Origin of the sequence: Arthrobacter sp. efr-133-R2A-63, assembly GCF_030209795.1 — a bacterium.
GTDB classification, from domain to species: Bacteria; Actinomycetota; Actinomycetes; order Actinomycetales; family Micrococcaceae; genus Arthrobacter; species Arthrobacter bambusae_A.
The window spans coordinates 110787-166743 of sequence record NZ_JARVRG010000030.1; the positions used below are offsets into that span (position 1 = coordinate 110787).

Sequence of the window (55957 nt, forward strand, 5' to 3'; positions counted from 1 at the left end):
CCGGGCAAGTCTGAACTAGTCGTCTGGCTTAGGAGCATATGGTGGCCCTGAGCGAAGGGTCAATGGCGTCGTGTGGCCCGCCACGCTGACCTCGCACAGTGTGGACGGTACTCTTAGAGGTGTCCACATTGTGGAGGAAATCTTTGGAAAGGGGAGAGGTGCCGACCCAACAGCCGCACGCAAAGCCCGTGCAGGGCGCCCAGGTGGTGGGCAGGGTAGCCGCGCTCCTCCGGCTCGTGGGACGCAAGCCGGAGGGCATGTCCATTGCTGGCCTGGTCCGCGAGTCCGGACTGACGCGCCCGACGGTGCATCGCTTGCTCGCATCCCTCGCGGCTGAAGGCCTGCTGGATCATGACCAGCGGACCGGCAACTGGATCCTGGGGCCTGAGATCTTCCTGCTGGGGTCCGTTGCGGCGGCGCGGTTCCCGTTTGAGGACCTGGCCCGGCCCAGCCTGCGACGCCTGGCCGAGGAGAGCGGCGAAAGCGCCTTCTATTCCATCCGTCGTGGCCACGAAACCGTGTGCGTGCTCCGAGAGGAAGGTAGCTTCCCTGTGCGCTCCTTCGTGTTGCACGAGGGCGTCCGGTTCCCGCTTGGCGTGGCGTCGGCCGGCACGGCGATCATGGCCTTCCTGACGGACGAGGAACAGCAAGTGATCCTCTCCGAGTGGGAACAGTACGCGGGGGAGTTCGCTGCCGGCCACAGCGAGGGCGTGGTGCGCCGGAACCTTGAGCAAACCCGATTGACCGGGTACTCGGTGAATCCCGGGTTGGTCCTGGAGGGAAGTTGGGGGATGGCGGCTGCCGTCTTCGACCAACAGGGCAGGCCGGTCGGCGCCTTGTCCCTTACCGGCATCGAGCCGCGGTTCCGTCCTGAACGCCAGGAATTCCTCGGCAAGTTGTTGATGGAGGAAGCCCACCGGATGAGCTCCGCAAGAACCGACCACCTTTGAGCGGCAATGTCGGCACCCACGCCGCCATCCGGCGTCGGGATCTTCCAAAGTGGTCGGGTGTTGAGGCGCTTCCAAATTAATTTTTGAAACTCACCCATCCCTGCAGCCCACACCTCCGAATAGCTGGCATAAGGACTTAGCCCCGCAAAGGTGAAGTGCTTTCACGCCGGAATCAACCGGCACCGAATGTCAGTCCGTTTGAAGGAGAAATGTCATGCTTGCTACAAAGCGCACGTCTTTTGCGATTGCCGGCCTCGCCGCTTCCGCCCTGTTGGGCCTCACCGCTTGTGGCGGCTCCGCTTCCACGGCTTCACCGTCATCGGCGGCTCCGAGCTCGTCGTCCACCATGGCGGCGACCCCCTCCGCTTCGGCAAGCGCCGCGATGGACCCGACCAAAGACCTGGTCGGCCCGGGCTGTGCAGGCTACGCCTCCCAGGTTCCCAGCGGTGCAGGTTCCGTCGCCGGCATGGCTCTTGACCCCGTAGCCGTTGCCGCTTCCAACAACCCGTTGCTCAAGACCCTCACGGCCGCCGTGTCCGGCAAGCTGAACCCGAAGGTCAACCTGGTGGACACGCTTAACGGTAGCCAGTTCACCGTGTTCGCTCCTGTGGACAGCGCATTCGCCAAGATCCCGGCCGCCACCATCGACAGCCTCAAGACCGACGACGCCACCCTGAGCAAGATCCTCACCTACCACGTCATCCCCGGCCAGCTGACCCCGGACCAGATCGTGGGCACCCACAAGACCGTTGAGGGCGACTCGGTGACCGTCACCGGAAGCAAGGATGCACTCAAGGTTGACGGAGGTTCTGCCGTGATCTGCGGTGGCGTCCACACCGCCAACGCCACGGTGTACCTGGTTGACACCGTCCTGATGCCGAAATAGATCTCAACAACTTCAGTACAGATCATGCCCCTTAAGATTCGTCTTAGGGGGCATGGCCTTTGCCACAAATCCGAGGGGGATGAGTGAAGCCGTCAATCGTGTGGCTCCGGGACGATCTCCGGACCACGGACAACCCGGCGCTGCGGGCAGCGGTGGACGATGGAGCCGCCGTCGCGCTGTATGTCCTGGACGAGGAATCGCCGGGCATCAGGCCGCTCGGCGGTGCCTCCCGCTGGTGGCTGCATCATTCCCTGGTCACCCTTCGCGAAGACCTCGCAACCTTGGGCGTGCCTCTCGTACTGCGCCGCGGACCGGCGGCGGAGATGGTCCGGGAAACCGCGACGGCGATGAGTGCAGGGTCACTGTACTGGAACCGCCGTTATGGCGAACCGGAGCGAATGCTCGACGCCGGTATCAAGACCTGGGCGCGCGAGTCCGGGATGCATGCCGAGAGTTTCCAGGCATCCTTGCTCCATGAACCCTGGGCCGTGACCACGAAGCAGGGCGGACCCTTCAAGGTCTTCACGCCCTTTTGGCGGACTGTGTCCGGCTTGGATTTCCGCGAACCGCTGGAAGCTCCGGAACCGGGCCGCGGATTCTCCGGCCGGCTTCCCGGGTCCGAGGAATTGGACTCTTGGGGATTGTTGCCGCGGAGCCCCGATTGGTCTGCCGGATTGTCGGAAAGCTGGCAGCCGGGTTCGGCGCAGGCGCACGAACTTCTCGATGACTTCGTGGAGCGCGGGCTGGCGGACTATTCGGTGAACCGGGACCGTCCGGACTTGCCGGGCAGTAGCCGGTTGTCGCCGTTCCTGCGCTGGGGGCAACTCAGCCCGTTCGAGGTATGGCATGCCCAGCAGCGCCGGCGTCGGGAACTGGGCGACGGAGTGGCCGTTTTCGCCGCGGAACTCGGGTGGCGGGAATTCTGCTGGCACCAATACTTCCATCACCCGGATCTGGCGACGGCCAATTTGCGGCCCGGATTCGACCACTATCCGTGGGCCTGGCCCGGTGGCAAGGGCGATCAGTCCGAGAAAGCTGACGATCTCCTTCGAGCATGGCAGGAAGGCCGCACCGGCTTCCCCATGGTGGATGCCGGGCAGCGGCAATTGTGGCACACCGGATGGATGCACAACCGGGTCCGCATGGTTTCCGCCAGCCTCTTGGTGAAGAACCTCGGCATTCACTGGCAAGTGGGCGAGCAATGGTTCTGGGACACCCTGGTGGATGCCGATCCTGCGTCCAATCCCGCGAACTGGCAGTGGGTAGCCGGTTCCGGCGCGGACGCGTCGCCGTTCTTCAGGATCTTCAATCCGGAGACCCAGGCAGCGAAATTCGACCCCCGCGGCGGCTACGTTGGCCAGTGGATCCCGGAGCTGGCCGCGGCGGACTATCCGGAGCCGGTGGTGGATCTCAAGGCCTCGCGCCGGGAGGCTCTGGATGCCTACGGCAACCTGCCCCGTTGAACCGGGCCACCTGGGCACCAACTGAGGTCCTCTAGAAATTAGTAGGAAGTCCGAGTATATTCGGGATCAAAGACGTCCCGGAGCGCAGTTGGACATGTGCTTTCGAGGCCGATGGCGGGCATTTCCCCTATGCAAAGGAGCATTCCATGGTGCGCGAACTTTCCCACTACATTGACGGCCAGAGGATCGACGGGACCTCCGGGCGCTTCAGCGATGTCTACGATCCCTGCACCGGCGAGATTCAGGCCAAACTTCCCTTGGCCAGCGCTGATGAGGTCAGGAACGCCATCGCGAACGCGGAAAAGGGCCAGCTCGAATGGGCTGCGATGAACCCGCAGCGCCGTGGCCGGATCCTGCTCAAGTTCGTGGACCTGGTCAACGAACACATGGACGAACTCGCCACGCTGCTCTCCTCCGAGCACGGCAAGACCTTCCCCGATGCCAAGGGCGACATCCAGCGCGGCATCGAGGTGGTGGAGTTCGCCGCCGGCGCGCCGCACCTGCTCAAGGGTGAGTTCTCGGACAACGCCGGCACGGGCATCGACGTCCACTCATTGCGCCAGCCGCTCGGCGTTGTCGCCGGCATCACGCCCTTCAACTTTCCCGCCATGATCCCGCTCTGGAAGTCCGGCCCTGCGCTGGCTGCGGGCAATGCCTTCATCCTCAAACCGTCGGAGCGCGACCCCTCCGTGCCCCTTCGCCTGGCCGAGCTCTTCACCGAGGCCGGATTGCCGAACGGCGTCTTCAACGTCATCAATGGCGACAAGGAAGCGGTGGATGCCCTCCTTGAGGATCCGCGCGTGAAGGCCATCGGCTTTGTCGGTTCCACGCCGATTGCCCAGTACATTTACGCGACCGCGGCCGCCCACGGGAAGCGCGCCCAGTGCTTCGGCGGTGCCAAGAACCACATGGTGATCATGCCCGACGCCGATCTCGACATGGCCGCGGATGCGCTCATCGGCGCTGGCTTCGGCTCCGCCGGAGAGCGTTGCATGGCGATTTCCGTTGCGGTGCCGGTTGGCCAGGAGACGGCCGATGAGCTGGTTTCCAAGCTGCAGGACCGGATCAAGGGACTGAAGGTCGGCCCCAGCCTGGCCAAGGATTCGGACTTCGGCCCGGTGGTGGCAGCCTCGGCGAAGGAACGGATCGAGGGCTACATCCAGGCCGGCGTCGACCAGGGCGCCACGCTCGTCACCGACGGACGCGGCCTCACGGTGGACGGCTACGACGGCGGTTTCTGGGTTGGCCCGACCCTCTTCGACAACGTGACGAAGGACATGTCCATCTACAAAGAGGAGATCTTCGGCCCGGTCCTGAGCGTCCTCCGCGCAGCTGACTACGAAGAAGCGCTGCGGCTCTGCTCCGAGCACGAGTTCGGCAACGGCGTCGCGATCTTCACCCGCGACGGCGACGCTGCCCGCGACTTCGCGAGCCGCGTCGAAGTGGGCATGGTTGGCATCAACGTTCCCATTCCCGTCCCGATTGCCTACTACACCTTCGGCGGCTGGAAGGCCTCCGGCTTCGGCGACCTCAACCAGCACGGCGCGGACGCCTTCCGCTTCTACACCAAGACCAAGACGGTCACCACCCGTTGGCCCTCGGGCATCCGCCAGGGCGCCAGCTTCGTGATGCCGGCCGGCAGCTAATGGCCGAGGTCCTCTTCGAGAAGCGCGGCCACCTCGGCGTCATCACCCTGAACCGGCCCCAGGCCGTCAACGCCCTCACCAGCGGCATGGTGCAGGCCATGCTGGAGCAACTCACCGAGTGGGCGGACGACGACGGCGTCAAGACGGTTTTGGTGCACGGCGCCGGGGAGCGTGGACTGTGCGCGGGTGGAGACATCGTGGCGATCTACGATGACATGCTGCGCCACGGCGGCCAGACAGCTGACTTCTGGGCTGCGGAGTACCGCTTGAACTCGCTCATTGCCCGGTATCCGAAGCCTTACGTGGCCTTCATGGACGGACTGGTCCTCGGCGGCGGGGTCGGTATCTCGGCCCACGGCTCCGTCCGCGTGGTCACCGAGCGGACCCGCACCGGCATGCCGGAAACCACCATTGGGTTTGTGCCCGACGTCGGCGGGACCCTGCTGCTGTCCCGCTCGCCGGGGGAGTCCGGCACCTACGCCGCGCTTACGGGTGCCCACTTGAGCGGGGCCGATGCCCTGTTCCTGGGGCTCGCGGACCACTTCGTCCCGTCCGAACGCCTCCCCGCCCTCGCGGAAGCGCTGGAAAGCTCGACGGCGGAGGCCGCCGTCGGGCGCTTTGTGCAGGAACCGCCGGCCTCGGCGCTGTCCGGCCAGAGCGAGTGGATCGATGCCGCCTTTGCTTCGGATGACGCCGAGGAAATCGTCGCGAGGCTGCGCGCGGCCGGTGGTGACGCCGCCGCGGCCGCGGACACGCTCGAGGCGAAGTCGCCAACAGCAGTGAAAGTGGCCCTGGAATCGTTGCGGCGCGTCCGGGGGCTCTCGCTCGAAGAGGCGCTGGAACAGGAATACCGGGTTGGCGTGCGCTGCCTGGCCGGGCCGGATTTCCGCGAGGGGATCCGCGCCCAAGTGGTGGACAAGGACCGCAACCCACAATGGAAGCCGGCTTCCCTCGCGGAGGTGTCGCCGGCCGCCGTCGAAGGCTTCTTCGCCTCGCTCGGCGACCGTGAACTCAAACTTCATTCAAAGGAGTCCGACCATGTCTGACGCAGTTTCCGGCACCATCGCTTTTCTCGGCCTTGGCCACATGGGCGGTCCCATGGCCGTGAACCTTGTCAAAGCGGGGCACCACGTGGTCGCGTACGATCCCGTGCCGGCGGCACTTGAGGCAGCCCGTGAACACGGCATAGCCACGGTGGATTCCGCTCCGGAGGCCGTCGCCGGTGCTTCCGTTGTCCTGACCATGCTGCCCAGCGGCAAGCACGTCCTGGACGCCTACCGGGGAGTCGACGGTGCACCGGGCCTGCTCTCGGTGGCTGCGCCGGACACGCTGTTCCTGGACTGCTCCACCATCAACGTCGACGAGGCCCGCGAGGCCGCTGCCATTGCTTTGGAGGCCGGCCACCGCTCGGTCGACGCGCCCGTTTCCGGAGGCGTGGTTGGCGCCGAAGCCGGAACCCTGACCTTCATGGTGGGGGCGCTCCCAGAGGACTTCGAAACCGTGAAGCCGATCCTGGAACTCATGGGCCGGAGGATCGTCCACTGCGGCGACCACGGAGCCGGGCAGGCGGCCAAGGTCTGCAACAACATGATCCTGGGCGTTTCGATGATTGCCGTCAGCGAGGCGTTCGTCCTGGGCGAGAAGCTGGGCCTCACGCACCAAGCGCTGTTCGACGTCGCATCCAACGCCTCGGGGCAATGCTGGGCGCTCACCACCAACTGCCCGGTTCCCGGACCGGTCCCCACGAGCCCGGCCAACCGCGACTACCAGCCCGGATTCGCCGGAGCGCTCATGGCAAAGGACCTCCGGCTCGCGGTCAACGCGCTTGAGAGCACCGGAGTGGACGGGCAAATGGGACACCTGGCATCGCGGATTTACGATGCTTTCGCGGCCGAAGGCGGAGCCGGGCGTGACTTCTCCGGCATCATCACGGACATCCGGGACAAGTCCGCCAAGTAGCCTTGGCGGGAAGATCATTTCGGGGCAACCGACACAACTGAGCAACCGACACAACTGAGCAACCGACAAAAGGGGCACGGCTTGGCGCAGCAGTACGAAAACATCCTGGTGGAATTCCGTGGACGGGTGGGCTTGGTGACCCTGAACCGGCCCAAGGCGCTCAATGCCTTGAACCAGGCCACCATGAATGAGATCGTGGCCGCAGTGTCGGACATGGATGCGGATCCCGGGGTGGGTGCCGTGGTGATCGCCGGATCGGAGAAGGCCTTCGCGGCCGGCGCCGACATCAAGGAGATGGCCTCCAAGGGGTACATGGACATGTATGCCGCCGACTGGTTCCGCGCCTGGGAAAACCTCACTCGCCTGCGCATTCCCGTGATTGCGGCAGTGTCCGGTTTTGCCTTGGGCGGTGGCTGCGAACTTGCCATGATGTGCGATTTCATCATTGCCGGGGACAACGCCAAGTTCGGTCAACCGGAAATCAATCTCGGCGTCATTCCCGGCATGGGCGGCTCGCAACGGCTGACCCGGGCCGTGGGCAAGGCCAAAGCAATGGACATGATCCTCACTGGGCGGTTCATGGACGCCGAGGAAGCCGAGCGTGCAGGACTTGTTTCCCGCGTCGTGCCAGCCGATTCCGTGGTGGAGGAGGCGATGAAGGCCGCCGAGGTGATCGCGTCCAAGTCCAAGCCGGTTGCCATGGTGGCCAAGGAAGCCGTCAACGCAGCCTTCGAAACCGGCCTCTCCCAAGGTGTTTTGTTCGAGCGCCGGGTCTTCCACTCATTGTTCGCCACGGAGGATCAGAAGGAAGGCATGGCGGCGTTCACCGAGAAGCGCCAGCCGGAGTTCAAGCACCGCTGATCCACTGCTGAGTAACTGTCGTTCTGAAGGCTCAAAACGGCAGTTACTCAGCAATGGATGGAAAATTCGTTAGTCCGTGAAGTCGCCCGCGGCCTTGCGGAAGTCTCCCAGCACGCGGATCAGGTGCTCGACGTCGTCGTCCCCGAAGCCGGACTGGCCGAACACCTCGTTGTTGAGTGCCGTCGTCGCTCGCTTCGCGAGGGTGCGGCCCTCCGCGGTGAGCTCGATCAGCGTGGTGCGCCCGTCAGTGGGATGCGGGGAGCGGACCACGAGGGCGGCCTTCTCGAGGCGGTCGACGGCGTTGGTCACCGACGTCGGATGCACCTGGAGCAGCGCGCTGGCTTTGTTCATCGGCAACGCGCCGCTGCGGGCGAAACTCAGCAGGGCCAGGAGTTCGTAGCGCGCGAAGGTCAGGCCGTAGGGCTTCAAAACGCCTTCGATCCGCGCGAGCAGGATCTGCTGCGTGCGCATGATCGCGGTAATGGCCGCCATGGGCGCGGCGACTTCGCCCCAGCCGTGGCGCTCCCAGTTTCGCTGGGCGTCGGCGATGGGATCGCGGGGGAGTGGGCTGCCCACGGTGCCTCCTGACATTGCTTGGCTGCCTATTCTTTCAGACTCGGGAACTCATCCTCGGTGTACTCGACGCCCAGGCCGGCAGGCAGCGGACCATCGCTGTGGCGGGCCACCTCCGTGCCTCGAAGCTCGACGCGCCGGATCTTGCCCGAAATCGTCTTGGGCAACTCACCGAATTCGAGCCGGCGGACGCGCTTGAACGGCGCCAGGTGCTGCCGGCAGTATCTGAGGATGTCCTCGGCAACAGCGGGTCCGGGCTCGTACCCGGCGGCGAGCACCACGAAGGCCTTGGGCACCGAAAGCTTGACCGGATCCGGAGAGGGTACGACGGCGGCCTCCGCCACTGCGGGATGCTCGATCAGGACGCTTTCGAGTTCGAAAGGGGACAAGCGGTAGTCGGAGGATTTGAACACATCGTCTCCGCGGCCCACGTAGGTGATGACTCCGTGCCCGTCCCGGCTGGCCATGTCACCCGTGTGGTAGTAACCGTCGCGGAACGCCTCGGCCGTCTTTTCCGGGTCGCCGAAGTAGGACTTCATGAGCCCTACGGGGCGGGGGTCCAAGCGCAAGCACAGCTCGCCGTCGTCGGCCTCTTCGCCAGTGGCCGGGTCAACAAGGACGACGTCGTAGCCCGGCAGCGGCCGCCCCATCGAACCGGTCTTGACCGGTTGGCCGGGGGTGTTGGCGACCTGGACTGTCGACTCCGTCTGGCCGAAACCGTCGCGGATGGTCTGCCCCCAGGCCCGCTCGACTTGCCCGATCACCTCGGCGTTGAGGGGTTCGCCCGCCGAAACCACCTTGGTTGGCGGGGTTTTGAGCAGGGTCAGGTCCGCCTGGATGAGCATGCGCCACACGGTGGGCGGGGCGCAGAAACTCGTGACGCCTTCGCGGCCCATCTGCTCCATGAGGGCCTTGGCGTCGAAGCGATCGTAGTTATAGACGAAGACGCAGGCCTCGGCGATCCACGGCGTGAAAACGTTGGACCACGCGTGCTTTGCCCAGCCGGGGGACGCCACGTTGAGGTGGACATCCCCGGGCTCCAGGCCGATCCAATACATCGTGGAGAGGTGTCCCACCGGGTACGAGGTGTGGGTGTGCTCCACCAGTTTCGCCCGCGACGTAGTGCCCGAGGTGAAGTAGAGGAGCATGGTTTCGTCAGCGGCGGTGGGGGCGTCCGGGACGAACGTCGACTCGGCGGAATCCGCTTCGGCGTACTGGAGGGCGCCAGGGGTCTGGCCGTCACCCACTTCAATGAGGGTGTAATCGCCCGGCACTTCGGCGAACTTGGCGATGTTGGCGCTCCCGACGGCGGCCCAGCGGGCGCCGCCGCGCTCCACGCGATCCGTGATGTCGCGCGGGCCCATGAGCGTGGTGGTGGGGATCAGGACCACGCCGAGTTTGATCCCGGCGAGCATGAGTTCCCACAGTTCCACTTGGTTGCCGAGCATGATGATCATGCGGTCGCCCCGCTGGACGCCCTTGGATCGGAGCCAGTTGGCAAGCTGCGAGGAGCGCGCGGAGAGCTCGGCGAAGCTGCGGCGGGTGGAACTGCCGTCCTGCTCGACGATCACCAGCGCAGGGTTGTTGGCCGTGCCGGGGTTATCCGCGACCTGGTCGAACCAGTCGAGTGCGAAGTTGAACTCGCTGAAACGGGGCCACTGGAAGTCGCTGCGCGCCCCTGAATAATCGGTGCGCAGCGCAAGGAGCCGATCGCGGGCTGCACGGAAGTCGTCGGTGACTGTCATTGTCTGCCTTTCGCCCTGCGTGTATGGGGAGTGCGAACCGGGGACGAACTGGCCGTATGATCCGCCTCACCTGCAATATACTAGGACATCCAAGGGTTTGGAAGAGGCAGTGTTGCGGGGCTGCCCACTCTCACGCAGGGCACACTTTTGCGGGATGACGACGGCGGCGCCCCCGCCACGGCGCGGGAGACCGCCGTCGTGCGCTGCCAAAAGGCGCTCAGCGTGACGGAGGCCCCGGGTTCAGGCGACTGCTACTTCCACCATGTGTCGAAAATCGTGACCGGAACAGTGCGCTTGTGGCGGGTGCGCAGGTACTTCTGCTCGATGGTCTCTGCCACCTCGTCCGAGACTTGCCGGCCTTCGAGGTAGTCATCGATCTGGTCGTACTTGATGCCAAGCTCGTCCTCGTCGGTGCGGCCGGGCTTGCCGTCCAGGAGGTCGGCCGTGGGGACCTTGTCCCAAATGCGGGATGGGGCGCCCAGCTCGGCGAGGAGTGCGCGGTTCTGCCGCTTGTTGAGGCCGAAGAGCGGCAGGATGTCCGCACCGCCGTCGCCGTACTTGGTGAAGAATCCGGTGACGGATTCGGCTCCGTGGTCCGTGCCGATGACGAGGTAGTTGTGCTCGCCGGCGAGGGCGTACTGGGCGGTCATACGGGCCCGGGCCTTCGTGTTGCCCTTGTGGAAATCCGAGATGCGCGCGCCCGTGGTCTTCTCGAACTCATCTTCGAAACCGTCCACGGCGCGTGAGATATTGAACGTCCATTCCGTCTTGGCCTGGATGAAATCCAGCGCGGCCTGGGCGTCTTCCTCATCATGCTGGGCGCCATAGGGGAGCCGGACGGCCACGAAATTGGCCTCCACGCCCTCGGCCTCAAGCTCCTCGACCGCCAGCTGGGCAAGGCGCCCGGCGAGCGAGGAATCCAGTCCGCCGGAAATGCCCAGGACAAAGCCCTTGGTGTGCGTGGCCTTGAGATATTCCTTCAGGAACGTGACGCGTTTGCGGACCTCCCCGGCTGGGTCGATCCGGGGCTGGACGCCCATTTCCGCAATGATCGTGGCCTGGAGTGTGCGCATGTCCCCAACAGTAGTAACCAGCACTTGAAACACTCAACTGTGTCACCCCATGTGTTGCACTCCGGAACGCCTGTCCCCACCCAACTGACTCGCAGTTGTTGTCGTTCTGAGCGCCCAAAACGACAACAAATGCGAGCTAGTTGGGCGGCCCGGGCTGGTTCAGTCGGGCGCGCAGGGGGCACTCACCGCACCGGCGCGGCGCCCGTCGATGCCCGCACCGTGAGGTGCGTTGGCATGACAGCCAGGCGCCGGCTGGTCCCGCCGTACTGGGGATTCAACCGGGACAGGAGCATGGAGACTGCCACGCGCCCGGCTTGTTCGATGGGGGACGCCATGGTGGTGAGCGGCGGGTTGCAGAAATCGGCTCCGAAGATGTCGTCACAGCCCACGATGCTCATGTCGTCGGGCACGCGGATGCCCCGTTCACGCAGGCGCTGCAGCATTCCGATGGCCAGCAGGTCGTTGAAGACGATGCACGCCGAGGCTCCCGTGTGCACCGCGGCGTCCGCTGCGGCCGCTCCCGAGGTGGTCTTGGGTGCGAACGGCCCCACGCTGAAGGTGGTCAGCCCCCGTTCCGTGGTTTCTTCCTGGAACGCTTGCCACCGCTTGGCGTTTGACCAGGAGGTGGCCGGGCCTCCGACGAAGCAGATCCTCGTGTGCCCCAGGGAGACCAGGTGTTCCAGTGCCTGGATGATGGCCGACGGCGTATCGATCACCACGGTGGGTGCGATTGCCGGAGCCCGGTTGATGGTGACCAGGGGCTGTTGTGCCGCCGCCTCGGCGAGCTGTGCGTCCGTCAGGCGGGACGCCGCAAGGATGAATCCGTCTGCCGAGCGGCGCATCTTCTGCAGCGCATCTGCCTCCATCTCCGCTGATTCCTCGGTGTCAACGAGCAGTTGCGTGTAGCCGGCGGCCTTCAACTGGTGTTGCGCCCCACGGATGATGTCGAAATAGAACGGATTGGTGATGTCCGGAACCAGGACGGCAACGGTCTGGGTGCGTCCGGAGCTGAGCCCGCGCGCCTGCGAGCTCGGAATGTAATTCAATTGCGCGGCTGCTTCTTCGATGCGCTCGCGGGTCACGTGGTTCACGCGCCCGGGATTGCTCAGGGCCCTTGAAACTGTTGACGTCGCCACTCCCGCAAGTTCCGCGACGTCGCGGATCGTGGGCTGCCTGCCCGGTGACTGGAGCTGGAGTTCTGCCATGGTCTAGGTGTTCCTCATCTGCCGCAGCCGCTCAACAACGAGTGACTTGTCCCACAATTGCAGCACTGATGACAATTTTTGGCAATCGCTTGTCATCGCTGTTTGGCGTGCCTAGACTCGGAGAAATCACCCGATGTGACGCGCACCACGCCAATGAGGCCATCGGGCTCCAGGGAGGAAAACAATGAAGTTTGCATCGTCCGCCAAATTTGCCGCTGTTGTCGTAACAGCCGCCCTAGCTTTGACCGCCTGCGGAGGCGGCAACAGCAGCTCCGGGGGGAGCGCGGGACCCGTTGACGGAAAGGGCAAGAAGCTGAGCGTCCTGACCGGCGTCAACAACCAGTACTCTGCCCAGCAAAAGCAGTGGTTCACCGACATTGCGGCCAAGTTCAAGGCGCAGACCGGTGCCGATATCGAATTCGAAACCTTCGCGTCGGCCAACGATGAACTGACCCGCATCCAGACGTCCGTCGTCTCCGGACAGGGACCTGACGTTTACAGCCTCGGCACCACGTTCACGCCCACGGCGTATGCAACCAAGGCTTTCGTGACGCTGACCGACGACGACTGGAAGAAGATTGGCGGGAAGGACAAGTTCAACCCCGCCGCCCTCGGAATTTCCGGCCCCGATGCCCAGCACCAAGCCGGCATTCCCTTCGTCAGCCGGCCGTTCGTGATGGCTTACAACAAGGACATCCTGAAAGCCGCCGGGATCGACAAGCCCGCCACCAGCTGGGACGAGCTCGCCGCACAGGCCAAGAAGATGACCAACCCGGCCACTGGCACCTTCGGACTCGCCACCGGCTACAAGGACAACTTCGACCCCTGGAAGTTCATCTGGGCCATGTCCGTCCAGGCAGGAAACCCGCTCGTGGACGGCAAGACGCTCAAGCTTGACGACCCGGCCGTCAAGAAGGCCTACCAGACCTACTTCGGATGGCTGACCACGGACAAGATCGTCGATCCGGCTTCCATCGGGTGGAGCAACAGCAACGCCGTCGCAGCCTTCGCCTCGGGCAAGGCGGGATACCTCATGATGACGACGTCGAGTTCCCTCCCGACGCTCGACAAGTCGGCGGTCGCGGGCAAGTACGCCTACACAGCCATGCCGACCACGGCCCCCGGCCAGACCTCTCCGCAGGGCGACGCCGCGAATGCAGCCAGCATCCTGTCAGGTGACAACGTGGTTGTTGCCGACTACTCGAAGCAGAAGGACCTTGCCTTCGCTTACATCAACCTGATCACGTCCAAGGACGAGCAGTTGAACTTCCAGAAGATCTTCGGCGACCTGCCTGCCAACGCCGAAGCCCTGAAGGCGCTGAACAACCCCGCTCTCCAACCGGTTGCCGACACCGCTGCAAAGTCCAAGGCCACGCCGTTCACCGGAGCGTGGGGCGACATCCAGCTGGCTCTCCTCAACGTCGTGGTCCAGTCGATCCCCGATCTCTCCAAGGGATCCGTCGACGACTCGAGCCTCGAGGCCCGTCTCAAGGACGCCCAATCCAAGGGCCAGGCCTCGCTTGACCGGGCATCGAAGTAAGTAGGAAGTGACATGTCCACCGATTCATTGACTGCGGGCAAGTCCACGCGCCGCAAGTCGTCCCGCGCTTCAAAGCCGGACCCGCAGTCACCGGACGACACCTCCCGGCGCCGCAAAGGGCTGAGCGAACGCAACCGCCCCTTGTGGATGCTGATTCCAGGCGGCCTGCTGATGGTGATCATCATCGTGGTGCCGCTCCTGCTCGGCATCTTCATGTCGGGCCTGGATCTGGACCAGTATTCGCTGCGCCAGTGGGTCAGCGCTCCGTTCATCGGAGTCCAGAATTTCGTCGAAGCGCTGACCGCATCGCCTTTGCTGCACGCCATCTGGCTCAGCGTCAGCTACTCCTTGATCGCCATGGTGGTCACGATCCCGCTCGGCATCGCCGGCGCCGTCGCCACCCAGAACGCGTTCAAGGGCCGGGCCGTGATCCGTTCCATCTTCCTGATCCCCTACGTCCTTCCCTCCTTCGTGGTGGCGACGGTGTGGCGGACCATGTTCCAGCCGGGCAGCGTCATCGACTCGATGCTGCATTCGGTGGGCATAGACCCCGGCCTGTGGCTCAATGGTCCGCAGTCATATTGGACGCTGATCCTGGTCCAGATCTGGGCATCGTGGCCGTTTGTCTACCTGCTGGCATTGTCCGGGCTCCAGTCCGTGGACCATGAGGTCCACGAGGCCTCGGCCCTTGACGGTGCGCTGTGGTGGAACAAGCTCCGCTATGTGGTCTTCCCTTATCTCAAGGGTCCGCTCTCCTTGGCGTTCCTGATCGGCATGCTGCACCACATCAACAACTTCACCTTGCCGTTCGTCCTGTTCGGGGTTCCTGCTCCGTCCGATGTGGAGCTGCTCCCGATCCTCACCTACGTCACCAGCTTCCAGAGCTTCCGGTTCGGGCTCAGCGCGGCCATGGCGTTCATCTCGCTGATCCTGATCGCGATCCCCTTGTTCGTCTATCTGCGGGCCGTCAAACTCGACGACGCCGAGACTCCCGGAGGCAAAAAGTGAGCACCGCAACTACCGCCGTCGGACGCACATCGAGCGAAGACTTCCGCCCGGGCTCCAAACGCCAGCACGAAGTAACCCGGCTCATGCCTGGGCCCATGCTCGCCATCATCCTCACGGTGTTGTGCGCCTTGGTGCTCATTCCCGTGGCGTACATCTTCCTGGCGTCCGTGAACTCGGACATCGGCGTGGCCCGTGGCGAGTTCTTCCCGTCCAGTTTCTCCTTTGAGAACTACTCCACGATCTGGTCGAGTGTTGGACTGGCCACGGGCCTGGCCAACAGCGTGCTCGTGGCCGGGTCCACCGCCGTCGTCTCCGCCCTCATGTCGATCGCCACCGCCTACGTGCTGGTCCGCTACCAGTTCCGTGGCCGGTTGACGATCCTTCGCGGGCTCCTGGGACTCCAGTCGGTTCCCGGCACCCTCATGGTCCTTCCGGTCTTCGTGCTGTTCTCGTCTTCCGCGAGCTACCTGGGCATCCAGATCATCGGCACCCAATGGGGTTTGTTCATCACCTACCTGACGTTCGCGATGCCGTTCTCCACCTGGGTGATGGTCACCTACCTGCGCGGCCTGCCGCGTGAACTCGAAGAGGCGGCAAGGATCGACGGCGCCAGCAACCTGGGCGTGCTGGTGCGGATCATCCTCCCGCTGAGCTGGCCCGGCGTGGTCGTTTCCGGTATTTTCGCCTTCCTGCTCGGTTGGAACGACGTCCTGTTCGCCTCTGTCATGACGCGGCCCGAAAGCCAGACTGCCGCCGTCGCGCTCCAGATCTTCGGTGCCTCGCAAGAGGGCGGCGCGATTCCCTTCTACGGCCAGATGATGGCAGCTTCCCTTGTGTGTGCTGCCCCGGTGGTCATCCTGTACCTGATTTTCCAGCGTTACCTAGTGGGCGGCCTGACCGCCGGAGGAGTCAAGTAAGTTATGAGCACGCCAGCTGTTGAATGGGAGCTCTCGGGCTTCGGCGACGAGATCGACGACGACCCCAAGATCCAGATTGCCGTGATGCAGGCACTGGGAGCGAGCCACATTGAAGTCCGCAGCGCCTGGGGCACCAACATCGTGGATTTGGATGAGGCGCAGCTTCGCGAACTGAAGTCCTTGCTGGATGCGGCGGAAATGAAGGTTTCCGCGATCGCGTCGCCGATCGGGAAGGTGGACGTTTCCCTTCCCGTGGAGCACGAGGTGGAACGCCTTCGCCGTGCAGTCAACGCCGCCCAGGTCCTGGAATCGCGTTACATCCGGATCTTCTCCTTCTACTACGGCGAGGACGTGGCGGTGGAGAGCATCCGGGATGCTGTCATCGAACGCATGCGGGCCCTCGCGGACGTGGCGGAGGAGTCCGGCGTCGTACTGCTGCACGAAAACGAGAAGGACATCTACGGGGACATCCCCGAACGGGTCCTGGACATCATCGAAACCGTGGCGTCTCCCGCGCTCAAAGTGGCTTGGGACGCGGCCAACTTCGTCCAGGTAGGCGTCAAGCCTTTCGAGGACGGCTACGCAAAGCTAAGGCCACACCTTGAATACCTGCAGGTCAAGGATGCCCTGTTCTCGAACGCCACCGTGGTTCCGGCGGGCGAGGGCGACGGCGATGTCCTCCGCACGGTTGAGGCCTTGAAGGCGGACGGGTACACCGGATTCGCGAGCCTCGAGCCACACTTGGCCGGTGCCCACGGGCTGGGCGGTTTCTCCGGCCCGACGGCGTTCGGCATCGCGGCGAGGGCGTTCGCGAAAGTCCTCAATGAAGCAGGAGTGGAGACGAAGTGAGCGAAACCTCAAATGCTCCGGGCGCTCCCGCGGAGATCCGGGCCGCGATCGTAGGGTGCGGCGTCATCGGCCGCACCCACTCGGCCGCGGTCCGCGAATTCCCGGAGGTGGTGGTCACCGCGTTGGTGGATGTGATCCCCGAAGCCTCCGAGGCGCTGGCCGCCAAGATCGAAGCCCAGGGCGACCCGAAGCCGGCAGTCTTCCTGACGCTGGCCGAGGCGCTCGCCGCCGCACCAGTGGACCTGGTCATCATCGCGACGCCCAGCGGCCTGCACATCCAGCTGGCGCTGGAAGCGCTCGACGCCGGCAAGCACGTGGTGATCGAAAAGCCCCTTGACGTTGACTTGGGCAAGGCAGACGAGATCCTGGCTGCGGCCAAGGCTGCCGAGGCCAAGGGCTTGGTGGCAAGCGTGATCAGCCAGCACCGCTTCGATCCGGCCAGCCGGGTGGTGGACGAGGCCCGTCGGGACGGACGCTTCGGCACACTGACCTCGGCCGTCGCCTCGGTCAGCTGGTGGCGGAGCCAGGGCTACTACGATTCGGGCGCATGGCGCGGAACCTGGGCCATGGACGGCGGAGGCGCCGTCATGAACCAGGGCGTCCACACCGTGGACCTGCTTTTGTGGTTCCTCGGGCGGCCCCTTGAGATCAGCGCCAAAACCGCGCTCCTCGCCCACGAGGGTGTGGAGGTGGAGGACACCGCCGTGGCCACCGTGACCTTCGAATCCGGCGCCCTTGCCGTGTTGCACGCGACGACGGCGGCGTACCCGGGGTTGACGGTCCGCCTCCAGGTCATGGGCAGCAAGGGTTCCGCCGTGATCGACAACGACGACCTCGCATACTTCCACGCGTCCGACGCCGCTGATCCTTCGGAAAGCAGCGCGATGGGCATCCTCGGCGGCGGGAACCAGGCCGCCGTCGAGCTCGCCAAATACCCGGACGACACCGTCGAAGCGCTGGATCCCACGGTCTATCCGGCTGGACATGTCCGGCAGTACCGCGACATCATCGCTGCGATCCGGGAAGGGCGCCCCGCGGGCGTTACCGTCCGGGACGCCGTGACCGCCCTGGCTACCGTGCGTGCCCTGTATGTCTCGGCAACCTTGGGCCAGCCCGTGCTGGTCGACAATGTCATTGCCGGCAAGTACAACGACGTGGAGGTCCGCACAGGCGGGGCCGCCGGCCAGCAGGGAGCCAATCGCGAAGAGGTATCGGCATGAAGTTCTCCGTGTTCACCGCTTCCACTCCCGAGTGGTCGCCGCAGGAAGCCGCCACGAAGCTTGCAGCCCAGGGGTGGGACGGCATCGAATGGCGCGTCACGGACCAGGCGGACGCAGCGGAACCAGGCTTCTGGGCAGGGAACCGTGCCACCTGGCCCATGACGGGATTGGAAGACTCGATCCCGGAGATTGCCCGGCTCACCGCTGACGCAGGGTTGGAATTCTCCGGCCTCGGCGGTTACGCCCGCTGCGACAACCACGCCGACGTCGATCGCGTCCTCGCGGCGACCGCGGCCTTGGGTGCCAGGCAGGTCCGGGTCAACGTGCTGCCGCTGGGCAACTCGAACATGGGCGGGCCGGAACCCACGGGCCTGTCCTACCCGGAACTCTTTGCCGCCACCCGGGAGCACTACGAGTGGGTTGCTTCCCGCGCTGCACATCACGGTGTCAAAGCCCTCGTGGAACTGCACCATGGAACCGTGACGGCATCGGCCTCCTCGGCACGGCGATTGCTGGAAGGCCTGGACCCGCAGCATGTCGGGGTCATCCACGACCTTGGCAACTTGCTGATCGAGGGCTGGGAATCACCGTTGCCCGCACTCCAGCTCCTTGGCCCCTATTTGGCACATGTCCACGTGAAGAACGCCCGCTGGGTCCGCACCGACTCGAAGGACGAATCGGGAGCGGCCGTGTGGGTCAACGAATGGGCCCCTCTTGCCGAAGGCCAGGCAAGTGTCCTCGCCTACTTCCGTGCGCTCGCAGACGTCGGCTACGACTCGTGGGTCACGCTGGAGGACTTTTCCACCGAGCTTCCCTTGGAGGAACGGACTGCGTCGAACCTGGCGTACGTCCGCAAGGCAGCCGCCTTGGCGGGGTTCGCCGTCGTCGATCCCGCATCGGCACCCTGACGGCCCGGGCCGTCAGCGCCTAAACCCAGCAGCCGCTCAAACACAGCAGCCGCTTGCCTGTCGGAGGCAAGCGGCTGCTGTGTTGTGGTGTCTAGATGGTGCGTGGTGCCTTCGCCAGGTTGTCCTTGAGCTCGGCGGCGTTCTGCCGTACGACGTAGGCCGGGCGGTCGCGCTCTACGCGCCAGCTCTCGTCGAGCGGTCCGATGTTGACGGTGTCGAAGCCGAACTCGTCGTAGAGCTTCTCCACGAGTTCGGCGGCCTCGGGGTAGTCGCTTGCGGTGGCCAGCGCGCGGCGGTTTTCGGTGCCCGCCGGGGTGCCGTCGGTGCCGATCTGCTTCGCCATGATGTGGTTGAAGCCCTTGGCCACCTTGGACGTGGGCAAGTGCTTCTGCAGCAGACCGGACGTGGTGGCTTCGCCCTTGTCCAGCTCCGGGATGCGGCCGTCGCGCTCCCAGTAGTAGTTGTTCGTGTCGATCACAATCTTGCCCGCGAGCGGCTCCACGGGAATGTCCTGGTAGCTCCTGAGGGGCACGGTCACGACGGCGAAATCGCCCGCCGCTGCCGCCTCGGCCGGTGTGGCGGCACGGGCATGTGCGCCAAGCTCCGCCACCAGTTCCGCAAGGGTTTCCGGTCCCCGGGAGTTGCTGATCACTACGTCATAGCCGAGTTCGACCGCCTTGCGGGCGACTTGGCTGCCAATGTGTCCTGCACCGATGATTCCGATTGTTGTCATACGTGCGGCAACACCGTCTTCGGCGCAGATATTTCATAGGTTACGGCGAGCGACGTGGGGTTTCCGTGACGGTGTCCATTCCCTTGGGTCCAACGGCTTTACGTAGAATAGGCACCATGACTGTCGCCTCTGATGCTGCCACCGCCACTGCCGCTGCCCGTGCCCGCCTTCTTGAATTGATCAAGGAACTGGCGGTCGTCCGCGGCAAGGTGATCCTTTCCAGCGGTGCCGAGGCGGACTACTACATCGACCTGCGGCGCATCACCCTCCACCACGAGGCTTCGAAGCTGGTTGGCCAGGTCATGCTTGCCATGATCGACGACGCCGGAATCGCCGTTGAGTGCGCCGGTGGCCTGACCATGGGTGCGGACCCGGTCGGAACCGCCGTGATGCACGCCGCCGCCGACGCCGGGCGCGCCGTTGACGCCTTCGTGGTGCGCAAGGCGCAGAAGTCCTACGGCATGGGCCGCCAAGTGGAAGGTCCCTCGGTGGAGGGCCGCAACGTCGTGGTTCTCGAAGACACCTCAACCACCGGTGGCTCGGCGCTGACCGCCGTCGAGGGTGTCCGCAAGGCCGGTGGCAACGTGGTGGCCGTGGCCGTCATTGTGGACCGCAACACGGGCGCCAAGGAAAAGATCGAGGCCGAAACCGGTGTGCCGTACCTCTTCGCCTTCGGCAAGGACGAGCTGGGACTCGACTGATTTCTTACAAGCCTGGGCGGGTTTGGGGGACCGTGTGCCCGTCGGCTGAAGCGCCTAAGCTGGCTGCGTGAACTATCGGGCGGGAAAATTTCCCCGGAACCAGCAACGCTGGCAGGACCCGGGCTCCCTCGCCCGGGTTCTCCGGCAAGCTGCCGAGCTGAAGAGTTTTTCCCGCCGCAGCTTCCTCATCGGAGCGGGCGCTTCCACGGCGCTCGCAGCGGACATGCTGTTCACCCGCCAGGTCCAGGCAGAACGTCGCGTCACCAAGATCCTGCCGGTGGGAGACGATGTCGCGGAGTCCTACTACCCCAACTCGAGTTGGATTCTCTTTCCCGGTTACAAGACCAGCTGGGAAGAGGCCCAATGGATCCTCAACTCGCTCCGGGGGTCGCTCCGGCAGCGGGGCCAGATGGCCGCCGTCGGATACTCCAACCTGGGGTTGGAAGTCGCCGACGTGGTGGACGCGGTGCTCGCTTACATCAACGAGCGCAAGCTGAACACCCTGTATTTCTACGGCCACAGTTTCGGTGGAATGCTGGCCACCGAAGTGGCCGCGCTCCTGCGTGAGCGGAACGGCGTCAGCGTCAAGCTGATCCTGTTGGATTCATCGCCGTTCAGCAAGTACGACATCCTCGACCAAAGCTGGTTCGACGGCGTCGTGTTCCTGTATGAGAGCGGCTTCCAGGTTCCGTCGGTGCTCCGCGGCGGTTACGAGCTGGGCGAGCGCGTGGTCAACAAGCACGAACGCACCTGGGGGCAGATCTGGGACCAGACCTTGGAACAGCTTTCGCCGATCGCGCCGTCGAGCGTCCTGATCCAGAGCGAATCGGACTATATCTACCACTTCGACGGAACACGGTTTGTCGACCGGCTGGGGGATACCCGCATGGCCTTCATCGGGAACCCGAACGATGACACGGTGAACTACGCGACAGCCCGGGCTGCGTGGGCCAAGACTTTCCCCCTCAACATCGCGTCCACGGGCCGCAGGACCGACGGCGCCCGGCCCGCCCATGCGAGTCCGCAGTGGAATCCCTTTATCTACAATCCGATCATCGAGGACCTGGAGAACGAACTCTTTCCGCTGCCCAGGGCCGGCTCGCGGGTGGTTTTCTACTGAGCGGTGCCCGCCACGAACGCCGCTACCGGCGCCGCAGTCCATCCAGCTCGGAACCGCTGAGGCCGGCGTCGCGCAAGTAATCCGCCGCGCTGCCGAACTCGAGCCCGAAACGGTCCAGGAAGTATTCCATCGCGGCTTCGGGGGATTGCAGCAGCATGAGCGAGGGACTGAATGCTTCCTCGGGAACCTCGGGGACGGCCAACCGCCACGCTGCTGCCATCGTTTTGAGCATCGTGGGGAGGGCAGCGGTGCTTGCGGCGTAGTCAGCGATAACAGCCGCGTGGCCAGCGCCGCTCGCGAGGAGCGCCAAAGCGGATACGACGCCGGTGCGGTCCTTGCCGAGCGAGCAGTGGATGAGCGTGCGCTTGCCATGGGCCGCAGGGCGCAAGGATTCGGCCACCCAATCGGGGCGGGTGCGCACCCAGCCAAGGTAGAGCTCGCCGAGGTCTTCGGCCGTGCGGATTGATTGGAGCCCGTCGGAAGCCGTACGCGGATCGAGGGGATTCTCCACGAGCTCCACTGGAGCCTTGGACATCGAGCCGTTGGCCAGTTGCCATGGCACGATGGCGCGCTCGTACTCGCTCCGCAGATCCACCACCCTCTTAATGCCGTGACGTTCCAGGAAGTCAGCCGTCGCCGCGGTGTCCATGCCAAACGGCTGGCTGCCCCTCAGAATGCGGCCCCCCGCCAGGGAACGGAGGTTCAGCACAGCCATGGCACGAGCCCCTTCTTCTTAGATCTGGTTCTTGAGATCCGCTACCGAGTTCAGGACCTGGTTCGGCCGGAACGGGAAGGCCGCGATGTCCTCGCGCTGGGTGATGCCGCTGAGCACCAGGACGGTGTGGAGCCCGGCTTCCATGCCCGCGATGATGTCCGTATCCATGCGGTCTCCGATCATTGCCGTGGTCTCCGAGTGCGCGTCGATCTGGTTCATCGCGGAACGGAACATCATGGGATTCGGCTTGCCCACAATGTAGGGCTCGCGGCCGGTCGCCTTGGAGATGAGCGCAGCGATGGCGCCCGTGGCGGGCATCGGGCCGTCCTTCGACGGGCCGGTGGCATCCGGGTTGGTGGCGATGAAACGCGCCCCGGCGAGGATCAGCCGGATGGCCATGGTGATCGCCTCGAAAGAGTAGGTGCGCGTTTCGCCGAGCACCACGAAGTCCGGGTTCTGGTCGGTGAGGATGAAGCCGGCCTCGTGCAGCGCCGTCGTGAGCCCTGCCTCGCCGATCGTGTAGGCGCGGTTTCCTGACTCCGAGCCCTGCACCTGGTCCTTGAGGAACTGTGCCGTGGCCAGGGCCGAGGTCCAGATGTTCTCCTCCGGGATTTCCAAGCCTGAGGAACTCAGCCGGGCCGCCAGGTCCCGCGGCGTGAAGATGGAGTTGTTCGTGAGGACAAGGAATCGCTTGGAGGTGTCCACCCAGCGCTGGATCAGTTCAGCCGCTCCGGGAACCGCCTGGTTTTCGTGGACGAGGACACCGTCCATATCCGTGAGCCAGCATTCGATTTCGTGTCCGTTGCGGTAAAGGGCCGAGCTCTTCGGGGCCTCGCTTGCGTTCTCCATGCTTTTCCTCCGCGTAGTGGCTGGTTCTCGTCCCAAGTCTTTCATCTTTCGGCCTCCGAGACACCCGGGTGTCCTGCGTTGCGGCACCGGGTTTCGGCGCCGCGGGCGGTATGGCGCGAGCTAGGGTTGAGGAGTGACTGACCGGCCCCAGACCCCCGCCCCGACCGACTCCACTAATGTTCCGACCATCGTCTCGTCTACCGAGGGGGAGTCCGAAGCGAAACCGGAGGTCGGCGTCGGGCCCTGGGAAGGCGACTGGCCGGACGGCGAGCAGTGGGACCCGGACCTCCTGGCGGACGGCGACCGCCGCAACGTCGTGGACAAGTACCGGTACTGGAAGCACGAAGCGATCGTCGCGGACCTGGACGCCCACCGGCACGATTTCCACATTGCCATTGAGAACTGGCAGCACGACCTGAACATCGGCACCGTAGTGCGCACTGCCAATGCGTTCCTCGCCAAGGAGGTCCACATCATCGGACGACGCCGGTGGAACCGTCGCGGGGCCATGGTCACCGACCGTTACCAGCACGTCCGCCACCATCCCACCGTGGAGGATTTCGTGGAGTGGGCGCAGGGGGAGGGGCTGGCCATCATCGGCATCGACATCTTCCCCGATTCCGTGCCGCTGGAAACCTATGAACTTCCGCGCAACTGCGTGCTCGTGTTCGGGCAGGAAGGCCCTGGCCTGACTCCCGAGGTGCACGACGCCGCCGTGGCCACTCTGTCGATCGAGCAATACGGTTCCACGCGCTCCATGAACGCGGCGTCGGCCGCGGCCATCGCGATGCACGCCTGGATCCGCCGCCACAACTTCGGCCAGCGGGTTTCCTAGGGGATCCGGCCGGGAGGACCTTCCGGCAAAACGTCCGCAAGTGTTACCCGTCTCCGTGACCGGAAACACGGTGCCGGATTCGAAGTCGCTAGGATGGTGCCTAGCCGTATAGGTCTACTCCAGGGTCAACAAAACCCACAGACGAAAATCAGCATAGGAGTCAGCATGCCCATCGCAACCCCAGAGATTTACTCCGAGATGATCGACCGCGCGAAGGCCGGTGGATACGCGTTTCCGGCAGTGAACGTCACCTCGTCGCAGACCCTGAACGCCGCCATCCGCGGCTTTGCCGAGGCTGAATCGGACGGCATCATCCAGGTCTCCACGGGTGGTGCGGCTTACTGGTCCGGCGCTTCCGTCAAGGACATGGTTGCCGGCTCCCTGGGCTTCGCGGCTTTCGCCCGCGAGGTCGCCAAGAACTACAACGTGAACATCGCCCTGCACACGGACCACTGCCCGCAGGACAAGCTGGCTGATTTCGTCCTTCCGCTGCTTTCTGCTTCCGAGGAAGCCGTCAAGGCCGGCAAGGACCCGATCTTCAACTCGCACATGTGGGACGGCTCGCACGAGACCCTGTCCGAGAACCTCCGGATCGGCCGCGAGCTCCTGGAACGCGCGGCTGCGGCCAAGATCATCCTCGAGGTGGAGATCGGCACGGTCGGCGGCGAGGAAGACGGCGTCGAGAACGAGATCAACGAGAAGCTCTACACCACCACCGAAGACGCGCTGGCCACCATCGAGGCACTCGGCGCCGGCGAGAACGGCCGCTACCTGACCGCGCTGACCTTCGGCAACGTCCACGGCGTGTACAAGCCGGGCAACGTCAAGCTCCGCCCCGAACTGCTCAAGCAGATCCAGGCCGAGGTCGGCGCGAAGATCGGCAAGACCAACCCGTTCGACCTCGTCTTCCACGGCGGTTCCGGTTCCACCGAGCAGGAAATCGCGGATGCTGTCTCCTACGGTGTCATCAAGATGAATATCGACACGGACACCCAGTACGCGTTCACCCGTCCGGTGGCCGGACACATGTTCAAGAACTACGACGGCGTCCTGAAGGTCGACGGCGAAATGGGCAACAAGAAGACCTATGACCCCCGCGTCTGGGGCGCCTCCGCCGAAGCCGGCATGGCCGCCCGCATCGTGGAAGCCGCAAAGCAACTCGGTTCGGTAGGCAAGACCTTCTAATGTCCGACGAATTCCGCAAGAACCTGATGGGCCCGGAGCCTACGCTCCTGCCTGCAGAGACCGAGATCTACCAGCACCTTGCCTTGGGGCAGGAAGCACTGGACCTCGTGGCCAAGTACCCCACGTCTTCATTGCTGTGGGCGATCCTGGCCGAGGAAGCCTGGGCTGAGGGCCGGACCATCGATTCCTATGCGTATTCCCGCGTGGGTTACCATCGTGGACTGGATTCGCTGCGCCGTAACGGTTGGCGCGGCGTCGGACCCATCCCGTGGGAGCACGAGCCCAACAGGGGATTCCTGCGCGCTCTGTACTCCCTCGGCCGGGCATCCGCCGCCATCGGCGAAGCTGAGGAGCCGGAGCGGATCGAGAAGTTCCTGAACGACTCCGATCCCGCCGCGAAGGCAGCGATCGAAGGCTAGGACAACTGTCTTAAACGCCGACGGCGGCCGCTCACCTTTGAGGTGGGCGGCCGCCGTCGCGCTTCCCCGCCCAACTGACTCGCAATTAATGCCGTTATGAGCCGTCAAAACGACAACAAATGCTAGTTAGTTGGGCGAGGGCTAGGAGACGGGGGTGAGGCCGGTCCGGGCCATGGCCTCGGCGTAGGCGCCGTGGATGAGGTCCAGGTACTCCTGTTGGCGCGTGGGGGAGCCAGCGAAGGAGCGTCCACCCAGCGAGCGGACCTTGAACGTCTTGAAGCCGCGGCGGTGGATGCTCTGCGGTGCGGCCTTCATGAGCTGGTCTGCCAAACGATGGGCTTCATTGCCATGGGCTACCAGCACTGAGGTGCGCGGCACGATCGCCAGGAGACGCAGGAGCGGCTTGAGGCCTTCGGTGATGTTGGCGGGAGTCAGCTTGCCCGGTTCGCCGTCGGGCTCGATCCACGGGTAGACGTTCCACGGCATCATGAGTTCCGGGCGCAGCCCCAATTGCCACTGCATACCCACCATGCGGGTGGTGGCATCTGCGTCACCCGGGGCGATGAAGCCTGAACCCTCGGTGCTGCGGGTGTTGGAGAAAAGGCTGATGATACGGCACTCGTCAACACTGTGGGCGGGGTCTACGTAGAGGACTTCGCTGCCCGGCTTCTGTTCTTTGAGGGAATCGCAAAGCCCCGTGACCTCGGCGATGTGGGGTTCGAAACGTCGGTTCCAGAGCTGCTCTTCGCGTGTTTCAGTCGCCAGGTCTTGCATATGGGCTTGGGTCTCCTACGTGTAGCGAGGCGCACTTGTCCGGCCGGGAGCGGTTTGCCGCGACCGGTCGGATTGGGTGCAGTGTTGGGGGCTGGTTAACTCTACCGGAACCGCGGTGGGCTGTGGGGTGAATCGGGACTTCTGTGGTGGGACTCTCGACGGCGCAAGTGCGTTAACGGCAACGGCACCGTCCCGATGGATGCGGAACGGTGCCGTTTGGGAAGCGCCTGTTACTGCTTGTTCTCGTTCTGGTCGTCGCTTTCCTTGGTCCGGGAAACCACGGTGCCGTTCGATTCGTTGAGGATGAGCTTCACGTCCCGGCCGTTGTCGAAGTTGAACATCGCGTTGATGGAACCGGCCTTGGCGTCCGCCGAGGAATCGCCGATCTGGCCGGTGTGCCAGTTGTCCTCGATGAAGCGAAGGATGGATGACTGGTCCGTCTGGGTGTGGTCCACGAAGTTCTTCTTCGCGAAGGGCGAGATCACCACGAGCGGCTGGCGGGGGCCGGGGCCGCAACGGTCGGCATAGCCTCCGGCCATCGGGACACCCTTGTTGTAGGCGTTGAGGCACCATGCGGCGTCGTCAGTGGTGTTGGAGGAGTTCTTCACGCCGGCCGCGACGTGGTCGTACCAGCCATCCGAGTCATCGTAGGCGAGGACGACTGCGGTGCTTTCCCAGTTCTTCGAGTTCTGGATGGCGTTCACCTGCTGCGTGATGAACTTCTGCTCGTCGAGTGGATCGGAGTAGCCGGCGTGGCCGTCCTGGAAGCTTCCCGCCTTCAGGAACGAGACGGCAGGCATGTTGTCCGAGTTGACCACCTTGGCGAAGTCCGAGGTGTCGTACTGGTGGTTGGCCTGGCCGTTGTGCCCGATCTCGTCCACGCTCGCCGGGGCAAGGTGGTGCGGGTTGGACGTTGACTTGTAGTACTGGAACGGCTGGTGGTGCGGGCTGTAGTCCGTGACCGTCGCGCCTGAAACGTTGGTGTGGGTGCTCATGCAGGCTGCCGGCGTGGTGTCCGTTGCCGCCGTCGTCGGGGCAAAGCCGCCCTGGAACCAGCCCCAGCTGACTCCCTTGTCGTTGAGGAGATCGCCGATGTTCTTGCCCTGCATGCCCGCAAGGTTGTTCTTGCTCGCGTGGCTCTTGTTGGAGCAGTCGTCGTACACCGGATCCGGGTCTTCCGTCATGGTGCCGACGCCGTTGGCGTCGGGGAATTTGACGGTGTAATCGCTGCTAGCGGGCTTGACCGGCTGACCGGCGGCGGTGAATTCCGTGACGCCGTGGGTCTGGCCGGACACCAGGTTGAGCGCGCCGGGGCTGGACGGTCCGAAGCCGGTGCTGAAGTGCGAGTCGCTCATGGCGAAGTTCTGGGCGTAGTTCCAGATTCCGGTCACGGTGTTGCCGTCGTAGTAGTCAGTGGTGAGCCCGGGACGGCCGAACTGGCCACCCGAACAGGTATCCATGCTGGTGTTCTCGACGAACTTGTTCATCAGGCCGCCGTTGTAGGCCTTCTGTTCCGCGGTGTATTCGTGGTCCTGGTCGCAGGTGATGGCCTGGCTCGGCGTCAGGCGTTGTGGCTGGACCGCGTTGGGATTGTTGGGTGCCAACAGATTGTCGTGGGCGAGGGTGGCGATGTTCTTCGGCGTGTTCTTGGCCGCCGTGAACGCGGGGGCCGCTGCGCCGGTACCCTGCTGGGTTTCGCCGGGGATGTTGGCCGCTTGCGGATACGTCGCGAAGTAGTGGTCGAAGGAAACATTCTCGCCGAAAATTACAACGACGTGCTTGATGGGTGTCGCCGTTCCCTTTTGGTCGTTGTTGGCCGAAGCCGGCGCCATGCCGAACCCGATCAGGCCGGCGGCGATCGTGGACGCGGCGAGTGCGCTCACTCCTGCTGTTGAGAGGAGGCGCCTGTTGCGAAAGTTCATGGACTTCCCTTCAGAGTCACGGGCAGTGCCCGCCCAACTGACTCGCATTTGTTGTCGTTTAGAAGGCTCATAACGACAACAAATGCGAGTCAGTTGGGGTGTGCTGGGGGTGAGGATTCACAAAGAATGTAGCCGGTTGCTCGGGGCCCGGAGGTCGATTTGGGAGCTCAATACCGACTGTTTGGGAAGAGTTCACATTCTGCTCACGGGGAACTTCAAGGGTGCCCTCCCTCCTTTCATGTCGCCGTTCGGCCATGTGACAAGAGGTCCAAGAGCGGCATCGGCTAAACTTGGCTGGTAAGAGCCCCGGAACTCTTGCTGATCTCGCCGGTGAACTTTTGCGGAAGTCCTCGGGCAGGGCCGAAAGATTCGGGGCGTTCTCATGTACGGCGCTGAGCCTTGGTGATCCCGCCAGGACCGGCCCGAAAGAATGGGGGAGGATCCCATGCCAGCTATCGTGATCGTCGGAGCCCAGTGGGGCGACGAAGGCAAAGGCAAAGCAACCGACCTGCTCGGTGGCCGCGTTGACTACGTGGTCAAGCCCAACGGCGGCAACAACGCCGGGCACACCGTTGTGGTGGGCGGTGAGAAGTATGAGCTCAAGCTCCTTCCTGCCGGCATTCTGAGCCCCAACGCGATTCCGATCATCGGCAACGGCTGCGTGGTGAACCTTGAGGCGCTGTTCCAGGAGATCGACGGCCTGGAAGCCCGCGGCGCCGACACGTCCCGTTTGCGCGTCTCAGCCAATGCCCACCTCGTTGCGCCGTACCACCAGGTGTTGGACAAGGTCACGGAGCGCTTCCTCGGCAGCCGCGCCATCGGCACCACCGGCCGGGGCATTGGCCCGGCCTACATGGACAAGGTGGCCCGCCTGGGTATCCGCGTCCAGGATGTCTTCGACGAATCGATCCTCCGCCAGAAGGTGGAAGGCTCGCTGCGCCAAAAGAACGAGCTCCTGGTCAAGGTCTACAATCGCCGCAACGTGGTGGTGGACGAGATCGTGGAGTATTTCCTGTCCTACGCCGAACGCCTGCGGCCGCTGGTCATTGACAGCACACTTGTCCTCAACAACGCACTGGACGAAGGCAAGGTGGTCCTCATGGAAGGCGGCCAGGCCACGTTCCTCGACGTCGACCATGGCACCTACCCGTTCGTGACGTCGTCCAACCCGACCGCCGGCGGCGCGTCCGTTGGCTCGGGCATCGGACCCACCCGCATCTCGCGTTCCATCGGCATCATCAAGGCCTACACCACCCGCGTCGGCGCCGGCCCGTTCCCCACGGAACTCTTCGACGAGATGGGCATGTACCTGCAGAAAACAGGCGGCGAGTTCGGTGTCAACACCGGCCGCCCGCGTCGCTGCGGTTGGTACGACGCCGTCCTGGCCCGCCACGCGTCCCGCGTCAATGGCTTCACGGACTACTTCGTCACCAAGCTGGACGTCCTCACCGGCATCGAACAGATCCCGGTCTGCGTGGCCTACGACGTCGACGGCGTCCGCCACGACGAAATGCCCATGACCCAGACCGAGTTCCACCACGCAGTGCCGATCTTCGAGTACTTCGACGGCTGGACCGAGGACATCACCGGCGCCAAGACGCTCGAAGACCTCCCCGAGAACGCCCGCCGCTACGTGCTGGCCCTTGAGAAGCTCTCGGGCACGCGTTTCTCCGCGATCGGCGTCGGCCCGGACCGGGACCAGACGATCGTGGTGCACGACCTCATCGAGGACTAGTCACCAAAGCCGAATTACGACGACGGCGGGCGGCCCTTTCGGGGGCGGCCCGCCGTCGTGCGTCAGGGGCCGGACGCCCCGAAAACAGGTGCGAAAAAACTTTTGGAATCCGCGTAACCCTTTGAGGTGCCCCGACGATTACCTCTTTGAAAGGCCGAGCTGAAATTTGTCCCCCATCATGTTTCAGCTCGGCCCTTTTCATGTCTGAAGGGGTTTCGTGGATGTGCAGAAAGTCCGGGAGAGGCACGCCCCCGGAACCGAAAGTTGGTCCTTGGGCGTAGCGGGAGCAACGGTTAAGCTAGGTGAGGTTGCCCGGCCCTGCCGCGCATGGGCGGCACCGAGGATCTCTCGTGGATCCGGACATTCGCTCCCCAACGAAAGCCACGCTTCAGTGACCGACGCCTTGACCGATGCAGCATTGCTGGCCCTTCGCGGCCAGGAAGCTGAACTGTTCAGCGCCGTCTACCAGGCCTTTGCCGGCCAGGTGCTCGGCTACCTGACGGCGAAAGGCGTCTCGGATCCCGAAGCTGTCACACAGGACGTTTTTCTTGCCGTCCTGCCGCGCGTCGAGACGATCACGGGCGGCGTCGGCGGTCTGCGGACGTTCGTGTTCTCGGTGGCCCATGCCCGGATGGTGGACGACCATCGCCGGCAAAGCAGGGCGCCGGAACATCACGAGTTCGAACCTGAACGTGACACGCGCCAGTCGAGTTCGGCGGAAGCCGAAGCGATGAACCGCGTGGCGCCCGGGGAAGTCATGGCGCTGCTGGACGTTCTTCGGGAAGATCAGCGGGAAGTCCTGGCGCTCCGTATCGTTGCCGGTCTGACCGTGGACCAAGCAGCCGAAATCATGGGGAAAAGCCAAGGCGCAGTCAAGCAGCTGCAGCGCCGGGCATTGAATGCACTCCGCGAGCACTCGGTAGTAAAGGAATACGTGGCACCATGATGCGTTGGGATTGCAAGGACATTGACCGCGACGCGGTCATCCTCGAGCTCATGCTTGAGGCCGACCTCGCGGACGCCCCGGAACTCGCGGATTCCTTGAAGGCGCTGGAATCGTTTGCGTCAATGCCCGCGCCGGCTCCCGGTCCGGCACTCGCGGCATTGTTGGCTGGCTCGACGCCGGGTGACGGCTCCGCCACGACCGCCCGTGACTCGGCAAACGCCCTTCCCCTCGACGAGCTCGCCAAGCGTCGTCAATTAAGCAAGCATCGCCCCGCCGTCATTGGTGCCGCCGTCCTGACCGCCATGGGACTGGGTGTTGGTGGCGTTGCGGCCGCGAGCGGCGGATTCAGCAAGGGGACCCCCGAATTCATGCAGACTCTGATCTCCGGCTGGGCACCCGCTTGGACCACTGCACCGCCGTCGCTAGTACCTCCAGCCCCCGCCCAGGATTCCCCGAAGGTCATGACGAACCCGGCTCCCGTTGACCTGCCGCGGTCAGCGCCCCCTGTGGCAGGCCCATCGGCTGATCCCGTGGCGCCCGCCCCGGCCAGCACCGAGGAAGCGGCGCACCAGCCGGTAGCGCCGGTGGCCGTTCCGGCGCCGGCAAGCCAAACAAGCCAGGAGCAGTCGGAAGCGCCGAAGCACGGCGGACCCAAGAACGACCCGCAGGGAATCCTTCCGCAACCCAAAACCGCCATCCCCTCCGCTCCCACAGCGAAGGACCTCCAAAACGGGGTGCAGCAAGCAGTTGAGAATGCCCAGGATGACGTGTCCGTGAAGCCTGCCGGGACTTCGTTGCGCTGGCTGCTCGGACTCCTGTCCCGCTAGTAGGCTGGAGCTATGACACACGTCAACGATCCGGCAGTCATTGACCGGCTGATGCGAACAAAGGGCCGCTGGGCCATCGTGGGACTCAGCACGAATGAGTGGCGCTCGGCCTTCGAAGTGGCTCTCTACGTTCGCGACACGATTGGCATGGAGATCATCCCGATCAACCAGAAGGGCGAAGACGTCCATGGCGAGACCGGCTACAAGTTCCTCGCCGACGTGCCCCTCGAGAAGCAGCCCATCGACGTGGTCGACTGCTTTGTGAACTCCTCGCGCGTTGGCGCGGTAGTGGACGAAGCGATTGCCGTGGGGGCGAAAGCCGTGTGGCTCCAGCTCGGAGTAATTGACGAGGATGCAGCGGAGCGGGCCAAAGCTGCCGGCTTGGACGTCGTCATGAATGCCTGCCCGGCGCAGGTGGGCTGGCGGAGCGGCATCTAGCCTCAGCCAACGGCGTCACTTTCCGTTAACCGTCCGCTGGTATGTTTCGGGGGCCATCCCCCTTTCGAGACCAGGAAATCGCCATGTGTGACGACTACCCCTCCACCGCGAGCCGACGCACCGCGCTCGGTTTCCTCGGGGCTTCCCTCGTGGCCGGTCTCGGGGCATGCGCTGCCCCCGGAAGTCCGTCCGCAGAAGGCCCGACGGCGGCCCCTGGCACGGCGGTCCCCCCGCCGTCGTTGTCCTCAAGCCCGGCGATGAGTCCCACGCCAAGTCCTGCCGGTCCGGGTCGGCTCCGGAACCCTTTCGTCCCTGACTTCACGTTGCCGCCCATCCAAGGCGGACTGGCTCCGGTGATCACCAAGATCCCCACCAAACATCCCGTGGTGTTCCTCACGATCGACGACGGGGTAGTCAAATCGCCGGAAAGCGTCCGGCTCCTCAAGGAGAGCGGCTACCCGGCCACGCTGTTCCTGACGAGCAACACCGTCCGGGACAACCCCGCATTCTTCAAGGCGTTCATGGACCAGGGGAGCCTGGTTGAAAACCACACGGTTAGCCACAACGTCAATATGACAACGCAATGGGGCTACCAGCGGCAGCTTGAGGACATTGCAGGAATGCAGGATTTCGCGGTCCAGCAGTACGGCCGCAAGCCCACCCTGTTCAGGCCTCCCGGAGGCGCTTATTCGGCGGTCATGCGGCAGGCCGTGGCCGCAGCCGGGTTGAAGGCGATCGTTACGTGGGAGGCCAAGGCCAATGCCGGCCGTATGGACTACCAGTACGGCAATTCCCTCCGGCCAGGGGATATCGTCCTGATGCACTTCCGTCCCGAGTTCGCGGCGGACTTCGAGGCTTTCCGCTCCGCGCAAGTGGCGGCTGGCCTGGAAGTGGTGCTCCTCGAGGACTTCCTGGGCGTTGCGTGAGGCGGCCGGTCCGCTCGTCCTCGCATTCCGCTAGTGTCGCTACATGGACGCTGCCACACTCCGCCAAATCTGCCTGAGCTTCCCCGGGACCTACGAAGACTTCCCGTTCGGCCCTGAAACGTCGGTCTTCAAGGTCAGGTCAGCCGTGTCCGGCGGTTCCAAGCAGGAAGGCAAGATGTTCGCCGCCTCTGCGTTGGACGAGCAGAACTTGGCAGTGAGCCTCAAATGCGATCCCGCCTTGGCCGCTCAACTTCGCTCCGCCCATCCGGAAATCACCGGCGCCTGGCACATGAACAAGACGCACTGGAATGGTGTGCGACTGGACGGCGCCCTGCCCGACTCGATGGTCCGGGACATGGTGGAGGACTCCTATGACCTGGTGGTTTCCTCACTGAGCCGGAAGCAGCAGGCGCAATTGGGCTGGGCCCGGCTCGCCAGGGACTGACACGCGGACCCCGTCTGCCGCTCGGCTAGATTGTGAGTGGACCGCACCTTCCATCGCCTCGAAGCAATCAGGAGGAGCCAGATGCTGGAACAAAAGACCCTCGATGAACTGTGGAATTTTGAGGACCCTGCGCTGTCGGAAGCCCGCTTCCGCGAAGCCATGACCGACCCCGCCTACGATGCCTTTGAACAGGCCGAGCTCGCCACCCAATTGGGCCGGGCCATCGGACTGCAGGGCCGCTTCGAGGAGGCGGATGCGCTCCTGGACGGGATCGACGCCGAAGAGGAACCGACCGTCGCGGTGCGGATTCTCCTTGAGCGCGGCCGCCTGCTCAACTCGGCGGGCCACCCTGCCATGGCCGTTCCGCTATTTGAGCAAGCCGCCGAGATGGGAGACCTCCTGGGCGAAGATTTCCTCGCCGTGGACGCGCTTCACATGCTGGCCACTGCGGACTCCGGCCACCAGGAAGCATGGACGCGCAGCGCGCTTGAGTACGCCTCCGCCGTCGAGGATTCCCGCACCAAACGATGGATGGTTTCTTTGCACAACAACCTCGGTTGGGCGATGTACGACGACGGGCGGCGCACCGAGGCGATGGTCGAGTTCCAGCTGGCCGAACAGTGGGCTGAGCGGGTAGGAACAGAGCAACAGCGGCAATGGGCGCGCGAGGCCGTCGCCCAATGCGCAAAATCCTTGAATTTGCGGGGCTAGAACACCCAAATGACCCCTCTTGGGCGGCACGATTGTCAGATCACATTTTGACAAAAGTTGATTGAAACTGCCCTCAAATATTGCTTTTCAATCACTCGTGGTGAAGTATGTCACACGAAGGGCGCGTCGCAGCGGCGGTGCCCGGACCGATCGACTGCCGGCCGAGGCGCCGTCAGGTTTCGGTACTACGAGTCTCTGGAGGGTTTTAGGATGAACGTTCAGCAGCAGTCCTTTGCACGCCGCGGTTTCCTCCGCGGCGCGCTTGCCGCGGCCGTGCTTGTGCCGTTGGCCGGCTCGATGGCCTCCTGCGCAGCCGGTGGCGGAGGAGGAACCACCGGTCCCACGGGGACCGTGTCAGATACCAATCCGTTCGGGATGGCAGACAAGTCCACCGTTGACGCCGTGATCTTCAAGGGCGGCTATGGAATCGACTACGTCGAATTCGCTGGCAAGAGCTTCGAGAACGCACATTCGGGTTCCACCGCCAAGATTTCCCCGTCCACCGACATCGCGCAGGAACTGCAGCCGCGATTCGTTGGCGGCAACCCTCCGGACCTGATCGACAACTCCGGCGCCAAGGCGATCGGCTTCAGCACCATCCTCGCCCAGCTCGAAGATCTCACGAGCGTGGTCGAGTCCAAGAACCTCGAAGGCAAGGTCATCAAGGACACCTTGTACGCCGGAGTACTCGCCCCGGGCACTTTCAATGGCAAGCTGGCGGCCCTGAACTACGTGCTGACGGTATACGCCATGTGGTACTCGGATTCATTCCTCAAGGACAACGGCTGGACCGTGCCGAAGACGTGGGATGAGATGTACGCGCTCGGCGAGCAGGCCAAGGCCAAGGGCAAGTACCTGTTCGTCTGGGGCAAGGAAGCGGCCACCTATTACCAGGAAATGGCGATCGCTTCTGCCATCAAGGAAGGCGGCGATGACGTTCGCCTTGGCCTTGAAAACCTGAAAGCGGACGCGTGGTCCCACCCGGCCATCCAAAGCGTCTTCACGGCCTTGGGCAAGATCGTCAAGGCCGGCCACTTCAAACCGGGTGGCTCGGGTACGCAGTTCACCGCGGCGCAGGCGCAGTGGAGCAACGCCCAGGAAGCCGTGTTCTACCCGTCCGGCTCGTGGATAGAAAACGAGATGAAGGACCAAACGAAGTCCGGCTTCAAGATGACTGGCGTTCCTGTTCCCACCGTGACTTCGGGATCCAAGCTTCCTTATGCGGCAATGCACAGCGCTTCCGGCGAGCCGTTCGTGGTTCCGTCCCAAGGTAAAAATGTGGCCGGCGGCAAGGAACTGCTGCGTGTCATGCTTTCCAAGGATGCTGCCACCAACTTTGCCAAGACAAAGCTGGCCCCCACCATCGTCAAGGACACCGTTCCCGCCGATGGCTTCGGTTCCACCGCCCTGGTTTCCCAGACCAAGCTGCTCAGCGATGCGGGATCGAACATCTTCACGTGGAACTTCGTTGACCTCTACGGGATGAACAAAGACCAACTGGTTGTGTGGAACACGTTCCTCGATGGAAAGTCCGACGTCGCCACCCTGACGTCGGACCTGCAGAAAATTACCGACAAGGTCCGCAACGACAGCTCGGTCACGAAGATTGAAGTGAAGTGACTTCAGTGAAAGCTAAAACACTCCGGGTCGGCGACGGCGCGTCCGCCGTCGTCGTTCCGGAAACCGCACCACCCGCCAACAAGAGGCGGCGCAAGCCCTTGACGTTCGACAAGATCAGCTTCTTTGTGGTCTTCCTCGGAGTACCACTGGCCATCTACATCATCTTTGTGATCTGGCCATTCATCCAGGCCTTCGGCTACTCGCTGACCGACTGGTCGGGGTTCTCACCCAAGCAAAACTTCATCGGCCTTCAGAACTACCAAAAGCTCTTTGCGGATGACGTCTTCATGAAGGCCATGGGGAACAACATCCTGTTGGTCATCTTCCTGCCCATCATCACCATCATCCTCAGCCTTGTGCTGGCAACCTTGGTGACCGTGGGGGGCAGCAGCAAGGGCCAGATCAAAGGCTTGCGCAACTCCAGCTTCTACCGCGTGGTGTCCTTCTTCCCCTACACGATCCCGGCCATCGCCATCGGCATCATGTGGGGTCAAATCTATGATCCTTCGGGAGGCCTCCTGAACGGCATCCTCACATCCCTGGGCATGGACCAGTTCAAGTCCTACGCCTGGCTCGGCGACAAGAGCACCGCCATGATCGCCACGATGTTCGTGATCGTATGGGGCTTCATCGGCTTCTACATGGTCCTGTTCGTCGCGGGCATCAAGGGCATACCTGCCGAGCTGTTTGAAGCGGCCAGGATTGACGGGGCCGGGCGTTTCCGCACTGCCGTGTCCATCACCATCCCGCTGATCCGGGACAACATCCAGACCGCCTACATCTATATGGGAATCCTGGCGCTGGACGCCTTCGTCTACATGGCGGCCCTGAACTCCGGCGGCGGACCGGACAACTCCACCTTGGTGATGTCCCAGCAGCTCTTCTTCACCGCATTCACCAAGGGCCAGTTCGGCCTGGCCAGCGCCATGGGCGTCGTGCTCGCCGTAGCCACCCTGATCTTCTCCGGCCTCGTGTTCCTGGTTAACAGGCTCACTGGTGGCGACAAGGATGTGTCCCTCTGATGACGACAAAAATTGCCAGCCAGGACATGAAGTCCTTGCACTTCAACCCCCGCAAGCCGGCCCTGACCACCGGAGACAGGGTGGTGGGCGCCGTTTCGCACACGGCCCTCAGCATCTGGTCCCTCATTGTGATCCTGCCACTGCTGTGGACTTTCATGTCTTCCTTCAAGACATCGAGCGAGATCTTCGCCTCGCCGTTTGCCCTGCCCTCGCAGTGGCGTTTCGACAACTACGTCCGTGCTTGGACCGAGGCCGGCATCGGGAGCTATTTCCTCAACTCCGTCATTGTCGTTGGGTCCGCTTTGGTGATCGTCATGGTGCTCGGCGCCATGTGCGCCTATGTCCTGGGACGCTATGTCTTTTTCGGTAGCAAAGCGATCTACTACCTCATGCTGGCAGGGCTCACCTTCCCGATCTTCCTCGCCATGGTGCCGTTGTTCTTCGTCATGCGGAACATCGGTTTGTTGAACACTTTGCCGGGCCTCATCCTGGTGTATGTCGGCTTCGCGCTGCCGTTCACGGTGTTCTTCCTTTTCTCCTTCTTCAAGTCGCTTCCCCACGAAATCACGGAGGCGGCCGCCTTGGACGGAGCAGGCGAGTGGCGGACGTTCTTCCAGGTCATGCTGCCGATGGCCAAGCCAGGACTCGCTTCCGTGGCCATCTTCAACTTCCTGGGCCTGTGGAACCAGTTCCTGATTCCGGTGGCGATCAACGCTGCCGGGCCGCGCGTGCTGTCCCAGGGACTGGCTGCCTTCGCCGGCCAGATGGGTTATGCCGTGGACTTCGGCGCCTTGTTCGCGGCTGTCACGGTCACGGTGGTTCCGGTGCTGATCGTCTACATCATCTTCCAGCGCCAGCTGCAGGGTTCGGTCTCTCAAGGCACCTCCAAGTAGCACAACCCGGCTAAATAAGCGCCCGACGGCGGTTCCCGCCATAGGTGAGGGCCGCCGTCGGGCGCTTCTGTCCATCACTCGAAGGTGAGGCCGCCGTCAGATCCGCTGGTAACGGGAGCGGAACAAAGAGAAGATCCCGTAAGCCATGAGTCCGAGGCTCACGAACACCAGCACCCATGCGCCGAAGGGTTGCTTCAGGAAGGCCTTGAGGGCCGAATCGAGGCCGCCCTGTTGAGAGGGGTCGTGCGCGGCCGTGGCGATCAGGATGAGCAATCCGACGGCGCCGAGCGCCACCCCTTTCGCGCAATAGCCCACCACGCCCAGCACCGTGAACGCGTCTCCCAGAAGTCCCGACGGTTTCCCCCTCAGGTTCTTTTCGTACTTGCGGGTGATCCCCAGGAAGACGTAGGTGCCCGCGGCTGCCAGCAATGCCACCCCGATGATCACCAGGAGGACAGTACCGGGAGTGCTGGACATGAGGTCCGCACTGGTCGAGCGGGATTTCTCGCTGCTGCTGCTTGGATGGCTGAGCGCAAAACTGCCGAAGGTCACCGCGGCCACAGCGAAGACGATGGCCTGCCCGGCTGCCTTGAGCCGATTCATCCACGGCTTCGAACTGCCACCCCCGCTCCACCCCATCACGGCGTCGCTCGCCATATAGAGCGCGAGGACACCGCAGGCCACTAGTCCCGCCCACAAAAGGACGATGCCACCGGGCGTTCCGGCCATCTGGCCGACAGCTCCGCTTTGGTCGGCTTGGCCGGATGAGCCGAGCGCGATACCCAACGCGATGATTCCGATCAGGAGGTGTATCAGCCCTAGGGCCACGAATCCGGCCCGCGCCACTACCCGGACCGTCCGTGAATCCTTGGCGTCGTCTACGGCGTCGCCCACCGAATCTGCGCCCCGGGATACTGCGTTGCCGGCTTTGTTCGTGTGATCGTCCGTGCCCATGGAGCTCCTTTGGTCTGCCCTTATCTTGCCACCGTGGGCTCCGAAGCGGGAGGGAGCGCGACTACTGGATACGATGGGCGCATGTGGATCGCGTGGATCGAGTTCGACATCCTCCTCGGCGAGGTACACAGCCTGAAGGAGAAACGTTCCCTCGTGCGCCCGGTGATCGCCGAGCTGAAAAGGAGATTCGAAGCCTCCGCCGCGGAGACCGGGCACTTGGACCAGCATCGCCGTGCCCTCATCGGCGCAGGGGCCGTGGCAGCAGACCGGGCTCATCTCGTGGAGGTGCTCGACGCCGTCGAGCGCTTCGTCGCCGCGCGCCCCGAACTGGAACTCCTCAGCGCCCGACGCCGGGACCTCCACAGCGAAGACTGACTCCTTTTGCATCGATTGCTGAGCAACGGTCGTTTTGAAGGCCCAAAACGACCGTTCCGGAGCAATCGATGGAGGCTGTGGATAACTTCTGCGGGGCTGGACTCTTTTCTGTTCTGATGGGGCCATGAAAACCCCGCGTCGCCTCCCCGTGAGCCTTGAGGCACGGCCGTTCACTATCGCCGAGGCGGCCCGGGAGGGTGTCAGTACCAGGCGTCTGCGGCACGGGTCCCTGAACAGGCTCGGCAAGGGGATCCGTTCGGAGCGCCCGACGGCGGAACTCCCCTTGTGCGTCCGCGTACGCCCTTTCGTCGAGGTCAATGAGCGATGCGCCGCATCCCACCTCACGGCGGCAGAGCTTCTTGAGCTGCCGCGGCGTCGCCAGAAGGAGCCAACACAGATGTTCCACGTGATTAGACCGGAGGGTGCAGCACACCTCAACCGTCCACACATCGTCGGCCACCGCATGAAGCTCTATGAGGACGAGGTCACTATGGTTGACGGCGTCGCTGTCACCACCGTGGAGCGCACTTGGCTGGACATGGCCGAGATGCTGACCGTGGACGAATTGGTGGTCATGGGGGACAGCTGTGTGCGGAGCCCGCGGGGTGAATTCGAAGGAAGAGACACGCCGTTGTGCACCCTCGAAGATCTTCAGCGGATGATTGATCGCCACAAGGGCAAGCGCGGCCTGCGCAAAGCCAAGGAGGCCATCCAGCTGATCCGTGTGGGCTCCGATTCCCCGCAGGAATCATTGCTCCGGCTGGCCATCGCGCGAGCAGGATTACCGGAACCCGAACTCAACGTGCCGGTTGACGCCAGGGACGGCGGGAGGTTCCTGCAGCCTGACTTGTCCTACAAGAAGTACAGGATCGGCATCGAATACGAAGGCGAGGGCCACGGCAACGAAGCACAAGTGGTGCGGGACATTAGCCGCTCGGAACGGTATGAGGTTTTGGGCTGGACCGAAGTCCGGATCTCAAAGCGCCACATGGTGAACGATGCCAAGCCGGCGGTGGCGAAGATCCGGACCGCACTGATCCAAGCCGGTTGGCGTCCAACCCGCTCTTAAAAACGATTGCTCCCCACCGGCTCCCAGTCTTCGCGAGCTCAGGCCGGGGCCCTCGCCGGCGTGGCCCCACGTAACTGCCGTTCTGAATGGTCAAAACGGCAGTTACGGAGCAATCGAAGGTGAGGCCGGGGCGTTAGCCGAAGTACTTCGGCAGCGTGGCCTCGTGGGCTTCGTTGAGAGCGTCCAAGGAGAGCTCGTCCACGCCGTTGATCTCCAGCTTGCCGCCGGCAGCGTCGACGACGCCGATCCGGAGGTGGGCGAAGCCGCGGGCGGTGCACATGTCCTTGAAACGGATTTCCTCGGAGCGGGGAACGGACACGATGGCCCGGCCTTGGGACTCGGAGAACAACGCGGTGAACAGGTCCACGCCGTCGCGCTCCATGAGTTCGTCCAGCGCAATCCGGGCGCCGACGCCGTAGCGCAACGCGGACTCCACCAGCGCCGCGGCAAGGCCACCCTCGGAGAGGTCGTGCGCGGCGTCGATCATGCCGTCGCGCGAAGCGTTGATGAGGATCTCGCCGAGCTGGCGCTCGATGGAAAGGTCAACCTTAGGCGGCAAGCCGCCGAGGTGTCCGCGCAGGTTGGACCATTCCGAACCGTCCAGTTCCGCGGCCGTGGTGCCCAGCAGGTAGATGGCCTGGCCGTCTTCCTTCCAACCTGACGGCGTGCGGCGGGCGACGTCGTCGAGCTTGCCCAGCACTGCAACCACGGGGGAGGGGTGGATGGGCACGGTACCGGTCTGGTTGTAGAGCGAGACGTTGCCGCCGGTGACCGGGACGCCCAGCTCCATGCACGCGTCGGACAGGCCACGGATGGACTCGGCCAGCTGCCACATGACGTCCGGATCCTCAGGGGAACCGAAGTTCAGGCAGTCGCTGACGGCCATCGGTACGGCGCCGGAGGTGGCGACGTTGCGGTACGCCTCGGCCAGTGCCAGCTGTGCACCGTGGTACGGGTCGAGGTAGGTGTAGCGGCCGTTGGCGTCGGTGGCCAGGGCCACGCCAAGGCCGGTTTCCTCGTCCACGCGGACCACTCCGGCGTCGTCCGGGAACGCCATGGCGGTGTTGCCGCCGACGTAGCGGTCGTACTGCTTGGTGATCCAGGCCTTGCTGCACATGTTCGGCGAAGCAATGAGCTCGGTGACGGCCGCAGCCAGTTCCCCGGAGGTAGAGGGGCGGCCGGCGTCCTGCACGGAGCCCGTGAAGGTATCGGCCTGCACGGAATCCTGCCAAGAAGGGCGGGCAAACGGGCGGTCGTAGACCGGACCGTCGTGGGCAACGGTGCGCGGGTCGACGTCGACAATGACTTCGCCTTCCCACGTAATGATGAGGCGTCCGGTGTCGGTCACCTCGCCCAACCAGGAGTACTCCACAGCCCACTTGTCCATGACCGCTTCGAACGCGGCGATGTTCTCGGGCGTGACAACGGCCATCATGCGTTCCTGCGACTCGGACATCAGGATTTCGCCCGGGGTCAGGGTGGGGTCGCGGAGCAGCACCGAGGTCAGCTCAACCTGCATGCCGCCGTCGCCGTTGGAAGCGAGCTCGGACGTGGCGCAGGAGATACCGGCCGCGCCGAGGTCCTGGATACCCTCAACCAGCGAGCCCTTGAAGAGCTCCAGGCAGCACTCGATGAGCACCTTTTCAGCGAAAGGGTCGCCTACCTGGACGGCCGGGCGCTTGGAAGGCTTGGTGTCGTCGAAGGACTCCGAGGCCAGCACCGAGGCGCCGCCAATGCCGTCGCCGCCGGTGCGCGCACCGAACAGGACCACCTTGTTGCCCTTGCCGGAGGCGTTGGCCAGGCGGATGTCTTCGTGACGCATGACGCCGACTGCCAGCGCATTGACCAGCGGGTTGCCCTGGTACACGGAGTCGAACACCATTTCGCCGCCGATGTTCGGCAGGCCAAGCGAGTTGCCGTAGCCGCCGATGCCGGCAACGGCACCATGCATGACGCGGGCGGTGTCCGGGTGGTCGATGGCGCCGAAACGCAGCGGATCCATCACGGCAACCGGGCGGGCGCCCATGGAGATGATGTCGCGGACAATGCCGCCGATGCCGGTTGCGGCGCCCTGGTAGGGCTCCACGAACGACGGCGAGTTGTGGGACTCGATCTTGAACGTCACGGCCCAGCCGTCGCCCAGATTGGTGACGCCGGCGTTTTCGCCGATGCCCACGAGCATGTCCTTCTTCATCTCCTCGGTCACCTTTTCGCCGAACTGGCGCAGGTGGTTCTTCGAGGATTTGTACGAGCAGTGCTCGCTCCACATGACGGAGTACATGGCGAGTTCGGCGCCGGTGGGGCGACGGCCCAGGACCTTGACGACCTCGTCGAACTCGTTTTGCTTCAGGCCGAGCTCGGCCCAGGGAAGCTCGGTGTCCGGCGTCTTGGCCGCGTTCTCGACTGTGTCGATGTTGAACTTCTTGCCGACGGTTTCAGCTGAGGTAGTCACTGTGCGCCTCCCACGATCTTGTTCAGGACGGACGTGAAGAAGCCCAAGCCATCCGTGCCGGCGTTGGATTCCGGACCGAATCCGGGTTCCACCGCGTGCTCCGGGTGCGGCATGAGGCCTACCACGTTGCCGGCGGCGTTGCTGATGCCGGCGATGTCGCGGCGTGAACCGTTCGGGTTCCAGCCGACATAGCGGAACACGACGCGGCCTTCGGCCTCGAGGGCGTCCAGGGTCTTGTCGTCAGCGATGTACTGGCCATCCTGGTTCTTCAGCGGAACCGTGATTTCCTCGCCGGCCTCATAGTCCGAGGTCCACAGGGTGTTGTTGTTCTCCACGCGCAGCACCTGGTCGCGGCACAAGAACTTCAAGTGGTCGTTCTTGATCATGGAGCCCGGGAGCAGGTGCGACTCGGTAAGGATCTGGAAACCGTTGCAAATACCCAGGACAGGCAGCTTGGCCACGCTGTTGGCAGCATCGATGATGCGGGACATCAGCGGAGCGAAGCGCGAAATCGCGCCGGCGCGCAGGTAGTCGCCGTAGGAGAAACCGCCCGGGATGACGACGGCGTCCACGTCGGCCAGGTGCGTGTCGGCATGCCAGAGCGCGACGGCGGTGCCGCCTGCGAGACGGACCGCACGGGCGGCGTCGCGGTCGTCAAGGGTGCCGGGGAAGGTGACGACGCCGATCTTGGCCCCGACCAAATGGGGTTCGACGGCCACAGGGGCTCCGCCGATCAAAGGAAGTTCAGTCATGTCAGGCCTCGACGACCTCGACGTTGACGACGTCTTCGATCACCGGGTTGGACAGCAGGGTCTCGGCTGCCTCGCGGGCCTGGGCGAGGATGGCATCGGTCACCTCGCCATCGACGGTCAGTTCGAAGCGCTTGCCCTGGCGGACTGCGCTAAAGCTGGTGAAGCCGAGGCGGGGCAGTGCGCCCACGATGGCCTTCCCCTGAGGGTCCAGAATCTCGGGCTTGGGCATGACGTCGACGACGATCCGGGGCATCCGGTAACTCCTGTGCGTGAGCGTTGGTTAAACCTTGGTTAAAGGCTGCCGCGGAGTGGTGCCGTCTCACGCCGGGACTGCGCCCAAACAGTGTTCAGCAACAATGTCCGGGGCAGTGTCTTACGGAATAAGGGGGGCGCTCCGCGAGCTTGCATGCCCATTCTACCGGCCACATCGCTACATACCCTATTTGCGGGAGATCGGTGAAGAGGTGGCAACCAGGCAAAAGGTACGCGCCAATCCGCGGCGGCAGCCCGCCGTAGTCGGGCGTTTTCACTGCCCGACGGCGGCTCTGGCCGGGGGTGGTTTGCGTCACTAGGATTGCGGCATGGCCGAGAACGCTAAGTCGATGGTTTTGCCCGTGGTCCTTGCCGCTGTTTTTGCCGGCCTGGGGAGGATGGTTTTCCAAAGGATCATGGCAGACCGGGCTGCCCGGGAAAACCGCATTTCCGTCCCGCCGGATGCCTCGGCAAGGGCCAAAATCAGCGATGCGTTGAGGGGGACCCATTCTTAGGGCGGCTTGCGCGCTGAGGCCCGGTGGAGCGCAATAGGGCACGCGCAAATGCGCTAATCAGCCGGGTTGAAGGCGCGTATTCGGGAGGAGCTTGGAATTGCATGTGCGAAGCCCGCAATGCCCGGACCGGCCCCGGCGCCGAAGCGGCTGATTGCTTGACGTACCAACACGCTTAAGGCTCTTTTCAGTCCGCCTTCGTCTTAATATCTGAATATCCGCACAGCGGGCACGTCCCTCCCGAAGGGGGCGTGCCCGCTCCTGCGTGCGGATGTATTCTGATGCCGAATGACATGACAAAAAACGTGAAATGTGTCCTATGTAATATTCAGCTATCGCTCTGTACTCTATGAATCGGCTGGGCTTTACCTGATTACAAGAACTGTCAATCAGTGTCCGTCCGTAGTTGATTGATCTTGACATGACCGCCACGATCGCCCGGAAAGGTGCAATCACTCGTGAATTCACAAGGAAAGAGCTTCATTGGAAGCGGGGGGCTTCGAAAAGCTGCGGCACTAGCCGTCGGATTACCGGTTCTGCTCTCCTCGGTGGCTTTGACACCCGCTCAAGCTGCGCCCGCTTCCGGTTCAACGGTCTTCGGATCAACGGGTGCGGGGGTTGCCCGGAATGTCGACCCCAAGTCTTATCATGATGGACGCTACGTAGTGGTGCTGGCAGAGAAGCCAGCGGCCACGTACGACGGCGGAACGCCCGGCTATGTGCCCACCAAGCCGCAAGCGGGAAAGAAACTGGATGTAAGCAAGGCCGAAGTGAAGCAGTACCAGGCCCACTTGCAGCAGAAGCAGCAGGACGTGGCCAAGCAGCAGAGCGTGAGCATCAACCGCGACTACACCACAGCCATCAACGGCTTCAGCGCCACCCTGACCGCGAACCAGGCCGTCAATCTCGCGAAGAACCCCGAAGTTCTCCTCGTGGCCCCGGACACCCAGTCAGCTCCTGACTACTCCACCACCGATTTCCTCAACCTCAGCGGACCGAACGGGCTCTGGAACACCCAGTTCGGCGGCCAGGACCAGGCCGGAAAGGGCACTGTGGTGGGCGTCATCGACACCGGCTACACGCCCACAAGCAAGTTCTTCGCCGGCGATCCCGTCCAGCCGTTGGTCGGAAACCCCCAGGTAGGCGTCCCGTACCGCACCAGTGACGGCAAGATCGCCATGCTGAAGGCCAACGGAGACACGTTTGTGGGCGAGTGCCAGAAGGGCACCGACACTGGAGCGGCCTTCGACGGCACCGCGTGCAATTCCAAGGTCCTCAGCGCCCACTACTTCGCAGATGCCTTCCTGCAGTCCGTTCCGCCGGCCCAACGGGCACCCCAGGAACAGATCTCACCCATCGACGTCGCGAGCCACGGTACGCACACGGCCAGCACCGCGGCAGGAAACTCCGGGGTGGAAACGTTCGTGGATGGCCGCAGCTTCGGCAAGACGAGCGGCGTGGCACCAGCTGCCAAGCTCTCGATCTACAAGGTCTGCTGGGAAGACACCGACCCCAATTCGGGTGGCTGCTACAGTTCCGCGGCCATCGCGGCCATTGACCAGGCTATTGCCGACGGCGTGGACGTCCTGAATTACTCCATTTCCGGTGCCACTGACACCACCACCGACCCGGTCTCGCTGGCGTTCCTCTCGGCTGCGTCCGCCGGCATTTTTGTGGCCGCGTCCGCCGGAAACTCGGGACCCCAGGCCAGCACCGTCAACCACGGCGCACCCTGGATGACCACCGTTGCGGCTACTTCGTTCTCCCAGGCGCTCCAGGGAACCGTCGAATTCTCCGACGGCAGCAAGTACCGCGGAGCCAGCATCATGAATCACCAGGTGAACGGGGCCGGCGTCGTGCTCGCCGCAAACGCCGCCTCAGGTACCGGCAACGCGGCGCTCTGTGCGCCCGGGTCCCTGGACCCTGCGAAAATCGTCGGCAAGGTAGTGGTGTGTGACCGCGGGGTGGTTGACCGCGTCGCCAAGAGCGCCGAGGTCCTCCGCGGTGGGGGTGTGGGCATGATCCTCGTCAACCTCACCACCTCGTCGCTGGACACGGACAAGCACGCAGTGCCCACAGTCCACGTGAACCCGCCGGACTCGCAGGCCATCAAGGACAAGGTCGCCGCCAACCCCGCGATTACTGTTTCCCTGGTTGACCACGACACCACCGGGCTTCCGCTCGAGGCTCAGCCGCAGATCGCCGGCTTCTCCTCCCGCGGCCCGCTCCTCGCCACCGATTCGGATTTGCTCAAGCCGGACGTTTCGGCTCCCGGCGTTGCCGTGCTGGCCGGAGTTTCGCCCATCGGCAGCAACGGCGATGAGTACGGATTCATGTCCGGGACGTCCATGGCCTCCCCGCACATCGCAGGTTTCGGAGCCTTGATCATGGCGAAGAACCCCGATTGGTCACCGGCGACGGTCAAGTCGGCCATGATGACCACGGCGAGTGACGTCAAGCTGGCCGACGGAACCAAGAACACGGACGTCTTCGCCACCGGCGCCGGAGAGATGAACCCTGCCAGCGTGCTGGAACCGGGGCTGGTCTACGATGCCGGAACCGAGGACTACCTGAAGTTCATCCAGGGTACCGGCGTGGATCTCGGCATGCCGGGACTCGGCTCTACCTTGCCGCGCGACATGAACCTTCCATCGTTCGCCCTGGGCAACCTCGCGGGCAAGATCGAGGTCACCCGCACCGTCACGGCCCTGACTCCGGGACTGTACCGGGCCACGGTCAATGTGCCCGGTGTTGACGTCAAGGTCACTCCGTCCGTGCTGAACTTCAATGAGGTCGGCCAGAAGAAGACCTTCAAGGTGACGTTCGAGAACAAGAGCGCGGCGCTGGGTACCTTCGCGATGGGATCGTTGAAATGGGAAGGCGCCAACAAGTCGGTGGTCTCGCCGATCGCGGTTCGTCCGCAGTCGGTGCTGGCTTCCAAGAGCGTCGCCTTCACGTCCCAGCAGGCGAGCGGATCCGCGGACATCAACATCGTCTCCGGTTCCGACTCTCCGACGGCCGTGACCGTTGACGGCCTCTCCAAGGCCGACTCCTCGCCGGCGGAATTGGTTCCCGGTCCAGTGAATGTGGCGAACGATGCCTCGAACTTCGTCAAGTCCGCCACGGTTCCCGCCGGAACGGCGTTCGCGAAGTTCTCGGTGATCTCCTCGGATCCCACGGCGGATTTCGATCTGTATGTTCTGTCGCCCTCGGGTCAGTTGTTCACGGCAGCGACACCGAGTGCCAGTGAGTCCCTCTCGCTCGACAACCCGGAGCCCGGAACATACACGATCATCGCGAACTTGTATGCCAGCCCCAACAACCGGCCCACCAAGGCCAGTGTTGATGCCGCGATCCTGGGCGCAAACCAAGGCAACGCCACGGTCACGCCCAACCCGATCAAGATGAAGAACGGCAAATCCGGGAAGCTCACCTTCGCGTGGAGCAAGCTCACACCGGGCTCCTACATCGGTCGACTCACATTTGCCGGCACCAGCTCGCCGACCTTTGTGTCGGTCCTCGTCTCGGCAAACGGCACCGTGTCCGTGGTGCCGAATGATGACAAAGAAGGCCAGCACGGCAAGGGCAAACTCCAGAACGAAGGGGACGACCAGTCAAACAACGCGCTGTAGTGCGGCATTGACGGTCTGACAGATAAACAAGGCAGCGGCCGGCGGGATATCCCGCCGGCCGCTTTCTTGTCTTCCCACGGACGCGCGCTCACGTATAGGGCAAAATTCGTGGACGCTCGCTCACCTTTATGGCCCTTTTGGCCGACGCCCGCTCACGCATGTCGCTAAAGGGTGGAACCTCTTGCAGATCATGTGAGCGGGCGTTGGCTGGGGAGGGGTTATATGTGAGCGGGCGTTGGCTGGGGAGGGGTTATATGTGAGCGGGCGTTGGGTTAGATGTTTCCCGTAGAGCCCGCCACGCCGCCGAGGAGTGCGGCCATGGTTCGCCAGCGGGCGATCTCGCAGCCGTCCGTCCGGCTGAAGCGGCTGCTGACGTCGCGCCCATGGAACCGGCCCGTGACCGTCGCCACCTGCGGGCCGCCGTATTGTTGGGTGCAAATCCGGTCCGGGCGGGGAACCGGAAAGAAGATCTCTTCGCCGAATTGCTCGACGGCGGCAAGCGCCGCGCGGGAGTCCGGAAGGGTCGAGCCTTCGGAAACTTCGCCGCCCGAGCCGAGCAGGACGAACTCGTAGTCAACGGCGCCCGGTGCCTCTGTCAGCGTGACGGTGAGTTCGACGTCGTACTTTCCTGTGCTTGAAGTCATTGCTGTCCTTCGTGAGACGGTGTTAGTACGAGGAGTTCCAAGAGCGGCTGCACTTCGTCGAGGACCCGGGCCCGGAGCGCCTGGGCCTCGGCGGCGAATGCCCTCTGATACTCAACGTACTCGGCCTTGCCCTGCGGTGTCTCGATCCTGATGGCCGGATACCCCCACTCTTCAAGGTCGTAGGGGGACGCCTGCATGTCCATGGCCCGGATCCGCCAGGACAGCTCGAAACAGTCCATCACCAGTTCGCTCGGCAGTGCCGGCGTCAGTTTGTACGCCCATTTGTAGAGGTCCATATTGGCGTGCAGGCAGCCGGGTTGCTCCATGGTGCGCTGGTTGTCCCGCGTCGGGGTGAGTTCGTTGAGCGGGGTGGCGTCAGGAGTGTAGAAACGGAAGGCGTCGAAGTGGGAGCACCGGATCCGGTTGTCCTCGACTACGGTGTCCGTGCCTTCGGAGCCGAGCCGCAGCTTGAGGTATTCGTGACGGAGATCGAACTTGTCCTGGCGGTAGACCATGGCCCACTCGTGCAGCCCGAAGCAACCAAACTGGGCGGGCCGCGCAACGGTTCCGGCGAGGATGATGCCGGCGAAGCGAAGGGCCTCGGTGCGGTCGGCCACGAACCGGCTGCGGTCGAAGGTGACCGCCACGGTACCGGCGGGCAGTCCCGCGGACGCCAACGCGCCGTCGTCGAGCACTTGGTAATACTTCCACCCGGCCCGCTCGGCCGCCTTGGGGCCGGAGAGGACGACGCCGTCACCCGGGTGCCAGCGCAGCAGCTGGCCGGGCTTCTGGGTGTAGTAGGTGAAGAGGAAGTCTTCGACCGGATGCTTCTGGCCGGCGGAGCGACGGGCCAAGTATGGCTTGGCGTAGCGGTCAACGCGTTCGTGGTGGGCAGCCTCCAGCGCGAGCCACTTCTCTTGCGCGAGGTGCTGGTATTTAAGCTCCGGCACCGCTTGAACCCAGAATGTCGGCGACAGCGGCCCAGGCGGAGATTTCGCAGCCGTCCGTCAGTTTGTAGGCGGACTCGACGCCCACTCCGTCAACGGCGCCGGTGACTATTGCCGTCTGGGGTCCGCCGTAGCGCTGGTCGCAGACTTGGTCGCTGGGGCGCGGCGTGCGCGCGAGGAGGGCGGGGTTTTTCTTCAGGGCAGCGCACGCTGCGGCTGCGGTGGGGTGGTGGCTTTCAGCGGCGGGGACGCCGCCGGTGCAGACGAGTGTGTAGCTTTCAGGGGCTGCCGTGGGGGAGAGCCTGACGATGATGGAAAGTTCGGCTTCCCCGCGGCCGGATGAGCTGGGCACGGTGGGGGAGAACGAAGGGGTCGGTTTGCCGCTGGGAGACGCCGTTTCGTCAGGTAAAAGTCCTGTGGGGCTGCTCGACGGCGGGGACGACGTGCTGCTGCCGGGCGCCGAGGTGCTGGGCGGGTTGCCTCCGGGACTCGGCGTGCAGGCGGCAAGGCCAGCGGCGGCGAGGACGGCCAACACGGACCGGACTATTCGCAGGCGCATGGGGGATCTCCTTGATTTATGCCAGTTTATCGCCCGTGCCGGCCGCATGGTGCTGCGTGGCTGCGATGAGCCCGGTCATTGCCCGGTGCAGTTCGGCTACTTCGGCCCGCGTGAGTTGAAGCCGCTCCATGATGGTTCCAGGCACGGCCGTCGCCTGTTGCCTGAGGGCGGCGCCGGCGTCGGTCAAGGCAATGGCGAGGGCCCTTTCGTTTCCGTGGATGCGGTTGCGGGTCACGAATCCTGCTTCCTCGAGTCGCCTCAGGATGGGCGAAAGGGTGGCTGGCTCGTGCAGGAGAGCTTCGCTGATGTCCTTGAGCGTGCGCGGGCTGCGTTCCCAGAGGGCCAGCATCACAAGGTACTGCGGATGAGTCAGCCCCATTTTTTCAAGCACCGGCTTGTAGACGCCCACCACGCTCCGCGACGCCACGGTCAGGGCGAAGCACAACTGACGCTCAAGCAAGAGGTCATCTTCAGGCGGGGCAGTGGTTTCGGGGGCAAGGGGTGTGCCTGCGGCAGCCATGGCGTACTCCGTTCCGTGTGGGCGACCGGGCTGTTCCGGTCGATAGTTAGTGCACTAATTGTTAGTGTACTCTTAAACGACAGCATCCTTTTGAGAGAGGGTAGACCACGTGGCCAAAGAGACCATGACCCAGAGATTCATGCGCGCAACCGGCAAGCTGCGGGTCATTTTCGGGCCGGCGCACAGCAGTTCCCTGGATCATGAAATGACCGAGGAGAACAAGCGCCTCCTCGTGCGGCGCCAGGCCGAAGCGCAGCAATGGGAGACCATCCGCAGGCCGGACGGCAGCACCTATGTGGTCCCCAAGAACCCGGACGACAAGTCCCTTCGCTAGCCCCCACCTCGATGGACGACCGCCCGGGCCTTTTGTGGCTTGCGGGCGTAAAATTGGCCTCACTGGAACCACTCAGCTCCAACCGCACGGCTGGACCTCGCAGCGGGGAAGGAGGTGGGAATTGTGGGACATGCACTCGATAGCTTTATGAAGGTCACAGATCGACTGCGCTTCTGGTTCGGCCCGGCAGCCCGGGGCGACATTGATGCGCCCGTAGTCCACAAGCATGACGACTTCGAGACGGCGTCGGAAGAAGACCTGGGGCATTTCGTCGTCGAAACAGACGACCAAGGCCGCCACTACGGAATCCGCAAGGAAACCGCCTGAGGCCCTTTTTGCGGCTCCACGCCGCGGGGAAGCAAAAGAACCGGAGCGTAGGCTCCGGTTCTTTCACGTTAAGTACTTCAATTCCCGACGGCGGGCGCCCGGCTGTGCGTTCCCGTCCGGGGCCGGCTAGCGGCCGGTGCCGCCGTAGACGGTTGCCTCGGCGTCGCCGTCGAGATCGAACGCCTTGTGGATGGCGCGCACGGCGTCATCCAGCAGATCGGCGTGCGTGACCACGGAGATGCGGATCTCCGAGGTGGAAATCATGTTGATGTTGATGCCCGCGTCGGAGAGCGCCTTGAAAAAGGTGGCGGAGACGCCGGGGTGCGAACGCATGCCGGCGCCGATCAGCGAAAGCTTGCCGACGTTCTCGTTGTATTCGATGCTTTCGAAGCCGATTTCAGGCTGCGCGGCACGGAGGGCCGTCAGCGCGTCGGCGCCTTCCACGATGGGCAGGGTGAAGGAAATGTCCGTGCGGCCGGTACCGTGCGTGGACACGTTCTGGACGATCATGTCGATGTTCGAGTGTGCCTTGGCGATGACCTGGAAAATTGCGGCCGCCTTGCCGGGGATGTCCGGGACGCCGACCACGGTGACCTTGGCTTCTGAACGATCGTGTGCAACGCCGGAGATGATTGGCTGCTCCAAGGCAACTCCCTCTTGAATCGTGATCTTGTCGTCGGCGCTGGGAAGGACCCAGGTGCCTTCGTTCTGGCTGAATGAGGACCGGACGTGCAGGGGCACGCCAAATCGGCGGGCGTATTCCACGCAGCGCAAGTGCAGGATCTTGGCGCCGGAAGCTGCCAATTCCAGCATTTCCTCGCTGGAGATACGGTCGATCTTCGTGGCCGTGGAGACCACGCGCGGGTCCGCCGTGTAGATGCCGTCGACGTCCGTGTAGATTTCGCAGACATCCGCTTCGAGGGCGGCAGCGAGCGCCACGGCAGTGGTATCCGATCCGCCTCGGCCAAGCGTGGTGATCTCCCTGGTGCTCCGGGTCATGCCTTGGAAGCCGGCCACGATTGCCACGTGACCCTTGTCCAATGCAGTTCGGATGCGATGGGGGTCGACGTCGATAATGCGGGCCTTGCCGTGGATGCCGTCCGTGATCATGCCGGCCTGCGATCCGGTGAACGACTGGGCGGACGCGCCGAACTTGTTGATGGCCATGGCGAGCAGGGCCATGGAGATGCGCTCGCCCGCGGAGAGGAGCATGTCCATTTCGCGCGCGGGTGCGGAATCGGTGACTTGGGCGGCGAGATCCAGGAGTTCGTCCGTGGTGTCTCCCATGGCGGAAACCACCACAACAACTTCATTGCCGGCCTTTTGGGCGTCAACCACACGACGGGCAACACGCTTGATGCCTTCTGCATCGGACACCGAGGAGCCACCGAACTTCTGCACGATCAGCTGCTTGGTCTTGGCAGTCTGCGCGGTCAAGTCTTCGGTTTTCACTTCGGTCGTGGGCAAACTCATGCGCGCACCCTCACTGCTCAATTGGGGATCGTACGTTGCGTGGCCAGGTAGCGGCACGGCTACGTGGCTTATGTGGCCAGTTTATCGCCGGCCGCGGCGGGCGGGGGAATTGTGACCAAATCTCGGCCCTCGGGCGCATGCGGGGCGGTTTCGGCGTGGCGTACGATCAAGAAATACGCAGCCTGGGGGCATGTGGGCTCACGGGAATTGAAGCGTACTTGTTCTGTTTGGGGGAAACAGGTGAGTAGGGCATGTCCATAGCTGAAAGTTCAATCGTCCCGGGCAGCGGCGCCCTCGGCGTATCCGCGGAAGGCGTCGCACGCCGCTTCGGCACGGTCCACGCAGTAGAGCACATCGATTTCCACGCGCCGGCCGGGAAGGTCACGGCGCTCATCGGACCCAACGGGGCAGGCAAAACGACGCTCCTTCTCATGCTTGCATCGCTCCTGCGGCCGGACTCCGGAACCATCAGGATCAACGGCCTTGACCCTCTCCGGGACAGCGCCGCCGCTCGGCTTCAGATCGGTTGGATGCCGGACACCCTGGGGGTGTGGGAGTCCTTGACCGCGCGCGAAATCCTGGTCCAGATGGCGCGGTTCTACCGCCTGCCCAAGGCCGGCATCGTGCACCGCGTTTCCGGCTTGCTCGAACTTGTCCGGCTGGATGGGCTAGCCGACCAGCCCGCCCGCGTCCTCTCCAGGGGCCAGCAACAAAGGCTCAGCCTGGCCAGGGCCCTCATCCACGACCCCTCTGTGCTTCTGCTCGACGCCTGCGTCCGGCCTCGATCCGGGATCCCGGGTGGAGCTCCGAACCCTGCTGCGCCGCCTGGCCGGGGAAGGGAAGGCCGTGGTGGTTTCCTCCCACGTGCTCAGTGAGCTCGATGAAATCGCGGACGGAGCGGTGTTCGTCAGCCAAGGCCGCACCGTGAAACAGCAGACCCTCGAGGAGGCTGCCCTGCAAGGCCGGCGCTACGCGATCACAGCCCTCGACAACGCGGCCCTCACCGCAAAGCTCAGCGAACTCGGGCTGGAATACCGGGTGGAAGCGGGCCGTCGCCCCTCGGTCACTTTGCTGTTGACGCACGACGACGGCGCTGCCGCCCTCTTGGGCGAACTCGTCCGGTCCGGCATCGGCGTGGTTTCCTTCGCCCCCGCAGCCGGTGCCTTGGAAGAGACGTACATGAACCTGGATACGGAGAGGCCATGAGCGACGTGACTGAAACCATGCCGCGCCCGGCGGGACCGCAGGGAGCTACGGGAGGCTGGAACGCCGTCGTCGGCTATCTTGGCGGGATACGCGACGTGGTGGTCCTGGAGATGAAACAACGCTTGCGCTCCCGCGGCTGGTACATCATGGTGGGCATCTGGTTCTTTGTCGTCGCGATGGTCACGTGGCTGACCTGGCTCGCTTGGAACGCCAGCATGGAAGCGCGTCGCTCGACGATCCCGCCATCGGCGCTGGCCCCGCAGGACGGGGCGGGGTCCATGATCTTCGAGGTCGTGCTGGCTTTTGTGCTCCTGTTTGCCCTGCTCGTGGCACCGGCGCTGTCCGCCAATGCCATCAACGGAGACCGGGCCGGGGGCACGCTCGCCATCCTGCAGATCACCTTGCTGACCCCGGGCCAGATTCTGTGGGGCAAGTTCTGTGCGGGATGGCTCGCGGCGCTCGCCTTCCTGGCGACAAGCGCCCCGTTCCTTGTCTTCGGCATGTTCCAAGGCGGGCTGACTCCGGGGCACGTGGTGGTTTCCTTGCTGATGCTCGCGGTGGAACTTGCCGTTGTCTGCGGGATCGGAGTGGGGATTTCTGCGCTCGCGGGGCGCCCCTTGTTCTCGATCGTGGTGACCTACTTGGTGGTTGCCGCGCTGGTGGTCGGATCGTTGATTTCGTTCGCGCTGGGGGCTCAATTGGCGCAGGGTACGGTGTTGGCCAATACTCCCGTTGGCCGTCCGTTGTCATATGTTCCAGTGCAGCCGGATCAACAAGGGCAGCCGACTGAAGCGGTGCAGCCGGGCTACACCTGCGAGGGTCCCCTGGTGGAGCATTCGGCCGTCCGGACCGATCGCGTGGCATGGATGCTCGCGTTGAATCCCTATGTGGTGGTGGCCGACGCCATTCCTTATCCGGACCGGAGCGGATCGGCGTTCTACTCGGTCGGCATGATCGAGGGCATCAGCCAGGGTGCCAGGTCCGCGCTCGCCGGCCCGGACCACACCTTCACCTGTGCCAACGGCGTGCAGCAGCCGCAGTACCTCAAGCAGTCGACGCCCTTGTGGCCCCTGGGACTCGGCCTGCAACTGCTCCTGACAGGTCTGCTCATGTGGCTCGGCTGGCGTTCGCTGCGGACGCCCGCCAGCCGCTTGGCCAACGGGACGCGGATCGCTTAAACCGGGCGGGTCGCCGGTTCGCGATCGGCGTGCTGCCTACATGAGGGCGTTGCGGCGACCCTCGAAGGCCCTTCCGAGGGTAACTTCGTCCGCGTACTCCAGGTCTCCGCCCACCGGGAGGCCGGAAGCAAGCCTGGTGACGGTGATGCCGATCGACTTCAGCATGCGGGCCAAATAGGTCGCCGTCGCTTCGCCTTCGAGGTTGGGGTCGGTCGCGATGATGATTTCCTGGATGGCGCCGTCGTTGAGCCGGGTCAGAAGCTCGCGGATGCGGAGTTGCTCGGGCCCGACGCCGGCAATGGGATTGATGGCGCCGCCGAGGACATGGTACCGGCCGCGGAAGGACCGCGTCCGTTCCACCGCCAGGACGTCCTTGGATTCTTCCACCACGCAGATCACCGAGGGGTCGCGGCGCGGATCGCGGCAGATGTTGCACAGCTCCTGCTCGGTGACGTTGCCGCAGACAGTACAGAACTTCACCCGTTCCTTGACTGTGGTGATGGCCGCGACCAGCCGCTTCATGTCCTCGGGATCGGCCTCAAGGATGTGGAAGGCCAGACGCTGCGCCGATTTCGGCCCGACGCCAGGGAGCCGGCCGAGCTCGTCGATCAGCTCTTGTACTGCGCCTTCGTACACAATGTCCTCGTTCATTCGGTGTGGACGCCGTTCCTGTTCGGCTGGCGTCTCGGTTTGGTGGCACCATTTTGCGGCGCCTGTGGGCCCTCGCGGGGTTCCAGGAGGTTTCCCGCCGAAGTCCGTGCGGCCCCGCGCAGGGTGTGGTTACGGCGTCCGGTTTCCAGCGGCTTGTTAGCGGCGCATGCTATCCAGCGACCGTTCTTCCAGTAGCTTCCCGCCCAGAATACGCTCGACGGCGGCCCGTCCAAAGACTCCCGACTCCTCGATCGTTTCGTCGTCCGCACTCGGGATGTCTTCCACCACGCTGCCGGGAGCGAAGGCAGCCCGCGCTGGTGCTTTCTCGCGTCCAGCCATGGCTTCCGGGCTGTTGGAAAGCCGTTGGTACAGGCTCTGCTTCCCGGTCCCCGAAGGCGCCGAAACTGTTGCTGGCGCTGGGGCAGGCGTAGTCGCGCGGGCAGGTGCAGCGGCAGGCGCCGGGGTTAGTGCGGGCGCCGAGGCTTGTGGCTGGTGTGGAAT

57 protein-coding genes (1 of these 57 running past the window's edge) are annotated in these 55957 nt (G+C 64.0%); 37 read left to right on the forward strand and 20 right to left on the reverse strand.

The window, feature by feature from the left end; genetic code table 11:
* Nucleotides 1-158 precede the first annotated feature (158 nt).
* From QRN45_RS16850 to QRN45_RS16880, 7 genes are all read left to right on the forward strand, one after another.
* Nucleotides 159-950 carry an IclR family transcriptional regulator gene (locus QRN45_RS16850; RefSeq protein WP_284764092.1) on the forward strand — a complete coding sequence of 264 codons (792 nt, stop codon included), beginning with the start codon at nt 159-161 and terminating at the stop codon, nt 948-950.
* 214 nt (nt 951-1164) lie between these two features.
* Entirely contained in the window at nt 1165-1836 is a 672-nt protein-coding gene (locus QRN45_RS16855; protein ID WP_078106798.1) for a fasciclin domain-containing protein, read from the forward strand.
* An 83-nt stretch (nt 1837-1919) separates the two neighbouring features.
* Complete coding sequence (locus QRN45_RS16860; protein ID WP_284764094.1) at nt 1920-3299, forward strand: cryptochrome/photolyase family protein; 1380 nt, start codon at nt 1920-1922, stop codon at nt 3297-3299.
* Nucleotides 3300-3445: 146 nt separating this feature from the next.
* Nucleotides 3446-4945, forward strand: coding sequence for a CoA-acylating methylmalonate-semialdehyde dehydrogenase (locus QRN45_RS16865; RefSeq protein ID WP_241707332.1), 1500 nt, complete (start codon nt 3446-3448; stop codon nt 4943-4945).
* Nucleotides 4945-5991, forward strand: a complete 1047-nt coding sequence (locus QRN45_RS16870; RefSeq protein WP_284764095.1) for an enoyl-CoA hydratase/isomerase family protein — start codon at nt 4945-4947, stop codon at nt 5989-5991. Before QRN45_RS16865 ends, QRN45_RS16870 begins: the two co-directional genes overlap by 1 nt.
* A complete protein-coding gene (mmsB, locus tag QRN45_RS16875; RefSeq protein WP_284764097.1) occupies nt 5984-6904 on the forward strand; it encodes a 3-hydroxyisobutyrate dehydrogenase in 921 nt (306 codons plus the stop codon). The genes QRN45_RS16870 and mmsB overlap by 8 nt, the downstream gene beginning before the upstream one ends.
* 81 nt (nt 6905-6985) lie before the next feature.
* Nucleotides 6986-7765, forward strand: a complete 780-nt coding sequence (locus QRN45_RS16880; protein ID WP_284764098.1) for an enoyl-CoA hydratase — start codon at nt 6986-6988, stop codon at nt 7763-7765.
* A gap of 69 nt (nt 7766-7834) precedes the next feature.
* Here the strand turns inward: QRN45_RS16880 and QRN45_RS16885 are convergent, their stop codons facing one another.
* The 4 genes from QRN45_RS16885 to QRN45_RS16900 all read right to left on the reverse strand — a co-directional run bounded on the left by QRN45_RS16885 (nt 7835) and on the right by QRN45_RS16900 (nt 12361).
* Nucleotides 7835-8341, reverse strand: a complete 507-nt coding sequence (locus QRN45_RS16885; protein ID WP_078106894.1) for a MarR family winged helix-turn-helix transcriptional regulator — start codon at nt 8339-8341, stop codon at nt 7835-7837.
* A gap of 26 nt (nt 8342-8367) precedes the next feature.
* Nucleotides 8368-10083 (reverse strand): AMP-binding protein, encoded by a 1716-nt coding sequence (locus QRN45_RS16890; protein WP_284764100.1) that lies wholly within the window; start codon nt 10081-10083, stop codon nt 8368-8370.
* A 251-nt stretch (nt 10084-10334) separates the two neighbouring features.
* Nucleotides 10335-11156: an NAD(+) synthase gene (nadE, locus tag QRN45_RS16895; protein WP_241707337.1), complete on the reverse strand. Its 822-nt coding sequence runs from the start codon at nt 11154-11156 to the stop codon at nt 10335-10337.
* A 182-nt stretch (nt 11157-11338) separates the two neighbouring features.
* Nucleotides 11339-12361 carry a LacI family DNA-binding transcriptional regulator gene (locus QRN45_RS16900; protein WP_241707338.1) on the reverse strand — a complete coding sequence of 341 codons (1023 nt, stop codon included), beginning with the start codon at nt 12359-12361 and terminating at the stop codon, nt 11339-11341.
* Nucleotides 12362-12545: 184 nt separating this feature from the next.
* Between QRN45_RS16900 and QRN45_RS16905 the strand changes: the two genes are divergently transcribed.
* The 6 genes from QRN45_RS16905 to QRN45_RS16930 all read left to right on the forward strand — a co-directional run bounded on the left by QRN45_RS16905 (nt 12546) and on the right by QRN45_RS16930 (nt 18803).
* Nucleotides 12546-13901: an ABC transporter substrate-binding protein gene (locus QRN45_RS16905; RefSeq protein WP_241707339.1), complete on the forward strand. Its 1356-nt coding sequence runs from the start codon at nt 12546-12548 to the stop codon at nt 13899-13901.
* 12 nt (nt 13902-13913) lie between these two features.
* Nucleotides 13914-14909, forward strand: a complete 996-nt coding sequence (locus tag QRN45_RS16910) for a carbohydrate ABC transporter permease (RefSeq protein ID WP_078106788.1) — start codon at nt 13914-13916, stop codon at nt 14907-14909.
* Nucleotides 14910-14992: 83 nt separating this feature from the next.
* Nucleotides 14993-15826, forward strand: coding sequence for a carbohydrate ABC transporter permease (locus QRN45_RS16915; protein ID WP_241707369.1), 834 nt, complete (start codon nt 14993-14995; stop codon nt 15824-15826).
* A 3-nt stretch (nt 15827-15829) separates the two neighbouring features.
* Entirely contained in the window at nt 15830-16675 is an 846-nt protein-coding gene (locus tag QRN45_RS16920) for a sugar phosphate isomerase/epimerase family protein (protein WP_241707340.1), read from the forward strand.
* A complete protein-coding gene (locus QRN45_RS16925) occupies nt 16672-17895 on the forward strand; it encodes a Gfo/Idh/MocA family protein (RefSeq protein ID WP_284764101.1) in 1224 nt (407 codons plus the stop codon). The genes QRN45_RS16920 and QRN45_RS16925 overlap by 4 nt, the downstream gene beginning before the upstream one ends.
* Nucleotides 17892-18803 (forward strand): sugar phosphate isomerase/epimerase family protein, encoded by a 912-nt coding sequence (locus QRN45_RS16930; protein WP_284764102.1) that lies wholly within the window; start codon nt 17892-17894, stop codon nt 18801-18803. Before QRN45_RS16925 ends, QRN45_RS16930 begins: the two co-directional genes overlap by 4 nt.
* Nucleotides 18804-18894: 91 nt before the next feature.
* Here QRN45_RS16930 and QRN45_RS16935 read toward each other — a convergent pair whose 3' ends face one another.
* Nucleotides 18895-19536 carry an NADPH-dependent F420 reductase gene (locus tag QRN45_RS16935; protein WP_241707343.1) on the reverse strand — a complete coding sequence of 214 codons (642 nt, stop codon included), beginning with the start codon at nt 19534-19536 and terminating at the stop codon, nt 18895-18897.
* A gap of 116 nt (nt 19537-19652) precedes the next feature.
* On the opposite strand from QRN45_RS16935, the gene pyrE reads away from it, so the two are divergent.
* Nucleotides 19653-20237, forward strand: a complete 585-nt coding sequence (pyrE, locus tag QRN45_RS16940; protein WP_078106782.1) for an orotate phosphoribosyltransferase — start codon at nt 19653-19655, stop codon at nt 20235-20237.
* 67 nt (nt 20238-20304) lie between these two features.
* The gene (locus tag QRN45_RS16945) at nt 20305-21357 is read left to right on the forward strand and encodes a thioesterase domain-containing protein (RefSeq protein WP_241707344.1); all 1053 of its coding nucleotides are present in this window, start codon (nt 20305-20307) and stop codon (nt 21355-21357) included.
* Between the two features lie 22 nt (nt 21358-21379).
* Here the strand turns inward: QRN45_RS16945 and QRN45_RS16950 are convergent, their stop codons facing one another.
* Together QRN45_RS16950 and QRN45_RS16955 are read right to left on the reverse strand one after the other, a co-directional pair.
* Nucleotides 21380-22072 carry a tyrosine-protein phosphatase gene (locus QRN45_RS16950; protein ID WP_284764103.1) on the reverse strand — a complete coding sequence of 231 codons (693 nt, stop codon included), beginning with the start codon at nt 22070-22072 and terminating at the stop codon, nt 21380-21382.
* An 18-nt stretch (nt 22073-22090) separates the two neighbouring features.
* The gene (locus tag QRN45_RS16955; RefSeq protein ID WP_139359611.1) at nt 22091-22921 is read right to left on the reverse strand and encodes an HAD-IIA family hydrolase; all 831 of its coding nucleotides are present in this window, start codon (nt 22919-22921) and stop codon (nt 22091-22093) included.
* Between the two features lie 187 nt (nt 22922-23108).
* On the opposite strand from QRN45_RS16955, the gene QRN45_RS16960 reads away from it, so the two are divergent.
* The 3 genes from QRN45_RS16960 to QRN45_RS16970 all read left to right on the forward strand — a co-directional run bounded on the left by QRN45_RS16960 (nt 23109) and on the right by QRN45_RS16970 (nt 25360).
* Complete coding sequence (locus QRN45_RS16960; protein WP_284764135.1) at nt 23109-23756, forward strand: TrmH family RNA methyltransferase; 648 nt, start codon at nt 23109-23111, stop codon at nt 23754-23756.
* A gap of 93 nt (nt 23757-23849) precedes the next feature.
* A complete protein-coding gene (fbaA, locus tag QRN45_RS16965) occupies nt 23850-24941 on the forward strand; it encodes a class II fructose-bisphosphate aldolase (protein ID WP_274619636.1) in 1092 nt (363 codons plus the stop codon).
* On the forward strand, nt 24941-25360 hold the full coding sequence (locus tag QRN45_RS16970; protein WP_078106777.1) for a DUF3151 domain-containing protein: 420 nt from the start codon (nt 24941-24943) through the stop codon (nt 25358-25360). Before fbaA ends, QRN45_RS16970 begins: the two co-directional genes overlap by 1 nt.
* Nucleotides 25361-25501: 141 nt before the next feature.
* On the opposite strand, the gene QRN45_RS16975 is transcribed toward QRN45_RS16970, so the two are convergent.
* Both QRN45_RS16975 and QRN45_RS16980 read right to left on the reverse strand, forming a co-directional pair.
* Nucleotides 25502-26134, reverse strand: a complete 633-nt coding sequence (locus tag QRN45_RS16975; protein WP_241707347.1) for a uracil-DNA glycosylase family protein — start codon at nt 26132-26134, stop codon at nt 25502-25504.
* 230 nt (nt 26135-26364) lie between these two features.
* Nucleotides 26365-28056, reverse strand: a complete 1692-nt coding sequence (locus tag QRN45_RS16980) for a phospholipase C (RefSeq protein ID WP_241707348.1) — start codon at nt 28054-28056, stop codon at nt 26365-26367.
* Between the two features lie 445 nt (nt 28057-28501).
* Between QRN45_RS16980 and QRN45_RS16985 the strand changes: the two genes are divergently transcribed.
* From QRN45_RS16985 to QRN45_RS17030, 10 genes are all read left to right on the forward strand, one after another.
* Entirely contained in the window at nt 28502-29791 is a 1290-nt protein-coding gene (locus QRN45_RS16985) for an adenylosuccinate synthase (protein ID WP_059388506.1), read from the forward strand.
* Nucleotides 29792-30182: 391 nt separating this feature from the next.
* Nucleotides 30183-30737, forward strand: a complete 555-nt coding sequence (locus QRN45_RS16990; RefSeq protein ID WP_241707349.1) for an RNA polymerase sigma factor — start codon at nt 30183-30185, stop codon at nt 30735-30737.
* Entirely contained in the window at nt 30734-31564 is an 831-nt protein-coding gene (locus QRN45_RS16995; RefSeq protein WP_241707350.1) for a hypothetical protein, read from the forward strand. Before QRN45_RS16990 ends, QRN45_RS16995 begins: the two co-directional genes overlap by 4 nt.
* Before the next feature lie 12 nt (nt 31565-31576).
* Entirely contained in the window at nt 31577-32002 is a 426-nt protein-coding gene (locus QRN45_RS17000) for a CoA-binding protein (RefSeq protein ID WP_241707351.1), read from the forward strand.
* 83 nt (nt 32003-32085) lie between these two features.
* Nucleotides 32086-32928, forward strand: coding sequence for a polysaccharide deacetylase family protein (locus tag QRN45_RS17005; RefSeq protein WP_241707352.1), 843 nt, complete (start codon nt 32086-32088; stop codon nt 32926-32928).
* 43 nt (nt 32929-32971) lie between these two features.
* Nucleotides 32972-33373 (forward strand): MmcQ/YjbR family DNA-binding protein, encoded by a 402-nt coding sequence (locus QRN45_RS17010; protein ID WP_078106768.1) that lies wholly within the window; start codon nt 32972-32974, stop codon nt 33371-33373.
* An 81-nt stretch (nt 33374-33454) separates the two neighbouring features.
* A complete protein-coding gene (locus QRN45_RS17015) occupies nt 33455-34084 on the forward strand; it encodes a tetratricopeptide repeat protein (protein ID WP_284764105.1) in 630 nt (209 codons plus the stop codon).
* Nucleotides 34085-34294: 210 nt separating this feature from the next.
* Nucleotides 34295-35704: an N-acetylglucosamine/diacetylchitobiose ABC transporter substrate-binding protein gene (gene ngcE, locus QRN45_RS17020; protein WP_241707354.1), complete on the forward strand. Its 1410-nt coding sequence runs from the start codon at nt 34295-34297 to the stop codon at nt 35702-35704.
* Complete coding sequence (locus tag QRN45_RS17025) at nt 35701-36726, forward strand: carbohydrate ABC transporter permease (RefSeq protein ID WP_241707355.1); 1026 nt, start codon at nt 35701-35703, stop codon at nt 36724-36726. Before ngcE ends, QRN45_RS17025 begins: the two co-directional genes overlap by 4 nt.
* On the forward strand, nt 36726-37619 hold the full coding sequence (locus tag QRN45_RS17030) for a carbohydrate ABC transporter permease (protein ID WP_078106765.1): 894 nt from the start codon (nt 36726-36728) through the stop codon (nt 37617-37619). The genes QRN45_RS17025 and QRN45_RS17030 overlap by 1 nt, the downstream gene beginning before the upstream one ends.
* A gap of 96 nt (nt 37620-37715) precedes the next feature.
* Here the strand turns inward: QRN45_RS17030 and QRN45_RS17035 are convergent, their stop codons facing one another.
* Nucleotides 37716-38573: a DUF1206 domain-containing protein gene (locus tag QRN45_RS17035; RefSeq protein ID WP_241707356.1), complete on the reverse strand. Its 858-nt coding sequence runs from the start codon at nt 38571-38573 to the stop codon at nt 37716-37718.
* A gap of 81 nt (nt 38574-38654) precedes the next feature.
* Here QRN45_RS17035 and QRN45_RS17040 point away from each other — a divergent pair, with 81 nt between their 5' ends.
* Complete coding sequence (locus QRN45_RS17040) at nt 38655-38948, forward strand: DUF503 domain-containing protein (protein WP_284764117.1); 294 nt, start codon at nt 38655-38657, stop codon at nt 38946-38948.
* A 124-nt stretch (nt 38949-39072) separates the two neighbouring features.
* Nucleotides 39073-40017, forward strand: a complete 945-nt coding sequence (locus QRN45_RS17045; protein ID WP_241707358.1) for a hypothetical protein — start codon at nt 39073-39075, stop codon at nt 40015-40017.
* A gap of 133 nt (nt 40018-40150) precedes the next feature.
* On the opposite strand, the gene purL is transcribed toward QRN45_RS17045, so the two are convergent.
* From purL to purS, 3 genes are read right to left on the reverse strand one after another with little or no spacing between them, the layout of a single operon-like run.
* Complete coding sequence (gene purL / locus QRN45_RS17050) at nt 40151-42469, reverse strand: phosphoribosylformylglycinamidine synthase subunit PurL (protein ID WP_078106761.1); 2319 nt, start codon at nt 42467-42469, stop codon at nt 40151-40153.
* Nucleotides 42466-43221, reverse strand: a complete 756-nt coding sequence (gene purQ / locus QRN45_RS17055) for a phosphoribosylformylglycinamidine synthase subunit PurQ (RefSeq protein ID WP_284764119.1) — start codon at nt 43219-43221, stop codon at nt 42466-42468. Before purQ ends, purL begins: the two co-directional genes overlap by 4 nt.
* 1 nt (nt 43222) lies before the next feature.
* Nucleotides 43223-43474, reverse strand: a complete 252-nt coding sequence (gene purS, locus QRN45_RS17060) for a phosphoribosylformylglycinamidine synthase subunit PurS (RefSeq protein WP_028265707.1) — start codon at nt 43472-43474, stop codon at nt 43223-43225.
* A 328-nt stretch (nt 43475-43802) separates the two neighbouring features.
* Between purS and QRN45_RS17065 the strand changes: the two genes are divergently transcribed.
* Together QRN45_RS17065 and QRN45_RS17070 are read left to right on the forward strand one after the other, a co-directional pair.
* Nucleotides 43803-43988, forward strand: a complete 186-nt coding sequence (locus tag QRN45_RS17065) for a hypothetical protein (RefSeq protein WP_078106759.1) — start codon at nt 43803-43805, stop codon at nt 43986-43988.
* A gap of 662 nt (nt 43989-44650) precedes the next feature.
* Nucleotides 44651-47617 (forward strand): S8 family serine peptidase, encoded by a 2967-nt coding sequence (locus QRN45_RS17070; RefSeq protein WP_284764120.1) that lies wholly within the window; start codon nt 44651-44653, stop codon nt 47615-47617.
* A gap of 272 nt (nt 47618-47889) precedes the next feature.
* On the opposite strand, the gene QRN45_RS17075 is transcribed toward QRN45_RS17070, so the two are convergent.
* The 4 genes from QRN45_RS17075 to QRN45_RS17090 are packed head-to-tail and all read right to left on the reverse strand — an operon-like array spanning nt 47890 to nt 50287.
* Nucleotides 47890-48261 carry a serine protease inhibitor gene (locus QRN45_RS17075; RefSeq protein WP_284764122.1) on the reverse strand — a complete coding sequence of 124 codons (372 nt, stop codon included), beginning with the start codon at nt 48259-48261 and terminating at the stop codon, nt 47890-47892.
* Nucleotides 48258-49211 carry a 3-methyladenine DNA glycosylase gene (locus QRN45_RS17080; RefSeq protein ID WP_284764123.1) on the reverse strand — a complete coding sequence of 318 codons (954 nt, stop codon included), beginning with the start codon at nt 49209-49211 and terminating at the stop codon, nt 48258-48260. The genes QRN45_RS17075 and QRN45_RS17080 overlap by 4 nt, the downstream gene beginning before the upstream one ends.
* Nucleotides 49198-49767: an SSI family serine proteinase inhibitor gene (locus QRN45_RS17085; RefSeq protein ID WP_284764125.1), complete on the reverse strand. Its 570-nt coding sequence runs from the start codon at nt 49765-49767 to the stop codon at nt 49198-49200. The genes QRN45_RS17080 and QRN45_RS17085 overlap by 14 nt, the downstream gene beginning before the upstream one ends.
* 16 nt (nt 49768-49783) lie before the next feature.
* Nucleotides 49784-50287, reverse strand: coding sequence for a MarR family winged helix-turn-helix transcriptional regulator (locus tag QRN45_RS17090; protein ID WP_241710119.1), 504 nt, complete (start codon nt 50285-50287; stop codon nt 49784-49786).
* 124 nt (nt 50288-50411) lie between these two features.
* Between QRN45_RS17090 and QRN45_RS17095 the strand changes: the two genes are divergently transcribed.
* Nucleotides 50412-50621 carry a hypothetical protein gene (locus QRN45_RS17095; protein ID WP_241710118.1) on the forward strand — a complete coding sequence of 70 codons (210 nt, stop codon included), beginning with the start codon at nt 50412-50414 and terminating at the stop codon, nt 50619-50621.
* Between the two features lie 147 nt (nt 50622-50768).
* Nucleotides 50769-50948, forward strand: a complete 180-nt coding sequence (locus tag QRN45_RS17100) for a hypothetical protein (RefSeq protein ID WP_264637275.1) — start codon at nt 50769-50771, stop codon at nt 50946-50948.
* Between the two features lie 126 nt (nt 50949-51074).
* Here the strand turns inward: QRN45_RS17100 and QRN45_RS17105 are convergent, their stop codons facing one another.
* Entirely contained in the window at nt 51075-52421 is a 1347-nt protein-coding gene (locus QRN45_RS17105; RefSeq protein WP_078106752.1) for an aspartate kinase, read from the reverse strand.
* Between the two features lie 251 nt (nt 52422-52672).
* Between QRN45_RS17105 and QRN45_RS17110 the strand changes: the two genes are divergently transcribed.
* The 3 genes from QRN45_RS17110 to QRN45_RS17115 are packed head-to-tail and all read left to right on the forward strand — an operon-like array spanning nt 52673 to nt 54805.
* Entirely contained in the window at nt 52673-53296 is a 624-nt protein-coding gene (locus QRN45_RS17110; RefSeq protein WP_350309781.1) for an ABC transporter ATP-binding protein, read from the forward strand.
* Nucleotides 53268-53627: a hypothetical protein gene (locus QRN45_RS20955; protein ID WP_350309782.1), complete on the forward strand. Its 360-nt coding sequence runs from the start codon at nt 53268-53270 to the stop codon at nt 53625-53627. Before QRN45_RS17110 ends, QRN45_RS20955 begins: the two co-directional genes overlap by 29 nt.
* Nucleotides 53624-54805, forward strand: coding sequence for an ABC transporter permease (locus tag QRN45_RS17115; RefSeq protein WP_284764126.1), 1182 nt, complete (start codon nt 53624-53626; stop codon nt 54803-54805). Before QRN45_RS20955 ends, QRN45_RS17115 begins: the two co-directional genes overlap by 4 nt.
* A 36-nt stretch (nt 54806-54841) precedes the next feature.
* On the opposite strand, the gene recR is transcribed toward QRN45_RS17115, so the two are convergent.
* Together recR and QRN45_RS17125 are read right to left on the reverse strand one after the other, a co-directional pair.
* Nucleotides 54842-55441, reverse strand: a complete 600-nt coding sequence (gene recR, locus QRN45_RS17120) for a recombination mediator RecR (protein ID WP_284764136.1) — start codon at nt 55439-55441, stop codon at nt 54842-54844.
* Nucleotides 55442-55612: 171 nt separating this feature from the next.
* Nucleotides 55613-55957, reverse strand: the 3' end of a protein-coding gene (locus QRN45_RS17125; protein WP_284764128.1) for a DNA polymerase III subunit gamma and tau. It continues 2772 nt past the right edge of the window; 345 of the gene's 3117 nt are visible here — the last part of the coding sequence; its start codon lies off the right edge, out of view; the stop codon is at nt 55613-55615.

Excerpts from the sequence above, each read along its gene's own strand:
- QRN45_RS17105 (WP_078106752.1), bottom strand. The coding sequence starts at position 52,421 with ATGAGTTTGCCCACGACCGAAGTGAAAACCGAAGACTTGACCGCGCAG.
- QRN45_RS17110 (WP_350309781.1), top strand. The coding sequence starts at position 52,673 with ATGTCCATAGCTGAAAGTTCAATCGTCCCGGGCAGCGGCGCCCTCGGC.
- QRN45_RS17065 (WP_078106759.1), top strand. The coding sequence starts at position 43,803 with ATGGCCGAGAACGCTAAGTCGATGGTTTTGCCCGTGGTCCTTGCCGCT.
- QRN45_RS17030 (WP_078106765.1), top strand. The coding sequence starts at position 36,726 with ATGACGACAAAAATTGCCAGCCAGGACATGAAGTCCTTGCACTTCAAC.
- QRN45_RS17035 (WP_241707356.1), bottom strand. The coding sequence starts at position 38,573 with ATGGGCACGGACGATCACACGAACAAAGCCGGCAACGCAGTATCCCGG.
- QRN45_RS16935 (WP_241707343.1), bottom strand. The coding sequence starts at position 19,536 with ATGACAACAATCGGAATCATCGGTGCAGGACACATTGGCAGCCAAGTC.
- QRN45_RS16915 (WP_241707369.1), top strand. The coding sequence starts at position 14,993 with ATGCCTGGGCCCATGCTCGCCATCATCCTCACGGTGTTGTGCGCCTTG.
- QRN45_RS16920 (WP_241707340.1), top strand. The coding sequence starts at position 15,830 with ATGAGCACGCCAGCTGTTGAATGGGAGCTCTCGGGCTTCGGCGACGAG.
- ngcE (WP_241707354.1), top strand. The coding sequence starts at position 34,295 with ATGAACGTTCAGCAGCAGTCCTTTGCACGCCGCGGTTTCCTCCGCGGC.
- purS (WP_028265707.1), bottom strand. The coding sequence starts at position 43,474 with ATGCCCCGGATCGTCGTCGACGTCATGCCCAAGCCCGAGATTCTGGAC.
- pyrE (WP_078106782.1), top strand. The coding sequence starts at position 19,653 with ATGACTGTCGCCTCTGATGCTGCCACCGCCACTGCCGCTGCCCGTGCC.
- QRN45_RS16980 (WP_241707348.1), bottom strand. The coding sequence starts at position 28,056 with ATGAACTTTCGCAACAGGCGCCTCCTCTCAACAGCAGGAGTGAGCGCA.
- QRN45_RS17005 (WP_241707352.1), top strand. The coding sequence starts at position 32,086 with ATGTGTGACGACTACCCCTCCACCGCGAGCCGACGCACCGCGCTCGGT.
- QRN45_RS16870 (WP_284764095.1), top strand. The coding sequence starts at position 4,945 with ATGGCCGAGGTCCTCTTCGAGAAGCGCGGCCACCTCGGCGTCATCACC.
- QRN45_RS16905 (WP_241707339.1), top strand. The coding sequence starts at position 12,546 with ATGAAGTTTGCATCGTCCGCCAAATTTGCCGCTGTTGTCGTAACAGCC.
- QRN45_RS16970 (WP_078106777.1), top strand. The coding sequence starts at position 24,941 with ATGTCCGACGAATTCCGCAAGAACCTGATGGGCCCGGAGCCTACGCTC.
- QRN45_RS17075 (WP_284764122.1), bottom strand. The coding sequence starts at position 48,261 with ATGACTTCAAGCACAGGAAAGTACGACGTCGAACTCACCGTCACGCTG.
- QRN45_RS17000 (WP_241707351.1), top strand. The coding sequence starts at position 31,577 with ATGACACACGTCAACGATCCGGCAGTCATTGACCGGCTGATGCGAACA.
- QRN45_RS16855 (WP_078106798.1), top strand. The coding sequence starts at position 1,165 with ATGCTTGCTACAAAGCGCACGTCTTTTGCGATTGCCGGCCTCGCCGCT.
- QRN45_RS16975 (WP_241707347.1), bottom strand. The coding sequence starts at position 26,134 with ATGCAAGACCTGGCGACTGAAACACGCGAAGAGCAGCTCTGGAACCGA.
- QRN45_RS16890 (WP_284764100.1), bottom strand. The coding sequence starts at position 10,083 with ATGACAGTCACCGACGACTTCCGTGCAGCCCGCGATCGGCTCCTTGCG.
- nadE (WP_241707337.1), bottom strand. The coding sequence starts at position 11,156 with ATGCGCACACTCCAGGCCACGATCATTGCGGAAATGGGCGTCCAGCCC.
- QRN45_RS17100 (WP_264637275.1), top strand. The coding sequence starts at position 50,769 with ATGAAGGTCACAGATCGACTGCGCTTCTGGTTCGGCCCGGCAGCCCGG.
- QRN45_RS16950 (WP_284764103.1), bottom strand. The coding sequence starts at position 22,072 with ATGGCTGTGCTGAACCTCCGTTCCCTGGCGGGGGGCCGCATTCTGAGG.
- mmsB (WP_284764097.1), top strand. The coding sequence starts at position 5,984 with ATGTCTGACGCAGTTTCCGGCACCATCGCTTTTCTCGGCCTTGGCCAC.
- QRN45_RS17095 (WP_241710118.1), top strand. The coding sequence starts at position 50,412 with ATGACCCAGAGATTCATGCGCGCAACCGGCAAGCTGCGGGTCATTTTC.
- QRN45_RS17040 (WP_284764117.1), top strand. The coding sequence starts at position 38,655 with ATGTGGATCGCGTGGATCGAGTTCGACATCCTCCTCGGCGAGGTACAC.
- fbaA (WP_274619636.1), top strand. The coding sequence starts at position 23,850 with ATGGTGCCTAGCCGTATAGGTCTACTCCAGGGTCAACAAAACCCACAG.
- QRN45_RS17010 (WP_078106768.1), top strand. The coding sequence starts at position 32,972 with ATGGACGCTGCCACACTCCGCCAAATCTGCCTGAGCTTCCCCGGGACC.
- QRN45_RS17085 (WP_284764125.1), bottom strand. The coding sequence starts at position 49,767 with ATGCGCCTGCGAATAGTCCGGTCCGTGTTGGCCGTCCTCGCCGCCGCT.
- QRN45_RS16955 (WP_139359611.1), bottom strand. The coding sequence starts at position 22,921 with ATGGAGAACGCAAGCGAGGCCCCGAAGAGCTCGGCCCTTTACCGCAAC.
- QRN45_RS17015 (WP_284764105.1), top strand. The coding sequence starts at position 33,455 with ATGCTGGAACAAAAGACCCTCGATGAACTGTGGAATTTTGAGGACCCT.
- purQ (WP_284764119.1), bottom strand. The coding sequence starts at position 43,221 with ATGACTGAACTTCCTTTGATCGGCGGAGCCCCTGTGGCCGTCGAACCC.
- QRN45_RS16900 (WP_241707338.1), bottom strand. The coding sequence starts at position 12,361 with ATGGCAGAACTCCAGCTCCAGTCACCGGGCAGGCAGCCCACGATCCGC.
- QRN45_RS16865 (WP_241707332.1), top strand. The coding sequence starts at position 3,446 with ATGGTGCGCGAACTTTCCCACTACATTGACGGCCAGAGGATCGACGGG.
- QRN45_RS17090 (WP_241710119.1), bottom strand. The coding sequence starts at position 50,287 with ATGGCTGCCGCAGGCACACCCCTTGCCCCCGAAACCACTGCCCCGCCT.
- QRN45_RS17045 (WP_241707358.1), top strand. The coding sequence starts at position 39,073 with ATGAAAACCCCGCGTCGCCTCCCCGTGAGCCTTGAGGCACGGCCGTTC.
- QRN45_RS16910 (WP_078106788.1), top strand. The coding sequence starts at position 13,914 with ATGTCCACCGATTCATTGACTGCGGGCAAGTCCACGCGCCGCAAGTCG.
- QRN45_RS17115 (WP_284764126.1), top strand. The coding sequence starts at position 53,624 with ATGAGCGACGTGACTGAAACCATGCCGCGCCCGGCGGGACCGCAGGGA.
- QRN45_RS16930 (WP_284764102.1), top strand. The coding sequence starts at position 17,892 with ATGAAGTTCTCCGTGTTCACCGCTTCCACTCCCGAGTGGTCGCCGCAG.
- QRN45_RS16995 (WP_241707350.1), top strand. The coding sequence starts at position 30,734 with ATGATGCGTTGGGATTGCAAGGACATTGACCGCGACGCGGTCATCCTC.
- QRN45_RS16985 (WP_059388506.1), top strand. The coding sequence starts at position 28,502 with ATGCCAGCTATCGTGATCGTCGGAGCCCAGTGGGGCGACGAAGGCAAA.